Genomic DNA, 56,474 nt, shown 5'->3' with positions numbered 1-56,474 from the left:
CCACAAGCGCTCCGTGGACATGAAGCAGGTCATCGCGCGCGTCGTGGACGATTCCGATTTCACCGAGATGGCGCCGAACTACGGCCCGGCGACCGTTTGCGGCCATGCCCGTATCGAGGGCCAAGCGATCGGCATCGTCACCAACAACGGCCCGCTCGATCCGGCGGGTGCCAACAAGGCGACGCATTTCATCCAGGCGTGCTGCCAGACCCGCACGCCGTTGCTCTATCTGAACAACACCACCGGCTACATGGTCGGCAAAGCTTACGAAGAAGCCGGCATGATCAAGCACGGCTCCAAGATGATCCAGGCGGTGACGTCGGCGACGGTGCCGCAGATCACCATCTATTGCGGCGCTTCGTTCGGGGCAGGCAATTACGGCATGTGCGGGCGCGGCTTCCATCCGCGCTTCTGCTTCTCCTGGCCCAATGCCAAGACTGCCGTGATGGGCGGTGAGCAGGCCGCCGAGACCATGGCGATCGTCACCGAAGCCGCAGCAGCTCGCCGAGGCAAGCCGGTGGAGAAAGAAAAACTCGATGCCATGAAGGCGCAGATCATCGGCGTGTTCGACGGCCAGATGGACGTGTTCTCGACCAGCGCCCGCGTGCTCGACGACGGCGTGATCGATCCGCGTGACACCCGCGCGGTGCTCTCGGAAGTGCTCGCGATCTGCCGCGAGGGCGATGCGCGTACATCCCAACGCATGCAGTTTTCGGTGGCTCGTCCATGAGGAACGGTTCAACGCAGTACCGGCCGTTCTTCAAGGTCTTGATCGCCAATCGCGGCGAGATCGCGCTACGCGTGATGCGCAGTGCGCGGAAGCTCGGCCTCGGCGTCGTCGCGGTCTATTCGGATGCGGATCGCGATGCGCTTCATGTGCGACAGGCCGACCAGGCCGTGCGCATCGGCGAAGCGCTGCCGGCGCAATCCTACCTCAACATTCCCGCGATCGTGGCGGCCGCAAAGGCCAGCGGCGCGGATGCCGTTCATCCCGGCTATGGCTTCCTCGCCGAGAACGAGGAGTTTGCGCAAGCGTGCAAGGATGCCGGCCTGGTCTTTATTGGCCCGTCGGCGCAGGCGATCGCGGCGATGGGCAATAAGGCCGGTGCCAAGGAGATCATGAAAAAGGCCGGCGTGCCCTGCGTGCCCGGCTATCAGGGCGCCGATCAGGGCGATGAAGTCATGCTTACGGAGGCCAAGAAGGTCGGCTTCCCCGTGATGATCAAGGCGGTCGCCGGCGGCGGTGGACGCGGCATGCGGCTCGTGGCGGATGGCAATTCGTTCCCCGATGCACTGCGTAGCGCGCGCTCCGAGGCCAAGGCGGCGTTTGGCGATCCGACGGTGATCCTCGAACGCGCCATCCAGAATCCCCGTCACATCGAAATCCAGGTGTTCGGCGATAGCCATGGCAATGCCATCCATCTCGGCGAGCGTGACTGCTCGGTGCAGCGCCGGCACCAGAAGCTGATCGAGGAGGCGCCTTCGCCCGCCGTGACGCCGGAACTGCGCGCGAAGATGGGCGAGGTCGCGGTCGCTGCGGTGAAGGCGCTGCGTTACGAGGGCGCCGGCACGCTCGAATTCCTGCTCGATCCAAGCGGCGCGTTCTACTTCATGGAGATGAATACGCGCCTCCAGGTCGAGCATCCCGTGACCGAGGCGATCACCGGGCTCGATCTCGTCGAATTGCAGTTGCGGGTCGCGCGCGGCGAGCCGCTGCCGGTCAAGCAGCAGGACATTCGCTTCACGGGCCACGCCATCGAGGTGCGGCTGTGCTCGGAGGATGCCGCGCATGATTTCATGCCGCAGTCCGGACGCATGGCGCGCTGGCAGGTGCCGGATGGCATCCGCGTCGAACATGCACTGCAATCGGACTCCGAGATTCCGCCGTTCTACGATTCCATGATCGCCAAGGTGATCAGCCAAGGCGCGACACGCGAGGAGGCGAGGGGGCGGTTGATCGTCGGCCTGGAGCAACTGACCGCTTTCGGCGTGACCACCAATCAGGCCTTCCTGCTGTTATGCCTGCGTCATCCCGGCTTCGCCAAAGGCGAGGCGACCACGGCGTTCATTGGTGCGCATCGCGACGAATTGCTGGCGCCGCGCGCGGACGCCGCATTCGATATCGCTTTGGCCGGCCTGCTGCTCTACGTCACGAACCCGCAGGCGCCTTCGTGGCGCCGCGGACGGAGCCTCGCGGCAACGTTCCCGCTGCCGGCGAAAATCGAGATCGCAGGTCACGTGTATGAGCTCGAAGTCACGCGGGAACGCGATGGCAGCTACACCGTCGCGAGCGACGGCCGGCAGGATAAGTTCGAGATCGACCAGCTCGAGCTCGGCGTGATCCGCTTCCGCCATGACGGCGTTATGGACAGCGCCAAATTCCTGCGCGACGGCGACCGGCTCCACCTCCAGCGCCGCGGCACCCCGCTCGCGGCGACCGATCTCACGCTCGCCGCGCCGAAGGCCGCCGCAAGCAACGGAGACGGCAAGGTTCGTGCTGCCATGAACGGCCGCGTCGTTGCCGTCCTGGTCAAGCCGGGCGACCGCGTCACCGCCGGGCAGCCGGTGATGACACTGGAAGCGATGAAGATGGAGCACGTCCACAAGGCCGGCATCGACGGCGTCGTCGCCGCGATCGACGTCGCCGAGGGCGAGCAGGTAACGACGGGCCGGATCGTGGCCGAGATCGGGGCGGGGTAGGGCGGCAAGCTCAACTTGTCGTCCCGGCCTTCGCCGGGACGACAGCAAGCTATTGGCTCCGCCCCGTCCCCTCATTGAGCAGGCACGCCACCTCGTGCACCTCGCCCGCGTCCAGCAGCGCCGGCCGTTCCGTCCTGCATCGCTCCATCGCAAACCGGCAGCGGGTGTGAAACGCGCATCCGGATGGCGGATTGACCGGGCTTGGCACGTCGCCGTCGACCAGCGGCACGAGCTTCTTGGCGAGCGGGTTGGCGACCGGTACCGAGGCGAGCAAGGCCTGCGTGTAGGGATGGCGCGGATTGCGGAACAGCTCGTCCTTGTCGGCAATCTCGACGATGCGGCCGAGATACATCACGGCGACGCGGTGACTGATATGGGCGACCACCGCGAGGTCGTGCGCGATGAAGAGATAGGAGAAGCCGTGCTCGCGCTGCAGGTCGATCAGGAGGTTGATCACCTGCGCCTGGATCGAGACGTCGAGCGCGGAGACCGGCTCGTCGCAGACAATCAGCCGCGGCCCGAGCGCCAGCGCGCGGGCGATGCAAATCCGCTGGCGCTGGCCGCCGGAGAATTGATGCGGAAAGTTGCGCATCTGGTCGGGCCGCAAGCCGACCTGCTCGAACAGGCTTGCGGTACGCGTCTCCAGCGCTTTACCGGTCGCGAGCCCGTGCACGAACAGCGGCTCGCCGACGATGTCCCCGGCAGTCATGCGCGGGTTGAGCGAGGCGAAAGGATCCTGGAACACGATCTGCATCGAACGTCGGTGCGGACGCAGCGCGGACTTGGAGAGATGCGTGATGTCTTCACCTTCGAGCCGGATCTGACCCGAGGTCGGCTCAACCAGCCGCAACACGCTGCGCGCCACCGTCGACTTGCCGCAACCGGATTCGCCGACGAGGCCCAGCGTCTCGCCGACTCCAACCGAGAACGAGACGCCGTCGACCGCATGCACTGTGCCGACTTGTCGGCGCAACACGCCGGCGCGCACCGGATAGTGCTTCTTGAGATCGGTGACTTCGAGCAGCGCCTCGGTCATGCCACCTCCGCAACCTCGGCCGCGCGCCAGCAGGCGGCGAGATGGCCGCCGCCCCAATCGATGAGCGGCGGATATTCGGCCTCGCAGCGCTTGATCGCGAGCTTGCAGCGCGGCGCGAACGCGCATCCCTTCGGCAGCCGCACCAGCGACGGCACTGTGCCGGGAATTTCGTTGAGCCGTGCCGGCGCCGCGACGCCCGGTGCCGGCACCGCCGGGATCGAGGCCATCAATCCGCGCGTGTACGGATGCTTTGGCGCGGCGAACAGTGCCTCGACGCTCGCTTCCTCTACCTTCCGTCCCGCATACATCACGATGACGCGCTGCGCTGTCTGCGCGACGACACCGAGATCATGCGTGATCAGCACGAGCCCGGTGCCGAGCTCCTTCTGAAGCTCCAGGATCAGCGCCAGGATCTGCGCCTGGATGGTGACATCGAGCGCGGTGGTGGGCTCGTCCGCGATCAGCAGCGCCGGCCGGCACGCCAGCGCCATGGCAATCATGGCGCGCTGGCGCATACCGCCAGACAGTTGATGCGGATATTCCCTTGCGCGCCGAGCCGGTTCGGGGATGCGCACCAGGCGCAGCATCTCGATCGCAATGTCCCGAGCCTCTTTACTCGACATGTTCCGGTGCAGCCGCACGGCCTCGACGATCTGGTCGCCGATCCGCATCACCGGATTGAGCGAGGTCATCGGCTCCTGGAAGATCATCGAGATGCGGTTGCCCCTGACGGCGCGCATCTCTGCCTCGTCGAGCGTCAGCAGATCGGTGCCTTCAAGCGTGACGGAGCCGCCGACGATACGCCCGGGCGGATCCGGCACCAGCCGCATCAGGGATAGGGCGGTGACGCTCTTGCCACAGCCGGATTCCCCGACGATCGCCAGCGTCTCGCCGCGCTTCACCGTGAAGGAAACATCGTCGACGGCCTGGAAGAGACCGGAGTTGGTGAAGAACACCGTCTTCAGGTTCTTCACCTCGAGCACGAGATCGGGTTTGTCAGCCATCAGCCGCGCTGCCGGGGATCGAGGATGTCGCGCAAGGCGTCGCCGAACAGATTGGCACCGAACACCGCGAGGCTGATGGCAATGCCCGGGAAGATCACCAGCCAGGGCGCCGTGCGGACATATTCGGCGGCGGATTCAGAGAGCATGCGGCCCCATGACGGGTACGGCTCGGGAATGCCGAGGCCGAGGAAGGAGAGCGAGGCTTCGGTCAGGATGGTCGAGCCGAGCTGGGCGGTCGCCAGCACGATCAGCGGCGCCAGCGTGTTCGGCAGCACGTGGCGGAGCGCGATCCGCACCTCGCTCATGCCGATCGACTTGGCGGCTTCGACGAACGGCAGCTCGCGCAACGCCAGCGTGTTGGCGCGGATGACGCGCGACACGGTCGGGATCAGCGGAATGGCGATCGCAATGATGACGTTCGGCAAGGATGGCCCAAGCGCCGCGGTCATGATCAGAGCCAACACCAACAGCGGCAGCGCCTGGAGGACGTCGGAGACGCGCTGGAACACGAGATCGACCCAGCCGGAAAGATAGCCGGAGGTGAGGCCCACGATCACGCCGATGCTGCCACCGAGTGCGGTCGAGCCGATGCCGACCGCGAGCGAGATCCGCGCGCCGTGGATGATGCGGCTGAAGACATCGCGGCCGAAGGAGTCGGTGCCCATCCAGTGGGCCAGGCTTGGACGCGCCAGGGCGCGGGCGGAGTCGATCGTCAGGGGATCGTAGCGCGCGATGAAGTCGGCGAAGATCGCTGTGAATACGAACAGGGTCATGATCATAAGGCCGGCCGCGCCCAGCACGTGCCGCTGCGCCAAAAACAGCACGCGCCGCCAGCCGACGGTCGCGTGCGCCCCGGCGCGCCTCAGTTCAACGTCATAGTCGATCGCAGCCAACAGGCTCTCCTAATCCGTGTACCGGATGCGCGGGTCGAAAACGGCGTACAGCATGTCGACGATGAAATTCGCGCTCACCACGACGATGGCAATCAGCATCACAAGGTTCTGCACGATCGGATAATCGCGCCAGCGAATCGCCTCGACCAGGAAGCGCGCGACACCGGGGATGTTGAACACCGTCTCCGTCACGATGAGGCCGCCGATCAGGAACGCCGCCTCGATGCCGATCACGGTGATGACGGGCAAAATCGCGTTCTTGAGCGCATGCTGATAGTTCACGGCGGCGTCCGATGCGCCCTTGGCACGCGCGGTGCGGATATAGTCCTGCCGCAGCACCTCCAGCATCGAGGATCGCGTGATGCGCATGGTCAGTGCCGCGCTGCGGAAGCCGACGGCGGCGGCGGGCACGGCGTAGGTCGCGAAGGCTTCGAGCCAGGTCGCCGGATTCGGGTTGAAGATCGGCATCTGGTTGAACATCGCCACCGATGCGGTGAGGATGAGCAGGCCGAGCCAGAACGAAGGCAGCGACAATCCGCTCAGGCTCACCACACGCAACGCGTAATCGAGCCTCGTTCCCTGCTTCACCGCGCTGATGACGCCCAGGGGAATGCCGATCGACGCCGAGAACAACAACGCCAGCCCGGCGAGCCGTGCGGTGATCGGAATCCGTGGCAGGATTTCCTGAAGCGCCGGCTTCTCCGAGACATAGGAGTAGCCGAAATCGCCGCGCAGGAAGCCGCTGATCCAGTGCCAATATTGCACCACCAGCGGCTGATCGATGCCGAGCTCCTTCTCCAGATTGGCCTTGTCGGCGGGATCGACATAGCCGGCGGCGGCAAACAGGATGTCGACGATGTTGCCGGGCACGACGCGCAGCAGGAAGAAGATGACGATCGAGATCCCGAACAGGGTCACGAGCATCAGGAACAGACGCCGTACCAGATAGGCAAACATCCCGCGCCCTCCTGTCGAGCCGCTAGTCGTCAGCCTTGCGCGCTACTTGTCGAGCCAGACGTCCTCGTAGCGAAAGCCGTTATAAGAGCTGTTCGACATGACCGTCACGCCCTTGACATAAGGCTGCCAGCAGGTGCCGGCTCGCGCATGGAAGATGATCGGGCGGGCGACATCCTCCTGCAGCTTCTTGTCGATGTCCCAGACCAGTTGCTTGCGCTTGCCAATGTCGATCTCCTGCGATTGCACGTCGAACAGCTTCTCGATCTCCTTGTTGCAATAATTGGTGTAGTTCCGCTCCGACCCGCAGGAATAGTTTTCGTAGAAAGACTGGTCGGGATCGTCGACGGAATTGCCGGTCAGATTGAGGCCGAGCATGTAATCCTTGCGCGCAACCTTCGGGAACCAGTTTGCGGTCTCGACCACGTCGAGCTCGCCGTCGATATAGATGCTCTTGAGCTGGTCGATCAGGATCACCGCGGGATCGCGATATTCCGCGAGATTGCGCGTCGAGACCTTCACCGCCAGGTGCTTGTCGGGGCCGTAGCCCGCCTTCTGCATCAGCTTCCTGGCCTCATCCCGGCTCGCATTCACGTTCGAGCCATAGCCTGGAATGGTCTCCAGCTTGTCCTTGGGCATGCCCCAGATGCCCTGCGGCGGCGGCAGCATGGTGCCGCCGATATCGGCCTGGCCTTCGAACAGGATGTCGACGAAGGCCTTGCGGTCGAGTGCCATCGCCATGGCCCGGCGGATGTCGATGTTGTCGAACGGCGGGGCCGCCGAATTAACGATGATGTTGGTCGAAACGTTGGTCGGCTCGACGACGCAGAGGGCGTTGGGCGTCTGCGACTTGATGTCCTTGAGGAGCGGGATCGTGATGTGCGTCGGGAAGGTCATGTCGAACTTGCCGGCGACGAAGGCGAGGATCGCGGTGGAGCGGTTCGTGATGATCGTGTACTCGATGCCGTCGAGATAGGGCAGGCCCTTCTTCCAATAGTCCGGGTTTCGCGTCAGCTTGATCGATTCATTGGCCTTGAACTCGACGAATCTGAACGGGCCGGTTCCGACCGGATGGGTGCGCATCTCCGCCGGCGAGACGTGACAGGGATAGATCGGCGTATAGCCGGATGCGAGCATCGCCAGCAGCGAGGGCTGCGGCCGCTTCAGATCGAAGGAGACCTCGAAATCACCATTCGGTGTGACGTCGTTAACCTCGTTGTACCAGGCCTTGCGCGGATTCTGCCGCAGCTTTTGTTGCGATTTGCCCATCAGGAGATCGAAGGTGCATTTGACGTCGGCCGACGTGAACGGCTTGCCGTCATGCCACTTGACGCCTTGGTGCAGTTTGAAGGTCAGCTTCTTGTTGTCGCCGCTCCAGGACCAGCTCTCGGCCAGCTCTGGCCTCAGGGTATCAGGGCTGTTCTGCGCAATGTGCTGGTCGTAAACGACGAGATTGTTGAACACTCCCATGAAGGGCACGTTGATCGAATATGTCGCGCCCTCCAGGATGGACGCATTGGCCGGGCTGTCGCGGTGATACATCCGCAGGATCCCGCCCTGCTTTGGTTCGCCGGCCAGCGTGGTGTTCGAGGTCGTCAGCACAGTTAGCGCCGCCATTGCGGCGAGCGACCACACGCTCGACATGCTCATCCTCCCTGGACATCGGCCTTTTGCGGCCTGTTTGAGTGGACGATAGCGACGCGTGCGCGGTGAGGCAACCGGCAAGGTCTGCTACTCTCTCGGCAATTCGGATGACGCAAGGCCGCAGGGGGTTCTCTCACAAATTGAGAGACGTCCCTCCCGCGTCGTCCTGGCGAACGCCAGGACCCATCACCTCAAGGAGGTGTTTGGCGAAGATGGTCGTTCGGTATTGCTACCTTCTTCACTCGTGAGATCACGCGGTATGGGTCCTGGCGTTCGCCAGGACGACGGCGGTCTTCACACAATCCTCGACGCCTTGTTCCCCCAATACCGGTCCCGCAGCAGCCGCTTGTACAGCTTCCCCGTCGGCAGCCGCGGCAACTCCTTTTCGAAATCGACCGAGCGCGGCACCTTTTGCCGCGACAGCGACGCCCCGCAGAACGCGATCAGCTCGTCGGCGAGCGCCGGGCCCGGCACGATGCCGGGCATCGGCTGCACCACCGCCTTCACCTCTTCGCCGAGATCGGGATTGGGCACGCCGAACACCGCGGCGTCCGCGACCTTCGGATGGGTGATCAGCAGATTCTCGCACTCCTGCGGATAGATGTTCACGCCGCCGGAGATGATCATGAAGGTCGCCCGGTCCGTTAGATAGAGGAAGCGGTCCTCGTCGACATAGCCGACATCGCCAACCGTGCTCATGCTGCCGTCGGCCGAGCGCGCCTCCTTGGTCTTCTCCGGGTCGTTGAAATACTCGAAAGGCGAGGCCGTCTTGAACCAGACCTGTCCTGGCGTGCCGGTCGGGCATGGCTTCATGCTCTCGTCGAGAATATGGAGGTCGCCGAGCAGCACCTTGCCGACGGTGCCGCGATGGGCGAGCCATTCCGCGCTGTCGCAGGCGGTGAAGCCAAGGCCTTCGGTCGCGCCGTAATATTCGTGGATGATCGGTCCCCACCATTTGATCATGTCGTCCTTCACCATGGCGGGGCACGGCGCGGCGGCATGGATCGCGATTTCGAGCGACGACAGGTCATAGCGCGTGCGCACCTCCTCCGGCAGCTTGAGCATGCGCGAGAACATCGTCGGTACGAGCTGGGTGTGGGTGATACCCCACCGCTCGACGAGCTGGAGGTAACGCTCGGGATCGAAATTCTCCATGATGATCGCGGTGCCGCCCATCCGGATCGTCAAATTGACCGCGGCCTGCGGCGCGGAATGATAGAGCGGCGCGGGCGAGAGGTAGATCATGCCCTCGCGGTATTGCCAGAGCTTTGTCAGGAACTCGAACAGCGGCAGATTGTGCTTCGGCGGCTCCTCCGGCAGCGGGCGAATAATCCCCTTCGGCCGTCCCGTCGTGCCCGATGAATACAGCATGGCGGTGCCAAGCCATTCATCCGGGATCGGCGTCGTCGGCAACTCGGCGGTCACCTCGGTGAGGCCGACGATGCGCTCACTCTCGCCCGGGCCGTCGGCGACGATGCACAGCCTGATGTCGGGGCAGACCTTGATCGCCTCGCGCGCGATGTCGAGCTTCGCCACCGACGTGATCAGGATTTTCGACTGGCTGTTGACGAGGAGATAAGCGAGCTCGCCCGGCGTCAGGAACGAGTTGATGCAGGTGTAGTAGAGGCCGGAGCGCTCGCCCGCGCCGCAGGCTTCGAGATAGCGGGAGTTGTTCTCCATGAAGATCGAAAAGTGGTCGAGCCGCTTCAGGCCGTGCTTGCGGAACAGATGCGCAAGGCGATTGCTGCGCGCATCGAGCTCACGATAGGTGACGGCCTCGCCGGTCGCCGCCATGATGAAGGCGGGCTGGAGCGGGCGCAGGCGGGCATGCTGACCTGGGTACATCGGTCCTCCGGCTTTAGATCATGCGGCAAGAAGCAGGATTTCGCGCACCTGCGCGGGGCCGTCGATCTTGCGCGGGTTGCGCGGCACCCAGGGCGTGCGCATCGCCTGCTCGGCGATGGCGTCGAAATGCTCCGGCGTGACGCGCACCTCGGCGAGGCTGCGCGGCATACCGAGCGAACGGATGAAGGCATCGAGCACGTCAGCCGCCGCGTGGCCGGGAAAGCCCATCGCGGCCGCGACGATCATCTGGCGCTCGGCATTGTCGGGCGCATTCCAGCGCATCACGGCCGGCAGCATGATGCAGGAGGTGTAGCCATGCGGCACGTCGAAGGCTGCGCCCAGCACGTAGCCGATACCGTGGCTCGCACCCATGGGCACACCGGCGGCGAGCGCGCCCATCGACAGCCAGGTGCCGATCTGCGCATCCATTCGCGCGTCGAGGTCAGCAGGGTCAGCCTTCACCCGTGGCAGCGCGTCGGCGAGCATGGCGAGGCCCTTGACCGACTGCGCGTCGGCATAGGGATGCGTCTCGCGCGAGCAGATCGCCTCGACGCAATGATCGATGGCGCGGATGCCGGTCGAGAGGAACAGCCATTCCGGCGTGTGCACGGTGATGGCGGGATCGAGGATGGTCGCGCGCGGCACTGCGAGTGGATGCCGTAGCATCTGTTTCACATGGGCGGTGCGGTCGGTCACGCCTGCGATCGAGCTGAACTCGCCGCCGGCGATCGTGGTCGGGACGCTGATCTGACGCACGGTCGGCGCCGTCATCTCGGGCGCGACGCCCTTGTGCACGCGGATGCGCTCGATGCCGTCGACATCGTCGATGCCGTTGGCGAGGCAGAGCTGCACCGCCTTGGCGCCGTCGGTGATCGAGCCGCCGCCCACGGTGACGATCAGGTCGGCGCCCGCTTCGCGCGCCGCATTGGTGGCGGCGATCACCGCCTCCCGCGGGGTGTGCGCCGGCATGGCATCGAAGACGCCCGCGCAGCGTGTGCCCAGGGCCTGTTTGATCTTCGCGATTTCGTCGGTCTGCCGGTTGAGCGTGCCCGACACCATCAGGAAGGCGCGACGCGTCCCCAGCCGGTCCATCTGCGCGACCACGGCCTCGGCCGCGGGATGGCCGAACACGACTTCCTCGATCGCGCCGTAAACGACACGTCCCTGGTGCACGCCTGTCCTCCCCGGACAATTCGTCTTGTTTTTCTGCCGGGTAGTCTAACCGCGCTGGCGGCATTCGTCATGCGCGAAGACGCTGAGCTCTATCGGCTCCCTCTCCCCGCTTGCGGGGAGAGGGTTGGGGTGAGGGGGGCTCTCCGCGAGGGAGCCGATAGTTTGACTCGCGGAGAGTCCCCCTCACCCGCCGCGCTTCGCGCGTCGGCCTCTCCCCGCAAGCGGGGAGAGGCGAAGGAGCGTCGCTTCTCTCCCTGTCAACCCGCCTTCCGGCTAGGGCATCTCGCCGAGCCTTGCGCGTGCGGTGGTCTTGAAGAGTTCATCATTGAAACCCATCTTGTGGCGCCCGCGGGTACAGGCGTACCCTGCTATTTCCGCGGTTTTTATGCGAGGACCTGGGATGACTGGACCGGACGGAAGCGAGCAATTTGTCAAAACGCACGATTTCGTTTCGCCTCGGCCTTACGCCATTTTCGGCCTTCTCGCCGCGGCGTTCGTGCTCACCGGTTGCGGCCAGCCGGCCTCGCAGGCAAGCGCTCCCCCGCCCGCGCCGGTGACCGTCGCCCAGCCGGTCAAGCGCACCGTCACCGATTGGGACGAGTTCACCGGCCGCTTCGAGGCGATGGAGGAGGTGCAGGTCCGCCCGCGCGTCGGCGGGTTCGTCAACTCTGTCGAATTCCAGGATGGCGCCATCGTGCATCAGGGCGATCTGCTCTACGTCATCGACCCGCGTCCATTCGAGGCGGTGGCCACGCAGGCGGAGGGGCAGCTTTCCGATGCGCGTGCCAAGGTGGAGCTTGCAAAGCGGGAGCTCGATCGCGGTTTGAGCCTGGTGCAGACCAGCGCCGTCTCCGAGCAGGTGGTCGATCAGCGCCGTCAGGCCTTGCAGGCCGCGCACGCTGCCGAAACACAGGCTGAGGGTGCGCTCAAAGTCGCCAAGCTCAACATCGAATTCACACATGTGACGGCGCCGCTGACCGGCCGCGTCAGCCGCCACCTTGTCAGCCCTGGCAATCTCGTGCAGGGCAGCGATACCGGAACGTCGACGCTGCTCACCTCGATCGTGACGCTCGACCCGATCTATATCTATTTCGACATGGATGAGGCGACCTTCATCAAATACAGCAAGCTGTGGTTCGAAGGCCGCCGCCCGAGTTCGCGCGATACGGCGAACCCGGTGCAGGTGACGCTCGCCGGCGAGACGAAACCATCCCGCGAAGGCAGCATCAATTTCCTCGACAACCGCCTCGATGTCTCCACCGGCACGCTGCGCAGCCGCGCCGTGATCAAGAACACCGATCTGTCGATCCTGCCGGGTCAGTTCGGTCGCGTCCGCCTGATCGGCAGCGCGCCATATGAGGCGCTGCTGATTCCCGACGTCGCGGTTGCGACCGACCAGTCCCGCAAAATCGTGTTCGTGGTGAAGCCGGACGACACTGTCGAGGCGCGTCCCGTGACGCTCGGGCCGCTCGACGACGGCCTGCGCGTGATCCGCGAAGGGCTGAAGGCCGAGGACCGCGTCATCGTCAACGGCATCCAGCGCGCCCGTGTCGGCGCCAAGGTTGCCCCGCAGACTGCGCCAGCCGGCGGCAAGCCCGGTGACAAGTCATGAACCTCGGCCGTCTCTCCATCAACCAGCCCATTCTCGCGATGGTGCTGTCGATCGTGCTGCTGATCGTCGGCGCGCTCGCTTACACCACGCTGCCTGTCTCCGAATATCCGCAAGTGGTGCCGCCGACCGTCGTCGTCACCACGCAATATCCCGGCGCCTCCGCGCAGACCGTGTCCGACACGGTTGCAGCTCCCATCGAGCAGGAGATCAACGGCGTCGAGGACATGCTGTATCTCTACAGCCAGGCGACCTCGAACGGCCAGCTCACCATCACCGTCACTTTCAAGCTCGGCACCGATCTCGACAAGGCTCAGGTGCTGGTGCAGAACCGCGTCGCGATCGCGCAGCCGCGTTTGCCTGAAGAGGTTCAGCGCAACGGCGTCACCACGCGCAAGAACTCGCCCGACATCCTGATGGTCGTGTTCATGCTGTCGCCCGACGACACCTTCGACCAGCTCTACATCTCCAACTACGCGCTGCTCCAGGTCCGCGACCAGCTGCTCCGGATCGACGGCGTCGGCGACATCCAGATCTTCGGTGCACGCGATTATTCGATGCGGCTATGGCTCGATCCTGACCGGATCGCCAATCTCGGCCTGACGTCGGCCGAAGTGCTCGCCGCGATCCGTGCGCAGAACGTGCAGATCGCGGGCGGCCAGATCGCCGAACCGCCGATCGCCGACCGCGCCTTCCAGCCGAACCTCACCTTCACGGGGCGATTGAAAGACCAGAAGCAGTTCGAGGACATCCTGATCAAGGCCGGCTCCGACGGCCGCACGGTGCGCCTGCGCGACGTCGCCCGTATCGAGCTCGGTGCTCTCGCCTACTCCACCAACAGCTTCCTGCTGCGCAAATCGGCGGTCGCGATGCTGGTGACGCAGCGACCGGGATCGAACGCGCTCGCGACCGCGAAGCACATTTCGGACACGATGACGAAGCTGAAGGAGACCTTTCCGAAGGGCCTCGACTTCAATATCGGCTACAACCCGACCGAGTTCATCGCGCAGTCCGTCCACGAGCTGATCAAGACCATCTACGAGGCCATGTTGCTCGTGGTCGTCGTGGTGCTGGTGTTCCTGCAGGGATGGCGTCCCGCGATCATTCCGATCATCGCGATTCCGGTTTCGCTGGTCGGCACCTTCGCGGTGATGGCGGCACTCGGCTTCTCCATCAACAATCTCACGCTGTTCGGTCTCGTTCTCGCCGTCGGCATCGTGGTCGACGACGCCATCGTCGTGGTCGAGAATGTCGAGCGGCATCTCGAGCACGGAATGAGCCGGCGCGATGCCGCGCTGAAGACCATGGAGGAGGTCGGCGGCGCACTGGTGTCGATCGCGCTGGTGCTCTGCGCGGTGTTCGTCCCGACCGCGTTTCTGGGCGGCATCTCAGGGCAGTTCTTCCAGCAATTCGCCGTCACCATTGCGGTCGCGACCGCAATCTCCTGCTTCTGCTCGTTGACGCTGTCGCCGGCGCTGGCCTCGCTTCTCCTCGTCCCCCATGAGGAGAAACGGCCGCCGGCGCGCTGGAATCTTGTCGCGCGCGGCTGGAACGCTTTCACGGGCGTGTTTAACCGCGTGTTCGACCGTCTCGCGCATGGCTACGCCGGCCTCGCCAATTTCGTGATCCGGCATTCGGCGGTGATGATCCTGATCTATGTCGTGCTGATCGGCAGTGCCGGCTGGCTGATCGGGACCACGTCGCAAGGCTTCATCCCGGCGCAGGACCGCGGCTACGTCATCATCTCCGTGCAATTGCCGGGCGCGGCGTCGCTGGCACGCACCACCGAGGTCGTGCGCGAGATCGAACGGATCTCGCTGGATACGCCGGGTATCGTCCGCGTCGCCGCTTTCGCCGGCTTCTCCGGCGCAACACGCACGCAGGCCGGCAACGCGGCGGCGCTCTTCCCGGTGTTCGACGAGCCCGAGGCGCGGATAAAGAAGGGATTGTCTGCGACCGCCATCACGGTCGAGCTGCGCAAGCGCCTGGCTGCGATTCAGGGCGCCTTCATCATCGTGATTCCGCCGCCGGCCGTGCCCGGAATCGGCACCGGCGGCGGCTTCGCCATCCGTATCCAGGACCGCCAGGGCCGCGGACCGGAGATGCTCGCGGCGGCCACCGACGAGCTCGTCGCCGCGGCACGCAAATCGCCCTCGCTGCTCGCTCCCACGGTGTTCTCGCCATTCTCGGCGAATACGCCGCAGCTCTTCGTCGATATCGACCGCACCAAGGCGCAGAAGCTCGGCGTTCCTATCGCCGGCATCAACGACACGATCCAGACCTATTTCGGATCGACCTATGTCAACGACTTCAACCTGTTCGGCCGGACCTATCACGTCACCGCACAGGCCGACTTCCCGTTCCGGAAAGAGCCGAGCGATCTTGCGCGGCTGCGGACGCGCAACGCCTCCGGCGACATGGTGATGCTCGGCAGCGTGGTCGACTTCAAGGACATCTCGGGCCCCGACCGTGTCGCGCGCTACAATCTCTACGCGGCGTCCGAGCTCCAGGGCGAGCCCGCGCCGGGCACCAGCTCGACCACCGCGCTCAACGCGATCAAGAAGCTCGCCGACGACACCCTGCCGAGCGGCTTCAGCTTCGAATGGACCGATCTGTCCTACCAGCAGATCACTGGCGGCAATGCGGGTCTCTACGTGTTCCCGATCTGCGTGCTGTTCGTCTATCTCGTGCTCGCCGCGCAATATGGCAGCTGGACCTTGCCGTTCGCGGTGATCCTGATCGTGCCGATGTGCCTGTTGGCCGCCACGATCGGCGTGCGCATCATGGGGCAGGACGTCAACATCCTCACCCAGATCGGTTTCGTCGTGCTGGTGGGGCTGGCGGCAAAGAACGCGATCCTGATCGTCGAGTTTGCCCGCGACATCGAGAAAGAAGGCAAGCCGCGGCTGGAGGCCGTGATCGATGCCTGCCGCCTGCGCCTGCGACCGATCCTGATGACGTCCTTCGCCTTCATCCTCGGCGTGCTGCCGCTGGTGATCTCGTCCGGCTCCGGCTCGGAGATGCGGCAAGCCGTCGGCGTCGCCGTGTTCTTCGGCATGATCGGTGTCACCCTGTTCGGGCTGTTGTTCACGCCGATCTTCTACGTGGTGGTGAGGAACCTGGCCGAGGGGAAGAACGAGGGGAAGCCGAAGGCGGTGGCTCCCTAGCGCGGGGATGATCACTGGCATATCAACTACCCCGGTGTCGTCCCGGCGAAGGCCGGGACCCATAACCCCAGGCGAAGTTTGATGCGAAGCTCGCAACCACGGGTCGTCGCAAAATGACGCCCTGTGGTTATGGGTCCCGGATCTGCGCTCCGCTTCGCTGCGCTTGTCCGGGACGACGCCGTTTGCTTGGCACGCCGTTCATACTAACGACCAACATGCAATGGATGGGCACCGCCGGGGTTCTTCACTAGTATCCGCGCGATTTCAAAACAGAAAACTGCTGGGAGCTAACCTATGAAATCAACACTTTTGGCCGCTGTCGCAATTTCGGCTTTGCTGCTGGCCGCGCCGGCCTCCGCGCAAGGCGTCAAGATCGGCATCCTCAACGACCAGTCCGGCGTCTATGCCGATTACGGCGGCAAATGGTCGGTCGAGGCCGCCAGGATGGCGATCGAGGATTTCGGCGGCGAGGTGCTCGGCCAGAAGGTGGAACTCGTCACCGCCGACCACCAGAACAAGCCGGATCTCGCCACCTCGATCGCGCGCCGCTGGTACGACGTCGAGAACGTCGACATGATCACGGAGCTGACGACCTCGTCGGTCGCGCTCGCGATCCACGAGCTCTCCAAGGAAAAGAAGAAGATCGACATCGTCGTCGGCGCTGCGACCTCGCGCCTCACCGGCGATGCCTGCCAGCCCTACGGTTTCCACTGGGCGTATGACACCCGTGCGCTCGGTGTCGGCACCGGCGGCTCGCTGACCAAGGCCGGCGGCGATAGCTGGTTCTTCCTGACCGCGGACTACGCCTTCGGCTACGCGCTGGAAAAGGACACCAGCGAGATCGTCACGGCCAATGGCGGCAAGGTGCTTGGCTCGGTGCGCGTGCCGCTCAACTCCTCGGACTTCTCCTCCTTCCTGCTCCAGGCGCAGAGCTCGAAGGCGAAGATCGTCGGCCTTGCCAATGCCGGCCTCGACACCACCAACTCGATCAAGCAGGCGTCCGAGTTCGGCATCGTCTCCGGTGGCCAGAAGCTCGCGGGCCTCTTGATGACGCTCGCCGAAGTGAACGGCCTCGGCTTGCAGGCCGCGCAAGGCCTGGTGCTGACCGAGGGCTATTACTGGGATATCAACGACCGCACCCGCAATCTCGGCGAACGCTTTCTCAAGCGCACCGGCCGGATGCCGAACATGATCCAGGCCGGCACCTATTCGGCGACGCTGAGCTATCTCAAGGCGGTCAAGGCCGCCGGCACCAAGGATCCGGATGCGGTCGCCAAGAAGCTGAAGGAGTTGCCGGTCAACGACGACTTCGCGCAAGGCGGCAAGGTGCTCGAGAATGGCCGCATGGTCCACGACATGTATCTGTTCGAAGTCAAGAAGCCCTCCGAATCGAAGAAGCCCTGGGACTATTACAAGCAGCTCGCGGTCGTTCCCGGCGAGAAGGCGTTCTTCACCGCCAAGGAGAGCGGCTGCCCGCTGACGAAGTGAGGCTATTTATGTCGTCCTGGCGAAAGCCAGGACCCATTACCCCAGCCGGCAATGGTTGAAAAAGCTGTGGCCACCATCGTGCCCATAACCACATCCCGCGGTTATGGGTCCTGGCTTTCGCCAGGACGACGGCGGGGAGAGTCGTCGCAGCCCGCCCCTCACACCAGCCGCAGCACCGCCGCTCCCAGCGCCCCCGCCCACAGCGCAATGGCCGCGATGCCCTGAATGAAAAATCCCGGGCCGCGTTTTGCGGCGGCCTTCGAATAGCCGATGAAGTAGACGATGCGGCCGGCAATCCAGATCGCACCGATTGCCGCTGCACCGGCATCATTGATGTAAATCGCGAACAGCCAGAGCGACGGCAGGAAGATCGGCATCCATTCCAGCGTGTTCATCTGGATCCGGAACGCGCGCTCGAAATCCGGATGGCCCGACATTGCCGGCACCTTGACGCCGGTTTTGGTGCGCGAGCGCGACACGTTGATGGTGATGAAGAAGTAGAACAGGATCGCCAGCAGCGTGACGAGGGCGGTGAGATGATACATCGCTAGTTCCTTCGAAGAGGTCCCGGTTCAATACCCGGTCAGCTCGAGATAGCCAACGCCGTCATGCGTACCGGCAAAGCTGATCGGTCCTTCCCAATAGGAAAAACCGGTCCCCATCCACGCCTTCGGATTGAGCGGCTTGCACTGGATCGAGAACGAGCGCGAATGGACCGCGATCTGCCATTCGACCGGCAGCTCGCGCCCTGCCACCTCAGCCGTCGCCTTTGGAATCATCTGGATATCGGCACCCGCGATCATCTGCGTCTCGCCTGTCGCGCTGATCCAGTTGCCGAATGGATAGTCCCTGCCATCCTTCTGGCGCAACCGGTACAGCATCAGCTTGTCGCCGGACGCGAGATGCAGCGACAGCCAGTCCCAGCCGGTCTGGTCGGCGTCGAGCGGTTGGCTGCTCCATTCGCGGTCCATCCAGGCCTGGCCGGAAACATCGACCGGCCTGTCGTCGATGGTGAGGGTGCCACGGGCGCGATAGAACGGCTGGCTGTAATAGTAGGAGGCCTGCCCGCGCTCCGACTTGCGGCTGTAGCCGCCGTCGCCCTGCAACACCACTGGACGATCGGTCTCCAGCGTCAGCGCGTAACTGAAGTCGGCGCCGGAGGCCTTCAGCGTCAGCGGCGCCAGGGTTCGATCGCCGGTGTGCTCGGATCCGTTCATCTCCCAATCGTCGATCCAGGCCGAGAACGGTTTCGCCGTGACGCCGGCCTGCCCCACACCGCCGCGGGAAAACAGCTCGCTGAAACGATGGGTGTCGGCGCGCGTCACCGCCGCATGCGCCATCCACACCTGTTGATTGGCCCAGCCTTCACCCTGCGGCCCCGGCTGCGTTGCCTGGCGAAACAGCGTCCATTGCAGGCCGCACGCCGCGCCACTGGCGTCGACGAGATTCGCCGTGAGATACCACCACTCGATGCGAAACTCCGGGTGCGGTCCGTGATCGCCCGGAAAGGCGAACGTCTTTCCCGGCGTCACTTTAGCAAAGCCGTCGGCGTTCTCGCCGAGCCCGGCATAGCCTTGCGCGCCCGCACGGCGGGCCGCCAGGAGCGCCGCGATTCCACCGGCGAAGGTGCGCCGCGAGAGATTGTCAGCGCTCATTGGCAAACACCTTGACGAGGTTCGCCGGCTGCATTCGGGCCAGTCGGATCATCGGCAGCAGGGCGGCAAGCAACGAGGCGAACAGCGCGACCGCGACCAGCTCGACGAGTTGCAACGGAAACACATGGAAAGGCAGCCGCCAGCCGAACGCCTTGACGTTGACGATCGCGATCAGGCACCACGCCACCAGCAGCCCGAGCGGTACGGCCAGGAGCGACGTGAACAGCGCAACCGACAGCGTCTTTGTCAATTCGATCGCGGCAAGGCGCGGCCGCGTGATGCCGATCGCCCAGAGCGGCGCAAGCTGCGGCAGGCGCGAGTTCGCCAGTGTGAGAAGGCTGGTCAGAAGCGCAATCCCGGCGACGCCGAGCGTGAATGCGTTCAGCGCCGAGGTCACCGCAAAGGTCCGGTTGAAGATCCGGATCGACTCGGCCTTCACCGTCGCCTGGTCGGCGACGCTGCGGTCGTCGAGCGCAAACTGCTTCTGCAGCGCCGCAATTAGGCCGGGGATGTTTTCCTTCGCGACGATCAGGCCGATGCGTGTCTGCGGCGTCTGCGGAAATTGCCGGATCAGCGCCGCGACATTCACCGCAAGCTGGCCCTTGGGGTTGCCGTAGTCGGCATAGATGCCGACGATGTCGAGCTCCCAGGTCCCACCTGGAGCCGGGACGTCGACGACATCGCCAACGCGGACGTTGAGGCGGCGGCTCAGCTGCTCGCTGATGAACGCGGCATTGCCGGGTATGAGCCGGGTCCAGGCACGCGGCGCGGCTTCGAGCAGCGGCCAGCGCTCGCGATAGAGCGCGTGATCGGGCAGGCCGAGCAGTTCCACCGGCTGCCCCTGTACCTGCGCCTCGGCGCGTCCGCCCGACAGGATCGCCTCGACATCGCGGCGCTCCTTCAACCAGTTGCGGATCGCGACGCCTTTCGCATTGTCGGGGGCGCTGATGTAGACGTCGGCTCCGAGCCGCCCGTTGAGCCAACCGATGAACGTGCGGCTGAACGTTTCCACCATGGTGGACACCCCGACATTGACGGCGAGCGCGAGCAGCAGCGCCATCAGCGCCAGCGACAAACCCGAGAGCTGCTGCCGGCTGTCCGCCCAGAACCACAGGGCGAGCGGCTGTCGCGCGAAACGCTGGCCGGTCCGCAGGATGATGTCGAGGAACGCGGGCAGGATCAACGCGGCGCCGAGCATCAGTGCCGCCAGCACGCCAAAGCCCGCGATCAGCGATTGCCCGTACTGGAGCAGCAACAGCGCGACCGCGAACACGGCGCAGGCAGCCCCGCTTTGCAGGATCAGCCAACGGCGCTGCCTCTGTTGCCAGGCGCGCGGCTGCGCGGTCGCCAGCACCGGCATCCTGACAGCCTTGATCAGGCTGGTCGCCGCGGCAACAAGCGCGCCCACAATGCTGATGCCGATTCCGGCGAGCCACCATTCGGGTCGCAAGCTGAGCTGCCCCGGGATTTGCGCGCCGTAGAGTCCACGCAGGGACGCCGCGACGTCGGGCAAGAGCGCGGCTGCAATGAAATAGCCGCAGGCTAGCCCGATCAGGCCTGCGACCAGCGACAGCGCCACGAGCTCGACAACCAGCACGGTGTTGACGAGTCGCGCCGAGGCACCGCAGGCCCGCAGCGTACGCAGCATCGGCAGCCGCTGCTCGAAGGCGAGGCCGACGGCCGAATTGACGATGAAGAGACCGACGAAGAACGACAGCAGGCCGAACGCGGTGAGGTTGAGATGAAAGCTGTCGGTGAGGCGCTCCAGCTCGGTCTCCGCGTCGGGCTCGACCCGCTGCAAGCGGTCGCCGACGACGCTCGCCAACGGCGCGGGCTTGCCCTTCGCTTTGCCGATCAGCAGCCGCGAGATCTGGTCGGGCTTGTTCAGCAGCCGCTGCGCCAGGCCGATATCGACCACCAGCACGTCGGGCACAAGCTGCGGCAGTACGTGCAGCGGCGGCAGTTTTGCGCCGCTGCTGATCGCTGGTGCCGCGCCCTCCTGCTCCTGCAAGTCGTTCAGCGTTTCCTTCGCCACCAACGTCTGGCCAGGCGGCGCGACGAAGCTGCTCAGATCGCCGGCGCCTAGGCGGGGTGCGTTGCCGACATCGACCGGCAGCGTCACCGGCTCGATGCCGAGCAGCCGGACCGAACGCCCGTTGACCTGGACCCGTCCCTCCAGCATCGGCGAGACCGGCCAGCCGGCGCGACGGAGCTTGACGAACAATTCCTGCGGAAAAGTCGCGGCATCAGGCGCGACCAGCATCGGCGTTCGCGCGCCGCCGAAGGTTGCCGCGGCGCGGTCATAGGCGTTGCGGGCCTGCTGATTGATGGCCTGCACGCCGCTCCACAGCGCAGTCGCCGCGATCAGCCCGATCAGGAGCGTCGCGAACTGCATCTTGTGGCGCCGCCAATGACTGAGCAGGACGGCGAGGACCCAGAGCGCGCGCCTCATGCGATCTGCCCGGCATGCAGGTTGACATGGCGATCGAGTGTCGCGGCCAGATGCAGGCTGTGCGTCACCATCAGAAAGCCGCAGCCGGTGCGCGCGACGAGGTCGCGCGTCAGGGCCAGCACGTGCTCGGCGGTGGCCTCGTCGAGATTGCCGGTCGGCTCGTCCCCCAGCAGCAAGGACGGCTTTGTTGCCAGGGCCCGGCCGATCGCGACCCGTTGCTGCTGGCCGCCTGATAATTGTTCTGGATAACGCTTGAGCAGCCCGCCAAGCCCGAGACGCTCGATCAGCTCGTTATACCAAGCCTCGTCGTACCGGCCGGCGATCCGCGCCTGAAACACCAGATTATCCCCGACCGACAAACTCGGGATCAGGTTGTATTGTTGAAACACCAGGCCGATCCGGTCGCGCCGCAGGCCCGCGCGTCCCGCATCGGACAATTTGGTGACCTCGGTGTCTTCCAGCCGGATCGTGCCGCCATCGGCGGCATCGAGCCCTGCGATCAGGTGCAGCAGCGTGCTCTTGCCGCTGCCGGACTCGCCGGTCAGTGCGACGCGTTCGCCGGCCTTGAGGTCGAGATCGACGCCGCGCAGGACATGGACCGGCTCACCGGCCGAAGAGAACGTCTTGGAGAGGTTTCGGATGCTCAGCACGATGAATGGCGCCGGACGGAATTAGCGGAATTGCTGCGTAGCACACTTGCTGCGGAAATGCCGGGTTGCGTTGCTATTGAAGCCGTTGTTAGCTCCCAAGAGGATCACATCAAAAAAGTGCCAAAAAGGGACGACGGGGAGAACGATGAGCGCTCAGGCAACGCAGCCCGCGGCGGGCAAGATGACGGGGACGTCCAAGGAAGCGCAAAAGCAAACGCCCAAGGAAACGCCGAAGGAAACGCCGAAGGGTGCCTGGACCGTCACATTTCTCCTGTTCCTTTTCATGCTGGTGAACTTCGCCGACAAGATCGTCGTCGGTCTTGCGGGCGTTCCGATCATGACCGAGCTGAAGCTCGAGCCCGAGCAGTTCGGCCTGCTTGGCTCGTCGTTTTTCTTCCTGTTCTCGATCTCGGCGATCGTGGTCGGCTTCATCGTCAACAAGGTACCGACCCGCTGGGTGCTGTTGACGCTCGCGGTGATCTGGGCGCTGACGCAGTTTCCGATGGTCGGCACCGTCTCTTTCACCACGCTCCTGATCTGCCGCATCGTGCTCGGCGCCGGCGAAGGCCCGGCGGCCTCGGTGGCGATGCACGCGGTCTACAAATGGTTCCCCGACGAGAAGCGCACGATGCCGACCGCAATCCTGTCGCAGGGTTCGGCCTTCGGCGTGATCCTGGCGGTGCCGGCGCTGAACTGGATCATCGTCAACCATTCCTGGCACTATGCATTCGGCGCCCTCGGAATCGTAGGGCTGATCTGGGTCGCCGCCTGGCTCGCACTCGGCAAGGAAGGCCCGCTGGACACCCACGCATCGGCCGTGATCGAACCTAGAATACCCTATCTCCAGCTTCTGACATCGCGCACCTTCATCGGCTGCGTGACCGCGACCTTCGGCGCTTATTGGGCGCTGTCGCTCGGGCTCACCTGGTTCACGCCCTTCATCGTCAAGGGCCTCGGCTTCTCGCAGTCTCAGGCGGGCTTCGTCTCGATCCTGCCCTGGGTGTTCGGGGCGACCATCGTCATTCTCACGGGCTGGATCTCGCAGGTGATGTTGGCGCGCGGCTACACGTCGCGGATTTCGCGCGGCGTGCTCGGCTCGGTACCGCTGATCGTCGGCGGCCTGATCCTCGCGATGATGCCGCACGTCCAGGGCGCCGGCCTCCAGATCGCCCTGCTTGTGGTCGGCTCCGGCCTGTGCGGCGCGATCTACGTCGTCTGCCCGCCCATGCTCGGCGAATTCACGCCGACGTCGCAGCGCGGCGCGGTTCTCGCGATCTACGGTGCGCTCTATACGCTTTCGGGCATCGTGGCGCCGCTGGTGATGGGCAGCGTGATCCAGCGCGCCGGCAGCATGCTCGACGGCTACATGACCGGCTTCACCATCAACGCCGCGATCATGGTCGGCTCCGGCCTGCTCGGACTGCTCCTGCTCTGGCCCAACACGGAAAAGGCCAGGCTGACCGGTGGAGCTGCGCCGCAGGCAGCGCCGCTGAAGAGCGCGGTGTCGCCGACGTAAGGGGGCATCCGCCAACCCAATCACAACTGTCATCCCGGCGAAGGCCGGGATCCATACTCACGATTTTTAGCTTGGCGAAGACTGGTATTGACCAGCTCGCGCCACAACACCTTTCGGTGGCTATGGCCCGACCATCGAGTTTGTTGCTCAAGCAGCGATTGGCCGCTTCCGCTCCGTGAACGGCGACAGCACCACCGTCGCGACCATGAAGATCACGGACGCCCCGAACACCCAATGCGGCGCGCTCTGGTCCATGATCCAGCCGAACAGCAGCGGGCTGACGATGCCGCCGAGATTGAAGCCGGTTGAGACGATGCCGAAGGCGCGGCCGGCCGCGCCGGGAGGTGCCGCATTGCGCACCAGCATGTCGCGCGATGGCGCGATCACGCCGGAGAGGAATCCCGCGGCCGCCATCGTGGCGGTCAGCGCCCAGCCCGGCAGCGTGACCAGCGCGATCAGCAGCACGATCGCCGCGTTCGCGGCAAAGCAGGCGGCGGCGACATAGCCGTGGCGCTCGGTGTGGTCGGCAAGGAAGCCGCCCGCGAGCACGCCGGCGGCGCTCGCACCGAGGAAGGCGGTGAGCGCGACATTGGCCGCGGAATAGGTCGCGCCATAGCCACTCATCAGCGCCACCACGCCGAAATTGTTGATGCCGGCGACCGACAGGCTGAGCAGCATGAACAGTGCCGTCAGCGTGATCAGCGCCGGCGTGATCACGGCTTGTTTGGGTGCGTTCTCGGTGCCTGGCTTGGTCTTGTGCGCGCCGGCATCGGGAATGTTCATGGTCACCAGCAACAGCGCGACCAGAACGCCGATGGTGCCCGATGCGATCAGCGCACCGGCACCGCCGGATACGGTGACCAGCGCGGCGACGATCGCCGGCGCCACCGCGCCGCCGAAATAGCCGGCAAAGGTATGGATCGAGAAGGCGCGGCCCATCCGCGCTTCGTCCATGTGCTCGGCGAGGATGGCGTAATCGGCGGGATGATAGACGCTGTTGGCGAGCCCGAGCAGCACGGCGCAGGCGATCAGCGAGGCGTAGCTGAGATGCAGGCCGAGCAGAATCAGCGCGAGGCCGCCGAGGGTGAGGCCGCCCAGCAGGATCCGTCGCGCGCCAAAATGGTCGACGAGATAGCCGGTCGGCGCCTGCGTCAGCCCCGAGACCACGGCCGACACCGTCAGCGCAAAGCCGAGTTCGACATAGCCGACGCCGAGTTGATTCTTGAGGAACGGAAACAGCATCGGCAGGACCAGCAGATGAAAATGGCTGACCCAATGCGCGATCGAGATTCCCGTCAGCGTGCGTAGCGCGCTGTCCGCCTTGCCTTGTTGCGGTGCGGCGAGAACGTCGACCATTGCAGTTCCGTTTCACGTCCTTTGGAGACGCGCAAACTATCGGGCAGAGCGGTTATTTGTCCATGAACGCAGGCGCATGGCAGTAGCGCGGGGCGGGGGATTCCCCGCCGTCGACCCATCACCCCAGGAAGCAATTTGGCGAAAACTCGTGGTCCGGTACTGCGACCATCTACGATCGAGAGATCACGCGGTATGGATCCTGGCTTTCGCCAGGACGACAGTTGAGAGCGAGGCAAGAGCCGAGCCCTCAAAACGGCTCGTCATCCGGCCCGTAGCGGTCGCGCTTTGGTGTCGCGATGTCGCCGTCTTCGTAATCATCATCGTCGGTGTCGCGCGGAGGCGGAGGCTTCTTCGCCTTGTCTTTTGCTGGCGTGTCGTCCGCAATTTTGGGCGGCGCGCTCGGCTTGCCGATCTTGGCCATGGCTGGTCCCGGATGGTGATGCTCCGCCCGATCCTATCCCGAAGATATGTGCGGTTCCTGACTTATCTCAAGTCGTCAGTGCACCACCGGCCCGCCGGCCTTCTTCCAGGCATCGATGCCGCCGGCGATGTGGGCGGTGTTGGTGAGCCCGGCCTCCTTGGCGGCGGCGACAGCCATCGCGGAGCGCTCACCGAAGGCGCAGAAGAACACGACGCGGCGGCCGGTGGCGGCCGCGACCTCGCGCAGCATGCCGCCGGGCTTGAGGCTGTCCTCAACGGACGGATAGGGCGTATGCAGCGCGCCTTCGAGCATGCCGTGCTTCATCCGCTCATTGGCCTCGCGCAAATCGACCAGCAGGATATCGGGACGGCCGAGGCTGCGGATCGCCTCGACGGCGCGGAGCGCACGGCCCTCCTTCTCCAGCTCCTCCTGGTGCAGGCCGACATGCATGTTGGCGGGCACCGCGACGTCCATCATCTTCGGATTGGGCAGCTTCAGATTGGCCATCAGCTCGATGTAATCGTCGACCGAGCGCACCTGGAGCCGCGGATTGTAGCGCTTCTCCTCGCCGATGGTGGAGACGGTGTCGCCCTTGTAGTCATGCGCCGGAAACACCATGGTCTCGTCGGGCAGCTTGAGCAGGCGGTTGAAGATCGAATCGTACTGCGCACGCGACGAGCCGTTCTGGAAATCGGTGCGGCCGGTGCCGCGGATCAGCAGCGTATCGCCGGTGAAGACGCGGTCGCCCATCAAATAGGAATAGGAATCGTCGGTGTGGCCGGGCGTGTACATCACGTCGAGCGCCAGGCCCTCGATCGTCACCTTGTCGCCGTCGGCAACCCGCATCGCCACCACGTCGGCCTTGGTCTGGTCGCCCATCACGGTCATGCAATGGGTGCGGTCGCGCAGCTCGCCGAGGCCGGTGACGTGGTCGGCGTGCAGATGGGTGTCCACGGCCTTGACCAGCTTGAGATCGAGCTCGCGCAGCAGCTGGCAGTAGCGGTCCACCTTCTCCAGCACGGGATCGAGGATCAGCGCCTCGCCGCCGGCGCGGCTCGCCAGGAGATAGCTGTAGGTACCCGAAACACTGTCGAAGAGCTGGCGGAAAATCATGGCAAGACCCGGCGTGGAGTGATTCCAATTCTACTACGCCGCGGGACAAAAAGAGAAGTAATGTGCTGTTGAAATGAGAATATTTAGAAGATTTTTATTGTGGGGCTTCGGGGCTATCCGCAAACTCAGTGTCGTCCCGGCGAAGGCCGGGCGAAGGCCGGGACCCATAGCCACCGAATGAAATTTGGCGAAGATTCGTCGTTCAGGGCTCCTACCGCCCGCACTCGATAGACCTCGCGGTATGGGGCCCGGCCTGCGTCGGGACGACAGGCGAGGGTGGGCCCAAGATTACGGCCGCACCAATGTGTACCCGTTCTCGCTGAGAAACAGGATCTGCCCGACCCCGACTTGCACCGGCGTGGCGGCGGGGATGAACTCCGGCCGCTTGCCGGTTTCTCGCTCGATCGTGTCGACGGTGTTGAGGCAGATGTCGAAGCGTACGCCTTGCGCGATCAGGCTCTCGACCTGCTTGCGGCGCTCGCTGCCTGACAGCAGGAGATCGATGCCGGGACCGAACGCCACCACCTCGATTGCGACCTTGTCGGGGTCGTAGGCCTTCAGCAAATTGTTGGCGACGCTGAGCACCAGAGCTTGCTTCTTCGCATCGCCATCGGAGAGCTGCAGCACGACCTTGTGCTCGGCGAACGGCTTGTCCTGGAGCGGCACCTGTTGCGCAAACGCCGGCGGCATCGCCGCCCAGGCGAACAGCGCCAGTAGCATCGCGGATACGGTTTGCGACCGCATCATCCCTGTCCTGCGATGCCCGGATTGCCCTCGACGCCTTTCAGCGTGACGCCGGAGCCGAGACGCTCCTGAAACATCCGGCCCGAGCGCAGATATTTTGCCACCACATCCCAAACCGGCGCGCCTTGCTGGCCGTTGACCGAGGCCCAGCCCGCGACCTTGTAGCGGTGGCTGGCGCTGAGCGCCTTGTCGCCATTGAGCTTCAGCTCCGAGATGCGGCTGCCGATCGCCGCCGTCGGCGTACAGGTGTAGCTGAGCCCGCCGGCGCGCACCATGTCGCCACCCTGCTGGTAATAGGGATCGGTATTGAAAAGGTTGTCGCAGACGTCTTCCAGCACGTCCTTGATCTGGGCGCCGGTCATCTCCTGCACATAGGTCTCGGGATAGCTGATCGCGGTTTCCGCGAGCAAATCCTCCATCGTCAGCGCCTGGCCGGACAGCCCGGTGACGCCCCAGCGGAAGCCCGGCGACAGCGCGATCTCGGCGTCGAGCTCGGTGCGCAGCGCGCTGCAGATCAGCTCGTCGACCGGGCCGGCGAAATTGTCGCGGCGATATAGCAGGCGATCGGGAGTCGCAATCTTCTCCGACCAGTCGGTGACGTACGGCGCCCGCAACCGGCCGATCAGCTCGGCCATCCCAGGATCGGGCTTCAACAGCTCGGAATAGACCGGCAGCAGATGATATTTGACGTCGCCGACCTTGCCTTTTTCGAGCGCGAGATCGAGCACGGCAAGGAATTTGCCGTTGGAGCCCGCATTAGTGACGAGCGTCGTGCCGCTCGCATTTTTCACTGCGATGGGCTGCGGGATCGCATCATGGGTATGGCCGCCGAGGATGACGTCGATGCCGGTGACGCGGCTTGCGAGCTTGAGATCGACGTCCATGCCGTTGTGCGACAACAGGATGACCGCATCGACCTTGTCGGTGCCGCGCAAGCCGTCGACATGCTTCTGGAGCTCTTCCTCGCGGATGCCGAAGCTCCAGTCCGGCGTGAACCGTCTGGGATGCGCGATCGGCACGTAAGGGAAGGCCTGGCCGACGATCGCAACGCGATGGCCGCCGAGCTCTTTGATCACCGAGGGCTTGAACACGCGCCCCGTCGCCTTGTCGAAGGCGGGGGCGTCGTTGAATGCGGCTTCTTCGGTCAGGAAAACGTTCTGCGCCAGAAACTCGCCCTTGAAGCGCGCAAGATTGTCGCGCAGCGCCTGCTCGCCATAGGTGAATTCCCAATGCCCGGTCATCGCCTCGATACCGAGCAGGTTTGCGACTTCGACCATGTCGCGGCCCTGGATGATGTTGGCGAGTCCCGTGCCTTGCCAGAGATCGCCGCCGTCAACGAGCATGGAGTGCTTTTCGCCGGCATCGCCGCGCAAGCGGTCGATCAGCGTCTTCAGATGGGCGAAGCCGCCGAGCTTGCCGAAGCGGCCTGCCGACTTCTCGAACTCGAAGCAGCTGAAGGCATAGGCATCCGCGCTGTCGGGCCTGATGCCGAAACGGTCGAGAAAGGCGCGGCCGACCAGATGTGGCGGCCGTCCCGCCATCTCGCCGATCCCGATATTGACGCTGGGCTCGCGAAAATAGACCGGGTTGAGTTGCGCATGCGTGTCGGTGAGGTGAAGGATGCGCGCATTGCCGAACCGTTCGATGTCGTAAATGCTCGCGGCCTCAGCACCGCGCGCAAGCCGCGGCAGGCTGAGCGATACGGCAGCAAGGCCTGCGTTCTTCAGGAAATCGCGGCGGCGGATCGCCATCCAGAAATTCTCCGCGCCCTCTCATGGTCGCAAGGCTGTTGCACAAGCGAACAGTCTAGCGGATTTCCATCGCCTTCCAGGCTTCTTTTTCGGACATCGCCTGGAAGATCGACGCCTTCGCCAGCGCCTCGGCCTCCCTGGCTGCGGCGACGGCGCGGTCGAAATCGCCGCCATCGGCCGCCTTCTTTGCGGCGGCCAGCGCCGAAACGGTCACGGTCCATTGGTGGCGCAAGCTGGCAGCCTCCTTGGAGGCGGCTTCGGCGGCGGCATAGGCTGTCTTGTAATCCGCCTCGTTTGCCGCGTGCGCCGCCGGCGCGAGGCCGAGGGTAAGCAGCAGGGCGAGGGCAAGTGACCGCTTCATGGCCGCGCTCCCGGTCCCGATATCGGCAGGCCGTTGGCGACATAGGACAGGAAATATTCGACGTCGCGGTATTCATCCGCCTGCGGCTCCAGCGGAACCGCACGGGTCTGGCTGTTGCAGGTGACGAAGCGGCGGCTGGTCGTGCCCATGCCGCTCCATTCGGAGCGGTAGATCGGCATCGCGTTCAGAATGCCGAGCGCCGGCGCCAGGATCTCGGCGCGGATGCGCTCGCCCGGGCTCTGCACATGGCAGCTCGCGCAGGAGAAGTTCATCTGGCCCCGGCGCGTGTAGAAATAGCGCTTGCCGTTCTCGAAGGCCGCGAGCGCGCGCGGATCGTCGGGGATCTTGATGTCCATCGGCTTGCCGCGCGAGGTGAAGGCCATGTACGCCGTGAGCGAGGCCATCTCGTCCTTGACGTAGGAGTAGGGCGCCTCGCCATTGGCCTCACGGCAGCGGTTGAGCGCCAGCTCCAGCGTGACGACCTTGCCTTCCTTCTCGTCGAAATAAGGATAATTCTGGCGGATGCCGATGCCGCCGTTCGGGAAGCAGTCGGCATAAGTCTTGCCGTTCTTGAACGGGGTGGCGAACATCTCCTTGCCGGCGTCGAGCGCGAACTCGTAGGGCGGGAACTCCTCCTTCTCCTGCCACTGCCGCTTCATGTCCTCGTTCATGGAATAAGGACCGTTGACGAAATCCTCGTGCTTCACGGTCGGGAATTTCTGGAAGAAGAAGTTCTGGAACGCCTTGGCATCGGCAACGGGGTCGACCTTGTCGGCCGCCACCACGCGCGGAGAGGTGAGGGCCAACGCGACCAGCGCGGCGCTCAACGAACCAAGCAGGATGGAGGTGCGGGCCTTCATCACGAGATCTTTGCGGTGGTCGTGTCCGACGCACCCTTGTTATCGGTCCAGGAGACCTTGAGATCGTCGCCCTTCTTGGCCCCCTTGAAGCTGAACTTGACATAGGGGTCCTTCGAGATCGCGGTGCCCCAATCGGCAACGAAGACGTCCTTGCCGTTACATTCGAATTTCAGCTGCTGGATGTAATGCGCCGGGATCAGCTCGCCCTTGGCGTCCTTGACGAAGCCGGTATCCATGGGGTGCTGGATCAGCGCCTGCACCTCGGTGATGTCGCCGTTGGCGGTGGCGCGGACGCGAATGCTGGATGCCATCTCGATCTTCCTCGCTTAGCCGCCGCAGCCGCCGACGGTGACCTTGACCTCTTTGGTCGCGCTGTAGAGCTTGCCGTCGGCCTCCACGATCGCAACGACGTTGGTGGTTTTGGCCATCTTCAGCCGGTTGGCGACGGCAGGGATCGTGCCTTCGGGAATCCTGTAGCTGGCGGCAAGCGCGCTGGGATTCTCGGCCACGAAGAACGAAATCGAGGTGACCTTGTCGAGCGTCGTCGTCACCGAGATTGGCACGACACCGCCGTTCTCGGCGATCTCGGGGGCGTCCAGCTTGACCTTGTCGGACGGCTCGGCGGTTTTGCCGTACAGCGCCTTGACGGCGTCCGCCTCGCTCTTCTGCTTGAACGCCTCTTCCGGATATTTGTCGTTGGCCGCGGCGCGCGCGGGCGCGGCGCCGAACGGCAGATTGCCGAGGCCGAGCAGCGCGACCGAGGCTGCGCCCTGAAGGATCAGGCGCCGCGTCGCACTTGGGCCGGTGAGTGTGGTCATCTCGGGTCTCCCAACCAAATCTCGTGGCGTGCCTGAAGTCACAGGGTCTGCAGGAAATCAACGATCGCGCTGATCTCCTGTTCGGTCAAAATCCGGTTCCGGCCGAACGGCGGCATCATGGTCTGCGGATTGCGCTTGGTCTCGTCGAAGATGATCGCGGCGAGCTCGTTGCGATCGGGGTATTTGGCCTTGAGGTCCTTCAGTTCCGGCCCGATCGTTCCCGGCAGGTCGCCACCCCTGATGACATGGCAGGTCAGGCAATTGCCCTTGCCGCGGTCGAAAGCGAGTTTCTGGCCGTCTGCCACAGCGGACTGCGCCCACGCCGGGCTGGCGAGGCCGGCGGCAATGGCCAGCAAGATGAACAGAACGGGCGTCCGGGAAAAGGCGGTCAAGGCGTCATTCCGAGGCGTTATATCGATGGTCAAGATCGCGAAATAGAAGCGTTCCAAAGCACAAAGGGCACCGCCTGACAATCGAGACTATGCACGCGACAAAATGAAGTTAATATCTTCCCCATTGCAACTAATGAGATTATTTGTTCAGCCGATTTGGCCCGAGAGTTAAGGGCCGTGGCGCGGGCCGGCGTTTCCCGAGCGTTTTGCCGCTCAACCTGTTTTCAACGCGTTCTCGTTTTTTCAAGGGGACCTCACTTGGCTGAATATGTCGTCGAATTCGGCAGGGATGGCGGTCGGGTCGAGTCGGATGGGCGGCTCGACGCACCGGCGTTTCATCGCAATCACGAGCCGCTCTGGGCGGCACTGGAAAAGCATCTCGCCGGTTGCACCGGCAACGTGGTCGAGCTCGGCAGCGGAACCGGCCAGCACGTGGTCTACTTCGCCCGTCACACGCCCGGCCTGATCTGGTGGCCGAGCGATCTCAACCAGCGCCACCTCAAGAGCATCGAGGCCTGGCGCGTTCATTCAGGCCTGAAAAACATCCGCTCGCCACTGCGGATCGATCTCACCGATCCCGATTGGTGTCCGGAGATGAAAAGCGGGCAGGCGCCGTCAAGTCTTGCCGCATTGTTCTGCGCCAATGTCATCCATATCGCGCCATGGAGCGTCGCCGAGGGCCTGTTCGCCGGCGCCGGCCGCTATTTGCGGGCCGACGGCAAGCTGTTCCTCTACGGCCCGTTCAAGCGCGGCGGCAAGCACATCGCGCTCAGCAACGCCGTGTTCGACACCTCCCTGCGTGAAGGCAATCCCGACTGGGGCGTGCGTGACATCGCCGATGTCGAGGCCCTCGCCCGCGGCGTTGGTCTTCGCCTCCTTGATACGATCGACATGCCGGCAAACAATTTGACGCTGGTGTTTTCGCGCTAAGCTCAGACGGCGGTGCGCTCCCTCCCCCGCTTGCGGGGGAGGGTTGGGGAGAGGGTGTCTCCGCAATGGGGCATCCCCTAGAGGATAGAACCCTCACCCGGCGCTTCGCGCCGACCTCTCCCGCAAGCGGGCGAGGTGCACCGCCTGCTGCGCTCCCACTGATTCAATCAAGAGCCCGTCAGCCCTCGCCATCCCGCCACCCGATCTTGTCCTTCAAGAACCGAAAGCCAATCACCTCGAACCCGGCGCGCTCCTTGTTGTCCTTGCCGTAGCCGTGGCCACCCGCTTCAGGCTCGTAGAACCAGGCCTCGTAGCCCATGGCCTGGAGCTTTGCCGCCATCTTGCGCGCATGGCCGGGATGGACACGGTCGTCGCGCCGCGTGGTGGCGATCAGGATCGGCGGGTAGGGCTGGCCGGCCTTGACGTTGTGATAGGCGGAGTAGGTCTTCAGCCAGTCCCACTCCTCGGGCTTGTCGGGATCGCCATATTCCGCGATCCAGCTCGCGCCGGCGAGCAGCTTCGTGTAGCGGCGCATGTCGATCAGCGGGATGGTGCAGAACAGCGCGCCGAAACGTTCGGGGTATCGCACCAGCATGTTGGTGATGAGGATGCCGCCGTTCGATCCGCCCTGTGCGGCGATGCGCTTTGCCGTCGTCACGCCGCGGCGGACGAGATCGGCGGCAACGGCTGCGAAATCGTCGTGCGACAGTTTCTTGCCGGCGAGCCGGCCGGCATCGTGCCAGCGTGTGCCGAATTCGCCGCCGCCGCGCAAATTCGCCTGCACCGTGGTGCCGCCACGCTCCAGCCACAGCTTGCCGAGCGACGAATTGTAATACGGCTTCACCGAATGGCCGAAGCCGCCATAGGCGCTCATATAGACCGGTGCATCGCCGGTCTCGCCAGTGGGGCCCGTCTGCACATAAGGGATACGCTCGCCGTCGATCGAGATCGCCTCGTGCTGGGTCACCACGAGGCCGTCGGCGTTGAATGTTTTCGGCGCCTGTTTCAGCACTGTCGGGCTCGCGACGCCGCGCTCCATCAGCAGCAGCGACGGCGGCGTCAGCGGATCCTGCACATTCGCAAGCAGGTCGCCATTGCTCTCGGAGGGGTGGCGATCCAGCGGCCAGATGTCGACCACGCCGATCTGCGGCAGGCCGCCGAGTGACGCGCGGCTCCAGCTCGTGGCGGACGGCGTGCAGATCTCGAATTGCGGCTGGAGCTCGTCGAGGATCGACAGCACCAGCTTTCCTCCCGTCCAAAACAGACCTTGCAGGGCGCGGCGAGCTTCCGGCTCGAACAGCACCGCGAAATCGCGGCTGCCGGCGAGGAACGCCGAGAGCGACATGCCGAGCACGGTGTCGGCGGCATAAGTTCTGCCCTCGATCGACCAGGCTTCGCGCAGCTTCATCGCGAACCAGTCGCCATGCGCCTGCAACCAGATGCCGGTCGGCAGATCGAGCTTCGTCGTCGTGCCGTCTGCATCGCGCAGCCAGAGCGCATGGTTGAAGAAGTCGATCTGGTCGACGATCCAGCTGCGCGGGGTCGCAGCGGTGTCGTCGACGATGCCGGAGATCGCCATATGATCGGCCGTGGTCTCGATGATCACCCGCGCCTGATCGACAGGCTGGCCGCGCCGCCACAGGCGAACCGTTCGCGAATATCCGGAAGCAGTCGCCATGCCCTCGCCATGGGCGCTCGACAGCAGCAGCGTGTCGGCATCGAGCCAATCGGCGCCGCCCTTGGCTTCGGACAGCGCAAAGCCGTCCGCAACGAAACTCTTGGTGTCGAGGTCGAATTCCCGCAAGATGACGGCGTCGCTGCCACCGCGCGACAGGCCCAAAATGGCGCGCGTGCTTCCCGGCTGCGTGGTGATGCCGCTCAGCAGCCAGTCCTCGCCTTCGCGCGCGGCGAGCTGGTCGACATCCAGCATGATCTCCCACGCCGGATGCGATTTGCGAAACTCCGCGAGCGAAGTCTTCCGCCACAGGCCGCGCGGGTTGGTGGCATCCTTCCAGAGATTGTGCAGTTCAGTGCCGCGGCGGCTGATATAGGGGATGTTGTCGGGACGATCGTAGATCGCCGCGAGGATATCGCGGTCGCGCGCGAAGGCCGCTCCGCCGAACGCCTCAAGCGTCAGGCTGTTCTGTCGCGTGACGAAATCGAGCGCCTGCTTGCCTTCGATCTCCTCCAGCCAGAGCCAGGGATCGTCGTCGGGAGCGCTGAGCGTAGGCCTGTCGTCGACGGACATGAACGAAACTCCGGAAGGTTGCGGCGGATAGGATTTGATCGAGCGCAAGCCGTCAAGTGCGCGGCCCATTATCATCGGCCCGATTGCGTCAGAGACATGGCCTGCGCCCGTTTGCGTCGGTTGCCCGCCCTCCCGCGCCCCGCCATAGTGCCGGGAATCAAGCGAGCCCTTGAAAGTCTTGAAAGCCCCTCGAAAGCCCGTTGGGGCGGAAATGCCGATGCTGGATGTGACTGCAGCCAATGAGATCGCCGCCGACGCCCGCGTGCGCGCCAACGTGGTGCGCCTTGCCGCCGCGCAGGCGCTGACCGGCGCCAACTCGGCGGTGATCTTCGCCACCGGCGCGATCGTCGGCGCGACGCTCGCGCCCGACGTCTCGTTCGCGACGGTGCCGATCTCGATGTATGTGCTCGGCCTCGCCGCCGGCACGCTGCCGACCGGCGCGATCTCGCGACGCTTCGGCCGCCGCGTCGCTTTCATCGTCGGCACCGGTCTGGGCGCGCTGACCGGTCTGCTCGGCTCGTTCGCGATCCTGCACGCTTCGTTTCCATTGTTCTGTCTGGCGACTTTTCTCGGCGGCCTCTACGGCGCGGTGGCGCAGTCCTATCGCTTCGCCGCCGCCGATGGCGCCAGTGCGGCCTATCGGCCCAAGGCGGTGTCCTGGGTGATGGCGGGCGGCGTGTTCGCCGGCGTGCTCGGTCCGCAGCTCGTGCAATGGACCATGGATGTCTGGCAGCCCTATCTGTTCGCCTTCAGCTTCCTGGTCCAGGCTGCTGTCGCGCTCATCGCGATGGGCATCGTCGCCGGGGTCGACATGCCGAAGCCGGCGCCGGCCGATCTTCATGGCGGGCGGCCGCTGCTCGAGATCGTGACGCAGCCGCGCTTCATTGCGGCGGCGCTGTGCGGCGTCATCTCCTATCCCATGATGAATCTGGTGATGACGTCGGCGCCGCTCGCCATGAAGCTGTGCGGCTTGAGCGTTTCCGATTCGAATTTCGGCATTCAATGGCACATCGTCGCCATGTACGGGCCGAGCTTCTTCACAGGCGCGCTGATCGCCCGCTTCGGCGCGCGGAAGGTCGTTGCCGCCGGCCTGCTGCTGGAGGCGGGCGCGGCCGGCATCGGCCTGTCCGGCATCACCGCGATGCATTTCTGGGCCACGCTGATCGTGCTTGGTGTGGGCTGGAATTTTTCCTTCATCGGCGCCTCCGCGCTGGTGCTGGAGACGCACCGGCCGCAGGAGCGCAACAAGGTGCAGGCCTTCAACGATTTCCTGGTGTTCGGCATGATGGCGATCGGTTCGTTCTCGTCCGGCCAATTGCTCGCCAGTTACGGCTGGTCCGCGGTGAACATGGTGGTGTTCCCGCCGGTGGTGCTCGGCCTCGCCGTGCTCTCGCTGGCCTCCTTTGCCCGCCGCCGCAAGGCGCGGCTGGACGCAGCCATGAGTGAGTTCCCGGATGCGATCTGAGATGGCGGGAGGCTGTCAGCAGCGTTGATAGTTCGATCCAGGTCGAAGTGATTTCCGGGGCCTGGGTTGTTACATGATGCTCGTCATCAACAGGCGGGCGTGAAGCACGGCGCTCGCGGGGGAAACGAAGGACAAGCGCAAATGCTCGACAATCCCCGGCACGACGTATCCATCGACGAATCCTCTCTCCGCTACGAAGGCTGGCGCATCGTCGCGGTCTGCTTCCTGCTCGCGACCTTCGGCTGGGGGCTCGGCTTCTACGGCCAGAGCGTCTATGTCGCCGAGCTCCAGCGCGCGCACGGCTGGTCGGCCTCGCTGATCTCGTCCGCCACGACGTTCTTCTATCTTTTCGGCGCGCTGCTCGTGGTCTTCGTCGGCGAAGCCGTCAACACATACGGCCCGCGCCTCGGCCTGATCGCGGGGACGCTGGCGATGTCGGCCGCGGCGGTCGCGATCGGCGCAGTGCGCGAGCCGTGGCAGCTTTATCTCGCGAACGCCGTGCTCGCCTTCGGCTGGGCCGGCACGAGTCTGGCCATGATCACCAACACGATCAGCCTGTGGTTCGACCACAAGCGCGGCATGGCCATCAGCCTGGCGCTGAACGGCGCAAGCTTCGGCGGCATCGTCGGCGTACCGCTGCTGGTGACCCTGATCGGCCATGTCGGCTTCGCCAGCGCGATGTATATCGTCGCCGGCGCCATGCTGGCGCTGCTCCTGCCGGTGATCCTGATCGTCGTCGGCCGCCCGCCCGATCTCCATGGCCGGCGCGCCGCGACGAAAACGAAGCCGCAATCGTCGGCGCAGATTCGCAGCCAGGCGTTGCGCGATGTCGGCTTCCTCACCGTGACCATTGCCTTTGCTTTGGTGCTGTTCGCGCAGGTCGGCTTCATCGTCCACCTGATCTCGTTCCTGGATCCCGTGATCGGGCGCGAGCGCGCGGCCGTTGCGGTTGCGGTGCTGACCGCGATGGCGGTGATCGGCCGGGTGCTGTTTTCGCTGGTGATCGACCGCCTCAACCAGCGGCTTGCCTCGGCGCTATCGTTCCTGAGCCAGGCCGTGGCGCTTCTCGTCGTCATCAATCTGCACAATGACTACGTGCTGATCGCGGCCTGCGCATTGTTCGGCTTCTCGGTCGGCAATCTCATCACGCTGCCGTCGCTGATCGTGCAGCAGGAATTCGATTCCGCGTCGTTCGGCGTGCTGATCAGCCTCAACACCGCGATCAACCAGGTGACCTATGCGTTCGGCCCCGGCGTGGTCGGTTTTCTGCGCGATTTCTCCGGCGGCTATGAGCTGCCGTTCTATCTCTGTATCGCGCTGGAAGTGGTAGCGGCGGCGTTGATCATGGTGCGGGGACGAAGATCTCAGTCGTGAGCGAAGGCGCCTCAACACACTCCGTCATTGCGAGGAGCCCTTGCGACGAAGCAATCCAGGCTGTCTCCGCGGTGACAGTCTGGATTGCTTCGCTGCGCTCGCAATGACGAGGAGAGGGAGCAGAACTCACGCCTCGCGCTGCTTCAGCAGCTCCTCCACATCCAGCCGCTTCGTGAACATCGCGAGCTTGCCGTCCGGCCCGAACGGCCATTGCTCCCGCGGCTTGTCCCAATACAGCTCCACGCCATTCTGGTCCGGATCGCGCAAATACAGCGCCTCGGACACGCCATGGTCGCTCGCTCCGTCGAGCGCAATGCCGGCCGTGAGCACGCGGTGCAGCGCATCGGCCAGCGCGGGTCGCGTCGGATAGAGGATCGCGGTGTGATAGAGCCCGGTCGTTCCCGGCGGTGGCGGCGAGCCGCCCTTGCTCTCCCAGGTGTTGAGCCCGATGTGGTGGTGATAGCTGCCGGCCGAGATGAAGGCCGCGCCGGAGCCCATGCGCTGCATCAGCTCGAAACCGAGCACGCCGCAATAGAAGCCGAGCGCGCGATCGAGATCGGCGACCTTGAGGTGAACGTGGCCGATCCTGGTGCCGGCGGCGACGGCTTGGTTCTGCGACATGCGGCTGCTCCGTTGACAATCCCCACATAGGCCCGGCCTCGGGACAGTGCCACTGGCCTATCCTGAAACCCATCGTTTCCATATGCGAAACTATGACAGCTCCCGCACCTCGCCCTCCGGCAGCTCGAACTCGAACGTGTTCAGCGTCATCGACACCAGCGTGTAATAGCCGCAGAGACCGATCACCTCGACCACGCCGCGTTCGCCGAGCAGCTTCACCGCCGCGTCATAGAGGCCCTTCTCGACGCCGTGGCCCTCATGCAGCGACTTTGCGACGTCGTAGATCATCTTGCCCTTGGGATCGTCGAACTCGGGCGTGCGGCGGTCGCGGATGGCGTCGATGATGTCAGGGTCCATGCCACCGGCAAGCGCCAGCCGCTTGTGCGCGTACCATTCGTAATGGGCGGTCCAGTGCCGCGCCGTCACCAGGATCGCGATCTCCGAGAGCTTCGCGGGGAAGATCGTGTCGTAGCGCAGGACCTCGCCGAGCCGCGTGGCGTGACGGGCCATGTCGGGGCTGTTGAGCCAGGCCATCATCGGGGCCGGCGGCTTGCCGCGCTTGCCGGCAATCGACTCGTCATAGGTCTGCCGCTGGCTCTCGTTCATTTCGCCAGGCGAAAGAAGCTTCAGGCGCATTGTTGTTTCCTCTTTGTTTTCAAGCTTCGCCGTCGCGGCGACTATAGCGGATGCGTGACACGGAAGTGGTTGAATTCCACGGGAGCTTGGCCCAGAGTCGCGCCCAACAAGCCGATTTTGATTGATGGAAACGACCAATGACTGACTCCAGGGCCAGCGAGACTGAGACCGCCGATCTCGAAACATTCCGCAGCGAAACACGTGCCTGGCTCGAGGCCAACTGCCCGCCGGAAATGCGCAAGCCCGCGACATCAGACGCCGACGTGTTCTGGGGCGGACGCAATGCAAAGTTCTCGTCGGAGCCGCAGCGCATCTGGTTCGAGCGCATGCGCGACAAGGGCTGGACCGTACCAGACTGGCCGAAGGAGTATGGCGGCGGTGGCCTCAGCGCTGCCGAGCACAAGGTGCTGCGCGCGGAGATGGGACGAATCGGCGCGCGTCCCCCGCTGTCGAGCTTCGGGATCTGGATGCTCGGGCCGGCGCTGCTGAAATACGGCAACGACGCGCAGAAGAAGGAGCATCTGCCGAAAATCGCTGCGGGCCTGATCCGCTGGTGCCAGGGCTATTCCGAGCCGAACGCCGGCTCCGATCTCGCGTCGCTCCAGACCCGCGCCGAGAGCGACGGCGATGATTTCGTCATCACGGGGTCGAAGATCTGGACGTCCTATGCCAACTACGCCGACTGGATCTTCTGCCTCGTCCGCACCGATCCCGCCGCGAAGAAGCATGACGGCATCAGCTTCATCCTGTTCGACATGACCTCGAAGGGCGTGACCACCAAGCCGATCCTGCTGATCTCCGGCTACTCGCCGTTCTGCGAGACGTTCTTCGACAATGTCCGCGTGCCGAAATCGCACGTGGTCGGCACCGTCAACCGCGGCTGGGACGTCGCAAAATATCTGCTCCAGCACGAGCGCGCGATGATATCAGGCATGGGCGAGCGCGGCGTCGGCCGTCCGCTCGGCCAGATCGCGGCCGATTCCGTCGGCACCGATGCGCTGGGGCGGCTCGACGATGCGATGCTGCGTGGCCGCATCGCCAGCTTCGACGTCGACGAAGCTGCCCTTGCAGCCTGCGCCGAGCGCGCGGTCGATCTCGCCAAGGCGGGTCAGGCGCATCCGGCGTTCTCGTCGGCGATGAAATATTACGGCACCGAGCTCAACAAGCGCCGTTACGAGATCCTGATGTCGGCCGGCGGCGTCGATGCGCTGGAATGGGAGAGCGAGCGCTCCAGGCAAGGCGCCCGTCCACGCGCCTGGCTGCGTACCAAGGCCAACTCGATCGAGGGCGGCACGACCGAGGTCATGCTCGGCATCGTTGCCAAGCGCATCCTCGATCTGCCGGGGGCGTAAGATTTCCCGTCATTCCGGGGCGCGCGAAGCGCGAGCCCGGAATCCATTTCACCGCGTATATGCCGCCTGATGGATTCCGGGCCTGGCCCTTCGGGCCATCCCGGAATGACCAAGACAAGACAGATTTCGAATCGGAACACGCACATGGCCCTCGTCCTCACCGAAGAACAATCGATGCTCCGCGACAGCGCGCGCGGGCTGATCAGCGACAAGGCGCCGGTGTCGCATTTGCGGCATCTGCGCGACAGCAAAGACCCCATCGGCTTCTCCAAGGAGTTTTGGCATTCCTTCGCCGAGATGGGTTTTGCCGGCTTGCTGGTGCCGGAAGAGTTCGGCGGTAGCGGGCTCGGCTATGTCGAGGCCGGCGTGGTGATGGAGGAGATCGGCCGCACGCTGATGCCGTCGCCCTTCCTCGCCACCAGCGTGGTCGCGGCCTCGGCACTGAACCGTGGCGGCAATGCCGCGCAGAAGTCGGAATATCTGCCGAAGATTTCCAACGGCTCCCTGCTCGCGACGCTCGCGGTCGACGAGGGCGCAAAGCATCGCCCGCTTCAGGCCAGCCTCCAGGCCGTGCGGGCCGGCAACGGCTTCAAGCTCTCCGGCGCCAAGGCGCTGGTGGTCGATGGCCACGTCGCCGATCTCTTTATCGTCGCCGCGCGCACCGCAGGCGCGGCCGGCGAGCGCGAGGGGCTGACGCTGTTCCTCGTCAATCCCAAGGCCAAGGGCGTTACGATCGAGCGCACCATCATGGTCGACGCGCACAATGCGGCGCGGATTGAACTCGCCAACGTCGAGGTCAACGCCGACAGCGTGCTCGGCGAAGTCGACCAGGGGGCCGGCTTGCTCGACGGCGTGCTCGATATCGGGCGCGGCGCGGTGGCCTCCGAAATGGTCGGCTTGAGCGAAGAGGTGTTCAACCGCACCGTCGAGTACCTGAAGAGCCGCAAGCAGTTCGGCAAGCTGATCGGCGAATTCCAGGCGCTGCAGCACCGCGCCGCCGAACTCTATGTCGACATCGAGATCACCCGGGCCGCCGTGATGAAGGCGCTGCAAGCGCTCGATACGGACGTGGCCAAGGCCGCCTCAAGCGTCGCGGTGGCAAAGGCCCGCGCCGGCACCACCGCCACGCGCGCGGTGCAGGAAGGCGTGCAGATGCATGGCGGCATGGGCATGACCGACCAGTTCGACATCGGCTTCTTCATGAAGCGCGCGCGTGTGTGCGAGGAATTGTTCGGGGATGCCAATTACCACACCGAGCAGCTGGCGCGGGCGCGGGGATATTGAGCGCGCGAACATGAGACGCGAGCACGTGCCTCACACGGAGTGTCGTCGCCCGGCTTGACCGGGCGACCCAGTACGCCGCGGCCTCTCGATTGATCACAACCGTCTCTGGAATACTGGATCGCCCGCTTTCGCGGGCGATGACAGTTGAGAGTGTGGATAGCGCGCCCGCCCCAAGCTCGTCATTGCGAGGAGCACTTGCGACGAAGCAATCCAGACTGTCGCCTTGGAAAGACTCTGGATTGCTTCGCTCCGCTCGCAATGACGGCGGAGATACTCCTTACCGCACCGGCGGCGCGTATTGCACGCCGCCTGCATTCCACAGCTGGTTCATTCCGCGCGGGATCTTCAGCTTCGACTTCTCGCCGATGTTGCGCTCGTACATCTCGCCGTAATTTCCGACGTGGCGGATGATGCGGACCACCCAATCCTTGGTGAGGCCGAGCTGCTCGCCGTAATTGCCCTCGGTGCCGACCAGCCGCATCACTTCCGGCTTCTTCGATTTCAGGGCCTCGTCGATGTTCTCCGAGGAGACGCCGAGCTCCTCGGCGTTGATCATCGCGTACAGCGTCCACTTCACGATCATCATCCAGTCGTCGTCGCGCTGGCGCACGACGGGTGCGAGCGGCTCCTTGGAGATCATGTCCGGCAGGATCATGTGGTCGCCGGGCTTCGACAGGTTGATCCGCAGCGCGTAGAGCTGGGAGACGTCGGCGGAGAGCGTGTCGCATTTGCCGGTATCGTAGGCTTTCACCACGTCGTCCAGCTTGTCGAACTTCATCTCTTCATACTTCATGTTGTTGGCACGGAAGTAATCCGCGACGTTGAGCGCCGTGGTGGTCCCGGTTTGGACGCAGACCTTGCTGCCGGTCAGATCCAGCGCGGTTTCCTTGTTGCGCGCGCGCGGCAGCATGAAGCCTGCGCCGTCGTAATAGGCGACCGCGGGGAAATAGAGATCGTAGTCGAGCTCGCGCGCCATGCTCCAGGTCGAGTTGCGCGAGAGGATGTCCACTTTCCGGCTCTGCAATTCCTTGAAGCGCTCGCTGGCATCGAGCGCGACGAATTTCGCCTTGCTCGGGTCGTTGAAGATCGCGGAGGCCACCGCGCGGCAGAAATCGACGTCGAAGCCGGTCCAGTTGCCCTTGTCGTCGGGGATCGAGAAGCCCGGCAGGCCCTTGTTGACGCCGCACAGCACTTCGCCGCGGCGGACGGTGCGCTTCAGGGTGCGGGTGTCGTAGAATTCATAGATGATGGCCAGGACGGCGACCAGCACGGCGACTGCGAGCCCGATCAGCAGGCCGCCACGAAAAGTGCGCATCATGTTGCTCTCTCGAAATAATCGGGAAAAGGAATATTCGCCAGGGCGAGAAGATCAGAGTTCGGGCTTCTGCCGGATGACCACCTTGGTGCCGACAGGGACGCGATCGTAGAGATCGGCGACGTCGCGATTGACGAGCCGGAAGCAGCCTGAGGAGACCTTGGTGCCGATCGTGTCGGGCCGATTGGTGCCGTGGATGCGATAAACGGTGGTGCCCAGATACATGGCGCGCGCGCCGAGCGGATTTCCGGGGCCGCCGGCCATGAAGCGCGGCAGATAGGGCTGGCGCTGGATCATCTCCGGCGGCGGCGTCCAGTCCGGCCACTCCTTTTTGTTGGTGATGTTCACCAGCCCCTGCCATTGAAAACCATCGCGGCCGACGCCGATGCCATAGCGGATCGCACGACCACCGGGCTGCACCAGGTAGAGATGCCGTTCGGCGGTCGAGATGATGAGAGTGCCGGGCGCTTCGGTGGTGCGGAAATAGACGACCTGCTTCTGCCATTCCGGATCGAGCTCATAGGCATCGTCGGCGACCAGGCCCGGCTCGTCGCCGCGGTCGGGCTGCTGGGCGTAGGCATGGGGTGCGGACAGGATCAGGCCGATCGCAGCCACAAACATCCCGGTCAGGCGACGAAAATCCGTCATTTCAAGCTCTCCCCGCGGCCAAGGCCAAAATCATCTGGAACCATCAAATCTCAGGGCCATCTTCATGGCAAGTTCAAGGCACCCTTAGACGATATGTCACGAGAATGCTTTGGTTTTTTGACGGACGGCGCGCAATACCACAAACGGGGGATGGCGCGAAAAGCTCAGATTACCGCCGAGAAGTCGATGCGCTCCCTCCCCCGCTTGCGGCGGAGGGTCGGGGAGAGGGTGTCTCCGCAGAAAGACTCCCCCAGAGGAGAGAACCCTCACCCGGCGCGCGGGACGATGCTTCGCATCGCCCGGGCGCGCCGACCTCTCCCGCAACCGGGAGAGGCTCAGACCGAACTAGCGGCGAGATCAACTTCGCCAATTCGCACGAGATGCCAGCTAGATCTTGTTGTTCTCAGCCGCGATCCCGAGCCGCCGGACGATCTCCGTCCCCACGGCCCGCGCCTCGGGCCTCGAACCGATGCGAGGACTGCGAAACCGTCGTCCCGACTGCGATCGGATCACGACGATGCAGTGCTCCTCCTCGGACCGGCCGCGGCGCTCGACCGTGATCGTCTTGACGTCGCGCCCTTCGATGTGATCGGCGCGCAACGTGCCGTCGCCCCACAGGCGTTCGACTCGGATATCGCCCTGGCGGATGATCCAGAAAGCGCCGGTCACAAGGTTGGCATATCGGTGCACGCCGAAAGCGGCGAGCGCGCCGACCGGCAGCAGCATGATGTCGACCGGCCCGGGCGACAGGCCACGCCAGAGCCTGTAGGCGTAGGGAACGGCGCACAATGCGACGACGATCAGCGCGACGATCCTGATGTCCCTCGTCGAAAACGGCTCGAGGGGGTCACCGAGACGCATCTCGGGATTGCTGGCATCGAGCGGATTGACCGGAGACTCGACATCGGGAACGTCGAATTGCGCGGCGATCCGCGCCACCGTGTCGTGCACGTGGGTGACATCGGCGATCGGCGGCGATGTCAGGCGTTCTCCGGAGGCCAGCGTGAAGGCGAGCTGGAAGCGGGCTTTCGCCCTCTTGCTGCCGGGAACCTGCAATCCCCTGATGTCGTCCTTGGCGATGATCCGCGTCTTCAGTTTCCCGAACGGGCGCTGCTCCCCGATCAGGATCTCGTCCGGCGTGATGATCCACACCACCGCCGGCGCCAGCATGATGATGCCGACGAACGCCGCTCCCACCAGCAGCGCGACCACGGAGATGATCACCTCCAGGGGATCGTGTGTGAACAGGCCCGGCGTGAAGCACAGGGCAACGGCGGCCGCAAAGCCGGACATGACCAGCCGCTGCGCGATCGAGGCGCCTTCACGAAGGCGAATGTCGGGGCTGCTGGTGGCGTCGTCCATCGCGGGCGCTGATCTCTGTCGGCGCGAAACTCCACGGACGGGTCCGTGGAGTCAAGCAGCGGCGGGCGAGCGGTCCTCGCCGGCCGATCTGATCAATTCGGCGCAAGCCATAGCCTGAGACCGAACGAAATGATGGTGACGGCGCTCACCCCGCCGAGCCAGAGAACGGCGAACCAGATCAGCCGCCGCCTCAGCGGCATCAGTTCTGCATTGCGCGACATCAGTGATAGCCGCTCCCGGCCCGGACCTTGCCGCGGAAGACCCAGTAGGCCCAGCCGGTGTAGCCGAGGATCAGCGGCACCAGTCCGGCCACGCCCACCAGCATGAAGATCTGGCTGTTCCGCGGCGCCGCCGCCTGCCAGATGGTGATGCTCTGCGGCACGATATAGGGATACATGCTGATGCCCAGCCCGGCATAGGACAAGGCGAACAGCACCAGAGACAGCAAGAACGGCCGCGAGTCCTGCTTTCGGGTGAGACTGCGCATCAGGAGCGCGCTCACGGCGGCGACGGCGATCGGAACCGGCGCGGCCAGGACGATGCCTGGCCAGGCGAACCAGCGTTGTGCGTATTGGATGCTGAGAAAAGGCGTGGCGATGCTGACCGACGCGATGGTCGCAAGCATCGCGAACAGCAGATACCAACTCAGCCGGTAGGCCTTGTCGCGCAGGGCGCCCTCGGTCTTCAGGATGAGCCAGTTGGCGCCCAGCACGCAATAGCCGATGACCAGGGCGATCCCGGTCAGGAGGCTGAACGGCGTGAGCCAGTCCCACCAGCCGCCGGCATAATGCCGCGCCTCGACCTGCACGCCCTGCAGGATCGCCCCGAGCGCGATCCCCTGCGCCAGCGTTGCCACCAGAGAACCGGCGGCAAAAGCAATGTCCCAGCGGTTTCGTGCTGCGGTGGTGCGCCAGCGGAATTCAAAGGCGACGCCGCGGAAGACCAGGCCGATCAGCATCGCGATGATGGGCGTGTAGAGCGCCGGCATCAGCACCGCATAGGCGAGAGGAAAGGCGGCCATCAGGCCGCCGCCGCCCAGGACCAGCCACGTTTCGTTGCCGTCCCAGACCGGGGCCACGCTATTCATCATGACGTCGCGGTCGGCCTTGGCGGGAAACAACGGAAACAGCATGCCGAGGCCGAGATCGAATCCGTCCATCACGACATAGACGAACACCGCGAAGGCGATGATGAAGGCCCAGACGGTCGCGAGATCGACGGCGGCGATCATGACGGCGCACCCTGTGCCGCAGCGCCCGAGGCCGGCGTGATGCCGGCGGCGCGCGCCGGTATGTCGCCGCGCGGCCCCTGCTCTCCCTGGTGAGGCGAGGCCGCCATCAGGCGCAGAATGTAAATGGCGCCCGCCGCGAACACGATGAAATAGACGATGACGAAGGCCAGCAGCGACGACCCCACCGCCGGCGCGGCCAGCGGCGAGACGGCGTCCACGGTTCGCAACAGGCCGTAGACCGTGAAGGGCTGTCGGCCGGTCTCCGTGGTGATCCAGCCGGCGAGCACCGCGATGAACCCCGCCGGGCCCATGTACAGCGCGAAGATATGCAGCGGACGGGAGTCGAACAGGGTGCCGCGCCAGCGTGCCCAGAGGCTGAACAGCCCCAAGCCGAAGATCAGGAAGCCAAGCCCGACCATGATGCGGAACGACCAGAATGTGATCGGCACCGGCGGCCAGTTTTCGCGCGGCACGGTATCAAGTCCTGCGAGCGGCGCATCGAGGGAGTGCTTGAGGATCAGCGAGGACAGTTTCGGGATCTCGATCGCGTAATCGACCCGGCCGGCGGCCTGATCGGGAAGCCCGAACAGAATCAGCGGCGCACCGTCCTTGTGACTCTGGTAGTGCCCCTCCATGGCCATGACCTTGGCCGGTTGATGCGCCAGCGTGTTGATGCCGTGCTGATCGCCGGCAAGGATCTGGATCGGCGCGACCAGTGCCGCCATCCACATCGCCATCGAGAACATCACCCGGGGGCCGGCGAGATGGCGGTCGCGCAGCAGATGAAACGCGCCGACCGCGCCGACCACCAGCGATGTCGTCAAATAGGCGGCGAGCACCATGTGCACGAGCCGGTAGGGGAAGGATGGATTGAAGATCGCCTCGAACCAGTCGGCGACCACGAACTGGCCATCAGAATTGACGGCGTAGCCGGCCGGGGTCTGCATCCATGAATTGGCGGAGAGGATCCAGAACGCCGAGATCAACGTGCCGATCGCCACCATCAGCGTCGCAAGGAAGTGCAGCCTCGGGCCGACGCGTTCGAGACCGAACAGCATAACGCCGAGGAAACCGGCTTCGAGGAAGAACGCGGTCAGCACCTCGTAGGCCATCAACGGACCGATGACCGGTCCGGTCTTGTCGGCAAAGGCCGACCAGTTGGTGCCGAACTGGTAGGACATCACGATGCCCGACACCACGCCCATGCCGAACGTGATCGCGAAGATCTTCAGCCAGTAGTGAAACAGGTTGAGGAAGACCTCGCGGCCGGTCCACAGCCAGATGGCCTCAAGCACCGCGAGATAGCTGGCGAGCCCGATCGAGAACGCCGGAAATACGATGTGGAACGACATCGTGAACGCAAACTGCGCGCGCGCAAGCACGATGGGATCAAGATTCGACAGCATCGGCGCTCCCGTACAACACGACAATCGTGACGACGCGGGCGCCGATCTGGCAGCTCAGCTATGCCATCGCGCCCGGCCACTGCATGGATGACTCATGCCGCGTGCGCATCCTATAGGACTCTTTGTCTAAGCTGTAAGACATCAGCTATTGGCGTTCAGCAGCTTTGCCACGGTGCGGTCGATCTCGTCATAGCGGCCTTCGCCCGCATGCTGGAACACGATCTTGCCGTTCTGGTCGATGATGTACTGCGCCGGCCAATACTGGTTGCTGTAGGCGTTCCAGGTCCTGGAATCATTGTCCTGCGCCACCGGATAGGTGATGCCGTGCCTCTTCAGCGCCGCCTGGACATTGGAGGCCGAGCGCTCGAACGGGAATTCCGGCGTGTGCACGCCGACCACGACGAGACCCCGGTCCTTGTACTTGGCATAGAGGTCGGTGACGTGCGGCAGCGTGTTGACGCAGTTGACGCAGCCATAAGTCCAGAAGTCGACCAGCACGACCTTGCCGCGGAGGTCGGCGAGGCTGAGCGGCTTCGAGTTGAACCAGTTGTTGATGCCGGTAAAGTCGGGCGCAGTCTGCAGGCTGGCGGCAGCGGTGACGACAGGGACGGCGCGCGCGGCCTCGTCGCAGATGCCGGGGATGACGGCGCCTGTCACGGCGATGCCGATCAGTGCGGCGGAGACGGCGAGCAGCTTGAAAGTCATGGACGAGTCCTCCGGTTGAGATGCGCGATGATCACAGGCCGATCTGGCCGGTGGGATAGAAGCCGGTGAGCCACGCCACGATCAGCGTGTCGTATTGGAAATAGGCGGCGAGCGCGAAGCCGATCACGACGACGCCAAAGCCCCGCTGCAGCCTCGGCGAAATGCGCGCGAGGCTGCGCACCCGCGTGGTGGCGGCCTGCCCGCCATAGGCAATCGCAAGCATCGGAATAGCGGCGCCGATCGCGTAGGCGACCAGCAGCGTGCCGGCCCAGGTTGCGTTCTTCGTCGTGGCGACCAGCGTCAGGATCGAGCCGAGCACCGGGCCGGCGCAGGGCGTCCAGACCAGGCCAAGCGTGGTGCCGAGCACGAGTCCGCCGAGCGCGCCCTCGCGCTGCGTGGCGCCGGAGTTGCCGAGATCGAGCCAGCCGTTGAGCCGGATCGACAGCCATTCGAACGGCGCCGGCCACAGCATCAACAGGCCGAAGCCGAGCAGCAGGATGGCTGCCGCCTCGCGCAGCACGTTCGGATCGAAATCGAAAGCCCGCGTCAGCGCGCCCAACAGCAGCGCGACGGCCGAGAACGAGACGACGAAGCCGAGCGCGATCATCGCGGGGCGCAGATGCGAGCTGCGACCGATCGAGGCGCCGAGCAGGATCGGCAGCATCGGCAGCGTGCAGGGCGCGGCGATGGTGAGGATGCCGGCGAGGATCGCGAAGAGGAGTTCGAGCATCGGGGGCACTCGTGAAGGGGGTCACGAGGGCTGTTCGGGATAGATGTGTCGGACGTTACGCCGCGTCACACGTTCGTGACGGGCGCGGCTGCGGGCCGCAACGATGGTGCGTTCCCTCCCCCCTTGTGGGGGAGGGTTAGGGAGGGGGGTAGCCCAGGAGATGGTCTACCCGTCTGGCATCATGCCGCGCCTGCAAGTCGAGAGAGTCCCCGTGTGGCCCCCTCTCCCTGCCCCTCCCCCACAAGGGGGGAGGGAACGAGAGAGACGTGCCCGCCTCACTCAAGCGCACCGCCGCAGCCGTCCACCCCAAACACAAAACGACCCGGAGGGGGGCATCCCGTCCGGGTCGTTGGAGGTCTTGGGAGGTTTAACGAAACCGTATGTGAGCTTTATAGGAGGGAAGTTTTTCCGCCTGATGTTGTGCTTTGTTTCAATTGTTTCGTCGGCGGTAACACTTCCGTGTCCGGGGTAGGGCCAAAACGAACGCCCTATCCCATTGAAATATCTGAACTTCAGGCAGCGAAGCGCTCGACGCCGGCGCCCTTAAGCAATTCGGCCAGCTGCTTGCGGGCGTAGAACATCCGGGTCTTCACCGTGCTCTGCGGGATGCCGATGATCTGTCCGACCTCCTCCACCGACTTCTCATGGTAGTAGACCAGAGTGATGATTTCGCGATGCGCGGGCGATAGCTTCTGAACGCAGGCGCGCAGGATTGCGCTGGTGTCGCTGCGGTCGAGCGAGGTCTCCGGCGTGTCGCAACCGTCGGCGATCTGGCGCACGTCTTCCTGATCGATGTCCTCGAAGCGACGCTGGCGCATCGCGGTCAGCGCCTTGAAGCGGGCGATCGAGAGCAGCCAGGTCGAAACCTGCGAGCGGCCCTGGAATTGGCCGGCGGTCCGCCACACGTCCAGAAACACCTGGCTGACGAGGTCTTCCGCCGTGGTCGCGTCGCGCACGATCCGCAGGATGAAGCGGTAGACGCGCACATTGTGCCGGCAATAAAGGATGTGCATGGACGTCCGGTTGCCGTCGGCAATGCTTTCGAGAAGCATGTCGTCCGAGGTCGCCTGAGCGGCAATGATGCTCTGGCTGGCTTGGGCGTTGATGGCGATGACGTTCGGCATTGACTTGGCTCCCCGTAGCGCCGCAACCGAGCGGCGTTTCCTTGGACCAAAGTGTTAATGAGCCAACGTTTCGGGACGTCTGCACGAAAAGGAGAAAATGGTTTCGTGCGCCGCCAAATTGTTTCGTCGAATTAGCCGCGACGAAACATTCGGGGCAAAAAAGCGTGGAATTTCAATATACGGAAAATACGGGGGTGGGGATGAGGCGACGAGCGGAGGGGCCGGGAACGTATTTCGGGCTTTTGCGTTCGATGTCGCCTCAATCCCAGCTGTCGTCCTGGCCTAGTGCGCAATTGCGCACGGGGGGCCGGGACCCATAACCACGGAGTGGGTTTGGCGAAGACACGAGGGACCAGCCTCGCGCAGCAACTTCTGCTTGGGGTAACGGGTCCTGGCTTTCGCCAGGACGACGATGGGGCCTACGCCTTCTCGCCCGACGGCGAGAACAAATAGCCGCCGCCGCGGATGGTGCGGATCACGGCGGGTTTGGTGGGATCGGGCTCGATCTTGCGGCGGATGCGCATGATGCGCAGGTCGACGGCGCGGTCGAAGGCTTCGGCGTCGCGCGCATTGGCCAATTCCAGCAGGCGCTCGCGCGACAGCACCCGCTTCGGATTGGCCGCGAACACTTTCAAGAGCCCGAACTCGGATGCGGTCAGCGGGTGCTCGTTGCCCTCGTCGTCGCGCAAGGCCTGCGCTTCGAGATCGAGCCACTTCGTCCCGAACCGCACCAATTGCTCCTTGTCCGATTTCGCAGCCGCCGTTTCCGCCACGGCTTTCGCCGGTGCGCTCCGGCGCAGCACCGAGCGGATGCGCGCCATCAGCTCACGCAGCTCGCACGGCTTGGCCACGTAATCGTCGGCGCCGAGCTCGAGGCCGACGACGCGGTCGATCGGGCTCGCCGTCGCGGTGAGCATGATCACCGGCACGTTGATGCGGCTCTTGAGGTCGCGGATGATCGAGAGCCCGTCTTCCTCCGGCATGTTGAGGTCGAGCACGACGAGGTCGGGCATGCTGCCGTCGATCGCCGTGCGCAAGGACTTGCCGCCGTCGCACAGCGTCACGGTGAAGCCGTGCATCTTGAGGTAATCGCCGACCATCTCCCGGGCCGGGGCCTCGTCGTCGACGATCATGATGTGCTGGCTTTGGGTCATGGTCCTGAGATCACGGGATTTCGGTCGCGGGGAGGGTGATGGTGAAGGTCGAGCCCTTGCCGGGGCCCTCGCTCTCGGCGGTCACCTCGCCGCCATGCATGTCGATGATACGCTTGACGATGGACAACCCAAGCCCCGTCGAGCTCTCGCCGGCGGTCGGTTTTGCCGACAGCCGCTGGAACCGGCCGAACAGGCGGCCGAGATCCTCCGGCGAGAGGCCGGCGCCCTCGTCGCTGACGCGGACGATGGTGTCGCCGCCCTCATGGCTGACGACGACGCCGATCTTGCCGCCGATCGGTGAGTATTTGATGGCGTTGCTGATCAAATTGTCGATCGCCTCGCGGATGCGGTCGGTGTCGCACATGGTGACGATGTTGACGGGCGCGGTGACGCTGATCGCCTGCTGCTTGTTGACGGCGAGCGGCTGGTTGGCCTCGGCGACCTCCTTGACCAGGGCCGCGACGTCGACCGGCTCGCGGCGGATGGTGATGTCGAAGGCGTCGGCCATCGCGTCCGAGATCAGATGATCGACCATCGTGGTCAGGCGCTTGGTCGCATCGCGGATGTGATCGACCTGGGCGACCACGCCGCTTGACGACGCGCCGGTCGAGATCAGCTCCTTCAGCATCTCGGTGCGGCCGAGGATGACGCCGAGCGGGTTCTTCAGATCGTGCGCAACGGTGCCGAGGATCTCGTTCTTGAAGCCGTTGGCGCGCTGCAGCCGCAGCCATTGCGCCGAGAGGCGGCGGTTGGCCTGCATCAGCGCGCGGGTGCGCTGGGCGACGCGGTCTTCCAGCTGGGTGTTGGCGGCCTGGAGCTGCTGGTAGAGAATGACGTTGTCGAAGGCGATCGAGAGCCGGCTGGAGAAGATCTCGACCAGCGAGCGGTCGGTTTCCGACAGCTCGCGCTCGGCCTGCAGCAGCACCACGACCTCGCGGCCGCTTCCGGTGCGCAAATAGATCACGCTGCGGTGGTCGGCGAATTCGTTCTTGCGGCCCTGGAAAGCGGCTTCCACCATCGCGCGCAGATCGGGGTCGAGCGCCTTCGACGAGGTCGTGCCGATGAAGCGGCTGTAGCAGCCGCTGCCGGCGAGCACCGAGAGCTCGGGGTCGATGCCGCCATTGTCGCGCAAGACCAGGATGCCGGCGCAATCGACGTTGAGCAGCGAGGCGAGCTGGGTCAGCACGCCCTCGGCGAGCCGCTGCATCGACTTGAAGTCGTACAGCGTCGAGGCGGCGTCGATGATGATCTCGAGCCCGCGCCTTGTCTGCAGCATGCGCTCGAGCTGCTGGTAGGAGCGCAGCGCCGCGGTCAGCGAGGTGAACAGCTTGTCGGCGGTGAGCTCGGTCTTGGCCTTGTAGTCGTTGATGTCGTACTGCACGATCACGCGCCGCTCGGGGGCCTGGCCGGGCTGTCCGGTGCGCAGGATGATGCGCACGGTCTCGTTCTTGAGCTCGTTGCGGATGTACTCGACCAGCTCGAGGCCGGCGACGTCCGTCTCCATGATGACGTCGAGCAGCACGGCGGCGATGTCGCTGTGCGCGGCCATCAGCTTGCGACCTTCCGCCGCGGAATGGGCAGAAAGGATCTCCAGGCCCTGGCCGTTGAGGTTGTAGTCGGACAGCGCAAAGCGCGTGCCGTCATGCACGGCCGGATCGTCGTCGATGACGGCGATCTTCCATTTCCGGGCGTCAACATCCTCCGATGCGGTACCGGTATCGTCGATCAGGTGGAGGACATCGTCCTGTTCGGCCATTGAGAAGTCCCGTCAGTCTCTGTGCTTTGCCCGCCGCCCCTGGCGACCCGGGGCATGATAATGCGAAATGTGGTGCCTTGTCCCAGCTTGGATTCCAGCATCATGCGCCCGCCGAGCTGCTGGGTGACGAGGTTATAGACGATATGGAGGCCGAGTCCCGTGCCACCTTCATTGCGCCTGGTGGTAAAGAATGGGTCAAAGGCTTGGCGCTGCACGTCGGAGGTCATGCCGGCCCCGTCATCGGTGAAGATGATCTCGACGTCGTCGGCCCCGCGGGGGCGCGCCGAGATCGTGATCGTGCCGGCGCGGCCGTCGGCAAAGGCGTGGTTGGCGGCATTGAGGAACAGGTTGGTCAGGATCTGGCCATAGGAGCCGGGATAGCCATCGAGCAGCAGTCCCTCGGGCATGTCGACTTGGAGCGTGATCGGCGAGCGCTTCAGCACCGGGCGCAGGCTCGCGATGATCTGGTCGGTGGCTTCGCTCAGTGAGAACTGCCGCCGCTCGGCATGGGAGCGGTCGACCGCGACCTGCTTGAACGACTGGATCAGTTCGCCGGCGCGCTGCAGATTGGCGACGAGCTGCTGCGAGGCGTCGCGCGAGGACTGCACGAATTCTTCCAGCTGCGAGCGGCGCAGGCCGCCGTCGCCCTTGAGCTGGGCCTCGAAAATCTCGGTGCGCCGGGCAAAACTCGACGCAACGGTGAGGCTGATGCCGATCGGATTGTTGACCTCGTGCGCGACGCCGGCGACGAGGCCGCCGAGGGCGGCGAGCCTCTCGGCATCGATCAGATTCTGCTGCGCGGCGTTGAGCTCGAGCAGCGCACTCTCGGCCTTCTCCTTGGACGCGCGCAACTCGTCCTCGGTCTGGCGCTTCGCGATCGCGTTTTCGCGGAATACTTCCACCGCGCGCGCCATGGCCCCGACTTCGTCGCGCGCGCGCGTGCCCTGCACCTCGCGGCCGAGGTCGCCGAGCGTGATCGCGCGCATCGCCGCCATGATCTGCTGCAGCGGCAGCCGGATTGACAGCGCGATCAGCACGCCGGCGGTGAGGATGATGCCGAGGAAAATCACGGCGATGGAAAGAACACGACGGGAAATGTCCGCCAGCGTGCGGTCGAACGTCTCCTGCGCCTTCTGCTCGCGCTGGCGCATCTTGGTGGAGAGATCGTCGATGGCGCCGATCGCCTCGGCCTGGTTGGCGTCGATGGTGTTGCGCAGCAGCTCGGTACGGTTCGTGAGCTGCTCGGAGAGCTTTGCGAAGCCCTCGCGCAGCGCGGCGGTCCGGGCCGCGAGCCGTCGCAGCGCCATGCGCTGGAGGTCGTTGTCGGCGAGATCGATCATCACGGGGATGGTCTTCTCGATCGTCTCGGTGTTGCGGCGGGCGTCGTCGGCCGCACCCGGTGACAGCGACAGATAGTAGGAATTGGCCGCGACCAGCATCGCGGTGAAGGCCTCGCGCGACTTGCCCAGCGAAGGCCAGATCAGCGCGTCGCGATGGCCGGTGGCGCCTTCGATGATGGAATAGAGCCCGGCCATGTCCCGGGCCGGTCCCTGCACCTGATCCTCATAGGTCCTGGCGATGGTGGCCTGCACGCCGCGCAGCTCGCCGAAGCCATTGAGGAAGCGCTCGGTGGTGCGCTCCAGCTCCTCGACCGAGCCCGACAGCATCGGGTCCTTGGCGGCACGGTTGGCCAGCGTACCCAGCACCGCCTCGCGCAGCAGCAGGATCTCGGCGAACAGGTCGGAGCTCGGCTGGTTGATGTAGCGGTGGATCAGATTGTGCAGCCGCCCGGTCTCGCTTTCGAGCAGCGCCAGGATCCGGTCGGACTCGCGCACCTGGCGCACGTCGTCCCAGGCCGAGCCGAGCACCTGCGAGCCGTTCCAGATCAGCCCGACCAGCACGATGACCACGGCGGAGTTCAGCGCCGCGATCGACAGGATGCGCCAGCGGATCGGCACCGCCCGGAGCACGCCGACCAGCCGCGCGCGCAGCCGCCCCATCGGTCCGGGCGACCTGTCTGCATGCTCGCTGTGTCCAAGCCCGGGCAAGTGGCCTCACTCCACCTTGCGGATGCGTTCGATCAGCGCGGCCGCGGCCGGATCCTGCCCGGCCTTGGCGTAGATCGCGACCATCGCGTCCTCGAACGGCTTGCGGTCGATATCCCTGACGATGGTGACGCCCGCTGCTTCCGCCTTGCGCTGCGACTGCTCCTCGAGGTCGCGCCATTTCTCGCGCATGAAGCGGCTGGAGCGCTGCGCGGCTTCCCTGAAGATGGTCTGGTCGTCGGCCGAGAGGCTTTTCCAGGCCTTCAGCGAGATCACCAGCACTTCGGGGCTCATCGTGTGCTCGGTGAGGGCGAGATAGCCGGCATGCTTGTAATGGTCCGTGGTCACGTAGGAGGGCCAGTTGTTCTCGGCGCCGTCGATCAAATGGTTGGCAAGCCCGGCAAGCACCTGCCCATAGGGCATCTCGACCGGCTCCGCGCCGAGCGCGCGGATCATCTGGCTCATCAACTCCGACTGCTGCACCCGGATCCGCAATCCCTTGAGGTCGGCGACGTTCCTGACCGGGCGGACGCCGTTGTAGATCGACCGCGCGCCGGAATCGTAGAAGGCGAGGCCAACGAAGCCATAGGGCTCGAAGCTGCCGAGAATCTCGCTGCCGACCGGTCCGTCCAGCACCTTCTGCATGTGCTCGATGGACCGGAACAGGAACGGCATCGCCAGCACGTTCATCGCCGGGACGAAGTTGCCGATCAGCGCCACATTGGTCCGGTTGAGGTCGATCGCGCCAACCCGGGTCTGCTCGATGGTCTCCTTCTCCTCGCCGAGCTGGCGGGAGTGGAATACCTTGACCTCGTGGCGGCCGCCGCTGCGCTCGGCGATCAGGGCGCCCATGTAGCGCAGCGCCTGCACGGTCGGATAATCCTCGGTCTGGGTGTCGGCGGCGCGGAATTCACGCGCAGCGGCTCCCGTCGCGCAGATGGCGATCAGAAGCGCGACGAAAACCACCCCGGTCCGCGAGCGTTCGGCACGGTTCAACACTGGCACACTCAACCCCTCAGTGGTGGAGTCTATGGCGGGAGGAAAAGGTTCAATGCAATCTAGCAGATGGTCGTGGGAAGGCCATCCCGCCCGGCACTGCTGCGTGATTGTGCGGCGCGGCCGGGGCTCATTCCCGGTTGAAACCGCGAATGCCGCGCCTTAAGCAGGGACAGCCGCTTTCGTCGTGCGGCATGGAAAGAGCCATCGTGACTTCAGCATCACGCCTTTTGCAGGTGGTTGCCACCTTTGCGGCCCTCTCATTGGCCGCGCCGGTGCGTGCCGCGACCGACATCGCGTGGTGGCACGCCATGTCCGGCGAGCTCGGCCGCCAGCTCGAGAAGCTTGCCTCCGACTTCAACGCCTCGCAGTCGGATTATCGCGTCGTGCCGACTTACAAGGGTAGTTACACCGAGACGGTGACGGCCGCGATTTTCGCATTCCGCTCGCGCAGCCAGCCCGCGATCGTCCAGGTCAACGAGGTCGCCAC

General features: G+C 64.7%; 49 protein-coding genes (2 of these 49 cut by a window edge). 12 read left to right on the top strand and 37 right to left on the bottom strand.

The window, feature by feature from the left end; translation table 11 throughout:
• On the top strand, positions 1-730 hold the end of the coding sequence (locus tag BRA471DRAFT_RS34920) for an acyl-CoA carboxylase subunit beta (RefSeq protein WP_007615894.1). It extends 887 nt beyond the left edge of the window; the window shows 730 of its 1,617 coding nt (coding positions 888-1,617); its start codon lies beyond the left edge, outside the window; it ends in the stop codon at positions 728-730.
• The gene (locus tag BRA471DRAFT_RS34915) at positions 727-2,700 is read left to right on the top strand and encodes an acetyl-CoA carboxylase biotin carboxylase subunit (RefSeq protein WP_007615893.1); all 1,974 of its coding nucleotides are present in this window, start codon (positions 727-729) and stop codon (positions 2,698-2,700) included. Before BRA471DRAFT_RS34920 ends, BRA471DRAFT_RS34915 begins: the two co-directional genes overlap by 4 nt.
• A 49-nt stretch (positions 2,701-2,749) precedes the next feature.
• Here BRA471DRAFT_RS34915 and BRA471DRAFT_RS34910 read toward each other — a convergent pair whose 3' ends face one another.
• From BRA471DRAFT_RS34910 to BRA471DRAFT_RS34880, 7 genes are all read right to left on the bottom strand, one after another.
• On the bottom strand, positions 2,750-3,736 hold the full coding sequence (locus tag BRA471DRAFT_RS34910) for an ABC transporter ATP-binding protein (protein WP_007615891.1): 987 nt from the start codon (positions 3,734-3,736) through the stop codon (positions 2,750-2,752).
• Positions 3,733-4,740, bottom strand: coding sequence for an ABC transporter ATP-binding protein (locus BRA471DRAFT_RS34905; protein ID WP_007615889.1), 1,008 nt, complete (start codon positions 4,738-4,740; stop codon positions 3,733-3,735). The genes BRA471DRAFT_RS34910 and BRA471DRAFT_RS34905 overlap by 4 nt, the downstream gene beginning before the upstream one ends.
• Positions 4,740-5,633 (bottom strand): ABC transporter permease, encoded by an 894-nt coding sequence (locus tag BRA471DRAFT_RS34900; protein ID WP_007615887.1) that lies wholly within the window; start codon positions 5,631-5,633, stop codon positions 4,740-4,742. The genes BRA471DRAFT_RS34905 and BRA471DRAFT_RS34900 overlap by 1 nt, the downstream gene beginning before the upstream one ends.
• A gap of 9 nt (positions 5,634-5,642) precedes the next feature.
• Positions 5,643-6,590 carry an ABC transporter permease gene (locus BRA471DRAFT_RS34895; protein WP_007615881.1) on the bottom strand — a complete coding sequence of 316 codons (948 nt, stop codon included), beginning with the start codon at positions 6,588-6,590 and terminating at the stop codon, positions 5,643-5,645.
• Between the two features lie 42 nt (positions 6,591-6,632).
• On the bottom strand, positions 6,633-8,231 hold the full coding sequence (locus tag BRA471DRAFT_RS34890) for an ABC transporter substrate-binding protein (protein ID WP_007615879.1): 1,599 nt from the start codon (positions 8,229-8,231) through the stop codon (positions 6,633-6,635).
• A gap of 294 nt (positions 8,232-8,525) precedes the next feature.
• On the bottom strand, positions 8,526-10,076 hold the full coding sequence (locus BRA471DRAFT_RS34885) for an AMP-binding protein (RefSeq protein WP_007615877.1): 1,551 nt from the start codon (positions 10,074-10,076) through the stop codon (positions 8,526-8,528).
• 18 nt (positions 10,077-10,094) lie between these two features.
• Complete coding sequence (locus BRA471DRAFT_RS34880) at positions 10,095-11,249, bottom strand: iron-containing alcohol dehydrogenase (protein WP_007615875.1); 1,155 nt, start codon at positions 11,247-11,249, stop codon at positions 10,095-10,097.
• Positions 11,250-11,649: 400 nt separating this feature from the next.
• Between BRA471DRAFT_RS34880 and BRA471DRAFT_RS34875 the strand changes: the two genes are divergently transcribed.
• From BRA471DRAFT_RS34875 to BRA471DRAFT_RS34865, 3 genes are all read left to right on the top strand, one after another.
• Positions 11,650-12,861 (top strand): efflux RND transporter periplasmic adaptor subunit, encoded by a 1,212-nt coding sequence (locus BRA471DRAFT_RS34875; RefSeq protein ID WP_007615873.1) that lies wholly within the window; start codon positions 11,650-11,652, stop codon positions 12,859-12,861.
• On the top strand, positions 12,858-16,025 hold the full coding sequence (locus tag BRA471DRAFT_RS34870; RefSeq protein ID WP_007615871.1) for an efflux RND transporter permease subunit: 3,168 nt from the start codon (positions 12,858-12,860) through the stop codon (positions 16,023-16,025). Before BRA471DRAFT_RS34875 ends, BRA471DRAFT_RS34870 begins: the two co-directional genes overlap by 4 nt.
• A gap of 294 nt (positions 16,026-16,319) precedes the next feature.
• On the top strand, positions 16,320-17,513 hold the full coding sequence (locus BRA471DRAFT_RS34865; protein ID WP_007615869.1) for an ABC transporter substrate-binding protein: 1,194 nt from the start codon (positions 16,320-16,322) through the stop codon (positions 17,511-17,513).
• 158 nt (positions 17,514-17,671) lie between these two features.
• On the opposite strand, the gene BRA471DRAFT_RS34860 is transcribed toward BRA471DRAFT_RS34865, so the two are convergent.
• From BRA471DRAFT_RS34860 to BRA471DRAFT_RS34845, 4 genes are read right to left on the bottom strand one after another with little or no spacing between them, the layout of a single operon-like run.
• On the bottom strand, positions 17,672-18,058 hold the full coding sequence (locus BRA471DRAFT_RS34860) for an MAPEG family protein (protein WP_007615868.1): 387 nt from the start codon (positions 18,056-18,058) through the stop codon (positions 17,672-17,674).
• A 27-nt stretch (positions 18,059-18,085) separates the two neighbouring features.
• On the bottom strand, positions 18,086-19,168 hold the full coding sequence (locus tag BRA471DRAFT_RS34855; RefSeq protein WP_007615866.1) for a lipocalin-like domain-containing protein: 1,083 nt from the start codon (positions 19,166-19,168) through the stop codon (positions 18,086-18,088).
• Positions 19,158-21,620: an ABC transporter permease gene (locus BRA471DRAFT_RS34850; protein WP_007615864.1), complete on the bottom strand. Its 2,463-nt coding sequence runs from the start codon at positions 21,618-21,620 to the stop codon at positions 19,158-19,160. The genes BRA471DRAFT_RS34855 and BRA471DRAFT_RS34850 overlap by 11 nt, the downstream gene beginning before the upstream one ends.
• Positions 21,617-22,270, bottom strand: coding sequence for an ABC transporter ATP-binding protein (locus tag BRA471DRAFT_RS34845; RefSeq protein ID WP_007615862.1), 654 nt, complete (start codon positions 22,268-22,270; stop codon positions 21,617-21,619). The genes BRA471DRAFT_RS34850 and BRA471DRAFT_RS34845 overlap by 4 nt, the downstream gene beginning before the upstream one ends.
• 145 nt (positions 22,271-22,415) lie before the next feature.
• Between BRA471DRAFT_RS34845 and BRA471DRAFT_RS34840 the strand changes: the two genes are divergently transcribed.
• The gene (locus tag BRA471DRAFT_RS34840) at positions 22,416-23,786 is read left to right on the top strand and encodes an MFS transporter (RefSeq protein ID WP_007615860.1); all 1,371 of its coding nucleotides are present in this window, start codon (positions 22,416-22,418) and stop codon (positions 23,784-23,786) included.
• A gap of 147 nt (positions 23,787-23,933) precedes the next feature.
• On the opposite strand, the gene BRA471DRAFT_RS34835 is transcribed toward BRA471DRAFT_RS34840, so the two are convergent.
• The 10 genes from BRA471DRAFT_RS34835 to soxX form a co-directional block, all read right to left on the bottom strand.
• Entirely contained in the window at positions 23,934-25,142 is a 1,209-nt protein-coding gene (locus BRA471DRAFT_RS34835; RefSeq protein ID WP_007615858.1) for an MFS transporter, read from the bottom strand.
• 247 nt (positions 25,143-25,389) lie between these two features.
• Positions 25,390-25,563, bottom strand: a complete 174-nt coding sequence (locus tag BRA471DRAFT_RS37745; protein WP_007615856.1) for a hypothetical protein — start codon at positions 25,561-25,563, stop codon at positions 25,390-25,392.
• Between the two features lie 75 nt (positions 25,564-25,638).
• A complete protein-coding gene (locus BRA471DRAFT_RS34830) occupies positions 25,639-26,676 on the bottom strand; it encodes an MBL fold metallo-hydrolase (protein ID WP_007615854.1) in 1,038 nt (345 codons plus the stop codon).
• Positions 26,677-26,964: 288 nt separating this feature from the next.
• Positions 26,965-27,423 (bottom strand): hypothetical protein, encoded by a 459-nt coding sequence (locus tag BRA471DRAFT_RS34825; protein WP_007615852.1) that lies wholly within the window; start codon positions 27,421-27,423, stop codon positions 26,965-26,967.
• Entirely contained in the window at positions 27,420-29,171 is a 1,752-nt protein-coding gene (soxB, locus tag BRA471DRAFT_RS34820; protein ID WP_007615850.1) for a thiosulfohydrolase SoxB, read from the bottom strand. The genes BRA471DRAFT_RS34825 and soxB overlap by 4 nt, the downstream gene beginning before the upstream one ends.
• 55 nt (positions 29,172-29,226) lie before the next feature.
• Entirely contained in the window at positions 29,227-29,532 is a 306-nt protein-coding gene (locus tag BRA471DRAFT_RS34815; RefSeq protein WP_007615846.1) for a hypothetical protein, read from the bottom strand.
• Positions 29,529-30,392 (bottom strand): sulfur oxidation c-type cytochrome SoxA, encoded by an 864-nt coding sequence (soxA, locus tag BRA471DRAFT_RS34810; RefSeq protein ID WP_007615845.1) that lies wholly within the window; start codon positions 30,390-30,392, stop codon positions 29,529-29,531. The genes BRA471DRAFT_RS34815 and soxA overlap by 4 nt, the downstream gene beginning before the upstream one ends.
• Entirely contained in the window at positions 30,392-30,703 is a 312-nt protein-coding gene (soxZ, locus tag BRA471DRAFT_RS34805; RefSeq protein WP_007598011.1) for a thiosulfate oxidation carrier complex protein SoxZ, read from the bottom strand. The genes soxA and soxZ overlap by 1 nt, the downstream gene beginning before the upstream one ends.
• A 15-nt stretch (positions 30,704-30,718) precedes the next feature.
• A complete protein-coding gene (gene soxY / locus BRA471DRAFT_RS34800; RefSeq protein WP_007615844.1) occupies positions 30,719-31,210 on the bottom strand; it encodes a thiosulfate oxidation carrier protein SoxY in 492 nt (163 codons plus the stop codon).
• A 38-nt stretch (positions 31,211-31,248) separates the two neighbouring features.
• Positions 31,249-31,602, bottom strand: a complete 354-nt coding sequence (gene soxX / locus BRA471DRAFT_RS34795; RefSeq protein ID WP_007615843.1) for a sulfur oxidation c-type cytochrome SoxX — start codon at positions 31,600-31,602, stop codon at positions 31,249-31,251.
• A gap of 258 nt (positions 31,603-31,860) precedes the next feature.
• On the opposite strand from soxX, the gene BRA471DRAFT_RS34790 reads away from it, so the two are divergent.
• Entirely contained in the window at positions 31,861-32,532 is a 672-nt protein-coding gene (locus BRA471DRAFT_RS34790; RefSeq protein ID WP_007615842.1) for a DUF938 domain-containing protein, read from the top strand.
• A gap of 178 nt (positions 32,533-32,710) precedes the next feature.
• On the opposite strand, the gene BRA471DRAFT_RS34785 is transcribed toward BRA471DRAFT_RS34790, so the two are convergent.
• Positions 32,711-34,780: a prolyl oligopeptidase family protein gene (locus BRA471DRAFT_RS34785; protein WP_007615840.1), complete on the bottom strand. Its 2,070-nt coding sequence runs from the start codon at positions 34,778-34,780 to the stop codon at positions 32,711-32,713.
• A 217-nt stretch (positions 34,781-34,997) separates the two neighbouring features.
• Here BRA471DRAFT_RS34785 and BRA471DRAFT_RS34780 point away from each other — a divergent pair, with 217 nt between their 5' ends.
• Positions 34,998-36,245 (top strand): MFS transporter, encoded by a 1,248-nt coding sequence (locus BRA471DRAFT_RS34780; RefSeq protein ID WP_007615839.1) that lies wholly within the window; start codon positions 34,998-35,000, stop codon positions 36,243-36,245.
• Between the two features lie 141 nt (positions 36,246-36,386).
• Positions 36,387-37,619, top strand: coding sequence for an MFS transporter (locus BRA471DRAFT_RS34775; RefSeq protein WP_007615838.1), 1,233 nt, complete (start codon positions 36,387-36,389; stop codon positions 37,617-37,619).
• A 126-nt stretch (positions 37,620-37,745) separates the two neighbouring features.
• Here BRA471DRAFT_RS34775 and BRA471DRAFT_RS34770 read toward each other — a convergent pair whose 3' ends face one another.
• Together BRA471DRAFT_RS34770 and BRA471DRAFT_RS34765 are read right to left on the bottom strand one after the other, a co-directional pair.
• Positions 37,746-38,240, bottom strand: a complete 495-nt coding sequence (locus BRA471DRAFT_RS34770) for a VOC family protein (RefSeq protein ID WP_007615837.1) — start codon at positions 38,238-38,240, stop codon at positions 37,746-37,748.
• Between the two features lie 90 nt (positions 38,241-38,330).
• On the bottom strand, positions 38,331-38,876 hold the full coding sequence (locus BRA471DRAFT_RS34765) for a carboxymuconolactone decarboxylase family protein (protein WP_007615836.1): 546 nt from the start codon (positions 38,874-38,876) through the stop codon (positions 38,331-38,333).
• Between the two features lie 137 nt (positions 38,877-39,013).
• On the opposite strand from BRA471DRAFT_RS34765, the gene BRA471DRAFT_RS34760 reads away from it, so the two are divergent.
• Both BRA471DRAFT_RS34760 and BRA471DRAFT_RS34755 read left to right on the top strand, forming a co-directional pair.
• Complete coding sequence (locus BRA471DRAFT_RS34760) at positions 39,014-40,228, top strand: acyl-CoA dehydrogenase family protein (RefSeq protein ID WP_007615835.1); 1,215 nt, start codon at positions 39,014-39,016, stop codon at positions 40,226-40,228.
• 144 nt (positions 40,229-40,372) lie between these two features.
• Complete coding sequence (locus BRA471DRAFT_RS34755; RefSeq protein WP_007615833.1) at positions 40,373-41,512, top strand: acyl-CoA dehydrogenase family protein; 1,140 nt, start codon at positions 40,373-40,375, stop codon at positions 41,510-41,512.
• Positions 41,513-41,789: 277 nt separating this feature from the next.
• On the opposite strand, the gene BRA471DRAFT_RS34750 is transcribed toward BRA471DRAFT_RS34755, so the two are convergent.
• The 13 genes from BRA471DRAFT_RS34750 to BRA471DRAFT_RS34695 form a co-directional block, all read right to left on the bottom strand.
• Positions 41,790-42,827, bottom strand: a complete 1,038-nt coding sequence (locus BRA471DRAFT_RS34750; RefSeq protein ID WP_035975288.1) for an amino acid ABC transporter substrate-binding protein — start codon at positions 42,825-42,827, stop codon at positions 41,790-41,792.
• 54 nt (positions 42,828-42,881) lie between these two features.
• Positions 42,882-43,475 carry a L,D-transpeptidase gene (locus tag BRA471DRAFT_RS34745; RefSeq protein WP_007597994.1) on the bottom strand — a complete coding sequence of 198 codons (594 nt, stop codon included), beginning with the start codon at positions 43,473-43,475 and terminating at the stop codon, positions 42,882-42,884.
• Positions 43,476-43,862: 387 nt separating this feature from the next.
• Positions 43,863-44,837: a hypothetical protein gene (locus BRA471DRAFT_RS34740; protein WP_007615829.1), complete on the bottom strand. Its 975-nt coding sequence runs from the start codon at positions 44,835-44,837 to the stop codon at positions 43,863-43,865.
• 92 nt (positions 44,838-44,929) lie between these two features.
• Positions 44,930-45,058, bottom strand: a complete 129-nt coding sequence (locus BRA471DRAFT_RS37740) for a hypothetical protein (RefSeq protein ID WP_007615826.1) — start codon at positions 45,056-45,058, stop codon at positions 44,930-44,932.
• Positions 45,058-46,068: a cytochrome d ubiquinol oxidase subunit II gene (gene cydB, locus BRA471DRAFT_RS34735; RefSeq protein ID WP_007615825.1), complete on the bottom strand. Its 1,011-nt coding sequence runs from the start codon at positions 46,066-46,068 to the stop codon at positions 45,058-45,060. Before cydB ends, BRA471DRAFT_RS37740 begins: the two co-directional genes overlap by 1 nt.
• Positions 46,065-47,474 carry a cytochrome ubiquinol oxidase subunit I gene (locus tag BRA471DRAFT_RS34730; RefSeq protein ID WP_007615823.1) on the bottom strand — a complete coding sequence of 470 codons (1,410 nt, stop codon included), beginning with the start codon at positions 47,472-47,474 and terminating at the stop codon, positions 46,065-46,067. The genes cydB and BRA471DRAFT_RS34730 overlap by 4 nt, the downstream gene beginning before the upstream one ends.
• A 141-nt stretch (positions 47,475-47,615) precedes the next feature.
• The gene (locus BRA471DRAFT_RS34725) at positions 47,616-48,179 is read right to left on the bottom strand and encodes a thioredoxin family protein (protein WP_007615820.1); all 564 of its coding nucleotides are present in this window, start codon (positions 48,177-48,179) and stop codon (positions 47,616-47,618) included.
• A gap of 31 nt (positions 48,180-48,210) precedes the next feature.
• Complete coding sequence (locus BRA471DRAFT_RS34720) at positions 48,211-48,909, bottom strand: cytochrome c biogenesis CcdA family protein (protein WP_007615819.1); 699 nt, start codon at positions 48,907-48,909, stop codon at positions 48,211-48,213.
• A 512-nt stretch (positions 48,910-49,421) separates the two neighbouring features.
• Positions 49,422-50,033, bottom strand: a complete 612-nt coding sequence (locus BRA471DRAFT_RS34715) for a sigma-70 family RNA polymerase sigma factor (protein WP_007615818.1) — start codon at positions 50,031-50,033, stop codon at positions 49,422-49,424.
• A gap of 419 nt (positions 50,034-50,452) precedes the next feature.
• Positions 50,453-51,187: a response regulator gene (locus BRA471DRAFT_RS34710; protein WP_007615817.1), complete on the bottom strand. Its 735-nt coding sequence runs from the start codon at positions 51,185-51,187 to the stop codon at positions 50,453-50,455.
• Positions 51,188-51,197: 10 nt separating this feature from the next.
• A complete protein-coding gene (locus tag BRA471DRAFT_RS34705; RefSeq protein WP_007615816.1) occupies positions 51,198-52,943 on the bottom strand; it encodes a DUF3369 domain-containing protein in 1,746 nt (581 codons plus the stop codon).
• Positions 52,913-54,943 (bottom strand): HAMP domain-containing sensor histidine kinase, encoded by a 2,031-nt coding sequence (locus tag BRA471DRAFT_RS34700; protein ID WP_007615814.1) that lies wholly within the window; start codon positions 54,941-54,943, stop codon positions 52,913-52,915. The genes BRA471DRAFT_RS34705 and BRA471DRAFT_RS34700 overlap by 31 nt, the downstream gene beginning before the upstream one ends.
• A 54-nt stretch (positions 54,944-54,997) precedes the next feature.
• Positions 54,998-55,993, bottom strand: a complete 996-nt coding sequence (locus tag BRA471DRAFT_RS34695) for a TRAP transporter substrate-binding protein (protein ID WP_007615812.1) — start codon at positions 55,991-55,993, stop codon at positions 54,998-55,000.
• Positions 55,994-56,178: 185 nt separating this feature from the next.
• Here BRA471DRAFT_RS34695 and ugpB point away from each other — a divergent pair, with 185 nt between their 5' ends.
• Positions 56,179-56,474, top strand: partial view of a sn-glycerol-3-phosphate ABC transporter substrate-binding protein UgpB gene (gene ugpB, locus BRA471DRAFT_RS34690; protein ID WP_007615810.1) — the beginning only. Its footprint extends 1,045 nt past the window's final position; the window shows 296 of its 1,341 coding nt (coding positions 1-296); it begins with the start codon at positions 56,179-56,181; its stop codon lies beyond the right edge, outside the window.

The sequence above is a fragment of the Bradyrhizobium sp. WSM471 genome (assembly GCF_000244915.1).
GTDB lineage: Bacteria > Pseudomonadota > Alphaproteobacteria > Rhizobiales > Xanthobacteraceae > Bradyrhizobium.
The sequence above is the reverse complement of the archived record's forward strand: the minus strand, read 5'-3'. Positions and strand labels throughout refer to the sequence as shown.

Excerpts from the sequence above, each read along its gene's own strand:
- BRA471DRAFT_RS34770 (WP_007615837.1), bottom strand. The coding sequence starts at position 38,240 with ATGTCGCAGAACCAAGCCGTCGCCGCCGGCACCAGGATCGGCCACGTT.
- soxB (WP_007615850.1), bottom strand. The coding sequence starts at position 29,171 with ATGGCGATCCGCCGCCGCGATTTCCTGAAGAACGCAGGCCTTGCTGCC.
- BRA471DRAFT_RS34700 (WP_007615814.1), bottom strand. The coding sequence starts at position 54,943 with ATGGGGCGGCTGCGCGCGCGGCTGGTCGGCGTGCTCCGGGCGGTGCCG.
- BRA471DRAFT_RS34840 (WP_007615860.1), top strand. The coding sequence starts at position 22,416 with ATGAGCGCTCAGGCAACGCAGCCCGCGGCGGGCAAGATGACGGGGACG.
- BRA471DRAFT_RS34905 (WP_007615889.1), bottom strand. The coding sequence starts at position 4,740 with ATGGCTGACAAACCCGATCTCGTGCTCGAGGTGAAGAACCTGAAGACG.
- BRA471DRAFT_RS34915 (WP_007615893.1), top strand. The coding sequence starts at position 727 with ATGAGGAACGGTTCAACGCAGTACCGGCCGTTCTTCAAGGTCTTGATC.
- BRA471DRAFT_RS34895 (WP_007615881.1), bottom strand. The coding sequence starts at position 6,590 with ATGTTTGCCTATCTGGTACGGCGTCTGTTCCTGATGCTCGTGACCCTG.
- cydB (WP_007615825.1), bottom strand. The coding sequence starts at position 46,068 with ATGATCGCCGCCGTCGATCTCGCGACCGTCTGGGCCTTCATCATCGCC.
- soxZ (WP_007598011.1), bottom strand. The coding sequence starts at position 30,703 with ATGGCATCCAGCATTCGCGTCCGCGCCACCGCCAACGGCGACATCACC.
- BRA471DRAFT_RS34780 (WP_007615839.1), top strand. The coding sequence starts at position 34,998 with ATGCTGGATGTGACTGCAGCCAATGAGATCGCCGCCGACGCCCGCGTG.
- BRA471DRAFT_RS34870 (WP_007615871.1), top strand. The coding sequence starts at position 12,858 with ATGAACCTCGGCCGTCTCTCCATCAACCAGCCCATTCTCGCGATGGTG.
- BRA471DRAFT_RS34865 (WP_007615869.1), top strand. The coding sequence starts at position 16,320 with ATGAAATCAACACTTTTGGCCGCTGTCGCAATTTCGGCTTTGCTGCTG.
- BRA471DRAFT_RS34775 (WP_007615838.1), top strand. The coding sequence starts at position 36,387 with ATGCTCGACAATCCCCGGCACGACGTATCCATCGACGAATCCTCTCTC.
- BRA471DRAFT_RS34745 (WP_007597994.1), bottom strand. The coding sequence starts at position 43,475 with ATGACGGATTTTCGTCGCCTGACCGGGATGTTTGTGGCTGCGATCGGC.
- BRA471DRAFT_RS34705 (WP_007615816.1), bottom strand. The coding sequence starts at position 52,943 with ATGGCCGAACAGGACGATGTCCTCCACCTGATCGACGATACCGGTACC.
- BRA471DRAFT_RS34815 (WP_007615846.1), bottom strand. The coding sequence starts at position 29,532 with ATGAAGCGGTCACTTGCCCTCGCCCTGCTGCTTACCCTCGGCCTCGCG.
- BRA471DRAFT_RS34830 (WP_007615854.1), bottom strand. The coding sequence starts at position 26,676 with ATGATTTTCCGCCAGCTCTTCGACAGTGTTTCGGGTACCTACAGCTAT.
- BRA471DRAFT_RS37745 (WP_007615856.1), bottom strand. The coding sequence starts at position 25,563 with ATGGCCAAGATCGGCAAGCCGAGCGCGCCGCCCAAAATTGCGGACGAC.
- BRA471DRAFT_RS34725 (WP_007615820.1), bottom strand. The coding sequence starts at position 48,179 with ATGACTTTCAAGCTGCTCGCCGTCTCCGCCGCACTGATCGGCATCGCC.
- BRA471DRAFT_RS34765 (WP_007615836.1), bottom strand. The coding sequence starts at position 38,876 with ATGCGCCTGAAGCTTCTTTCGCCTGGCGAAATGAACGAGAGCCAGCGG.
- BRA471DRAFT_RS34720 (WP_007615819.1), bottom strand. The coding sequence starts at position 48,909 with ATGCTCGAACTCCTCTTCGCGATCCTCGCCGGCATCCTCACCATCGCC.
- BRA471DRAFT_RS34750 (WP_035975288.1), bottom strand. The coding sequence starts at position 42,827 with ATGCGCACTTTTCGTGGCGGCCTGCTGATCGGGCTCGCAGTCGCCGTG.
- BRA471DRAFT_RS34710 (WP_007615817.1), bottom strand. The coding sequence starts at position 51,187 with ATGACCCAAAGCCAGCACATCATGATCGTCGACGACGAGGCCCCGGCC.
- BRA471DRAFT_RS34785 (WP_007615840.1), bottom strand. The coding sequence starts at position 34,780 with ATGTCCGTCGACGACAGGCCTACGCTCAGCGCTCCCGACGACGATCCC.
- soxY (WP_007615844.1), bottom strand. The coding sequence starts at position 31,210 with ATGACCACACTCACCGGCCCAAGTGCGACGCGGCGCCTGATCCTTCAG.
- BRA471DRAFT_RS34755 (WP_007615833.1), top strand. The coding sequence starts at position 40,373 with ATGGCCCTCGTCCTCACCGAAGAACAATCGATGCTCCGCGACAGCGCG.
- BRA471DRAFT_RS34850 (WP_007615864.1), bottom strand. The coding sequence starts at position 21,620 with ATGAGGCGCGCGCTCTGGGTCCTCGCCGTCCTGCTCAGTCATTGGCGG.
- BRA471DRAFT_RS34890 (WP_007615879.1), bottom strand. The coding sequence starts at position 8,231 with ATGTCGAGCGTGTGGTCGCTCGCCGCAATGGCGGCGCTAACTGTGCTG.
- BRA471DRAFT_RS34740 (WP_007615829.1), bottom strand. The coding sequence starts at position 44,837 with ATGGACGACGCCACCAGCAGCCCCGACATTCGCCTTCGTGAAGGCGCC.
- BRA471DRAFT_RS34875 (WP_007615873.1), top strand. The coding sequence starts at position 11,650 with ATGACTGGACCGGACGGAAGCGAGCAATTTGTCAAAACGCACGATTTC.
- BRA471DRAFT_RS34860 (WP_007615868.1), bottom strand. The coding sequence starts at position 18,058 with ATGTATCATCTCACCGCCCTCGTCACGCTGCTGGCGATCCTGTTCTAC.
- soxA (WP_007615845.1), bottom strand. The coding sequence starts at position 30,392 with ATGAAGGCCCGCACCTCCATCCTGCTTGGTTCGTTGAGCGCCGCGCTG.
- BRA471DRAFT_RS34825 (WP_007615852.1), bottom strand. The coding sequence starts at position 27,423 with ATGATGCGGTCGCAAACCGTATCCGCGATGCTACTGGCGCTGTTCGCC.
- BRA471DRAFT_RS34910 (WP_007615891.1), bottom strand. The coding sequence starts at position 3,736 with ATGACCGAGGCGCTGCTCGAAGTCACCGATCTCAAGAAGCACTATCCG.
- BRA471DRAFT_RS37740 (WP_007615826.1), bottom strand. The coding sequence starts at position 45,058 with ATGTCGCGCAATGCAGAACTGATGCCGCTGAGGCGGCGGCTGATCTGG.
- BRA471DRAFT_RS34760 (WP_007615835.1), top strand. The coding sequence starts at position 39,014 with ATGACTGACTCCAGGGCCAGCGAGACTGAGACCGCCGATCTCGAAACA.
- BRA471DRAFT_RS34885 (WP_007615877.1), bottom strand. The coding sequence starts at position 10,076 with ATGTACCCAGGTCAGCATGCCCGCCTGCGCCCGCTCCAGCCCGCCTTC.
- BRA471DRAFT_RS34715 (WP_007615818.1), bottom strand. The coding sequence starts at position 50,033 with ATGCCGAACGTCATCGCCATCAACGCCCAAGCCAGCCAGAGCATCATT.
- BRA471DRAFT_RS34730 (WP_007615823.1), bottom strand. The coding sequence starts at position 47,474 with ATGCTGTCGAATCTTGATCCCATCGTGCTTGCGCGCGCGCAGTTTGCG.
- BRA471DRAFT_RS34835 (WP_007615858.1), bottom strand. The coding sequence starts at position 25,142 with ATGGTCGACGTTCTCGCCGCACCGCAACAAGGCAAGGCGGACAGCGCG.
- BRA471DRAFT_RS34855 (WP_007615866.1), bottom strand. The coding sequence starts at position 19,168 with ATGAGCGCTGACAATCTCTCGCGGCGCACCTTCGCCGGTGGAATCGCG.